The 57,671-nt window shown below is 32.4% G+C and carries 54 protein-coding genes (1 of these 54 running past the window's edge); 30 read left to right on the top strand and 24 right to left on the bottom strand.

Annotated features, from left to right (window positions below; genetic code table 11):
• A protein-coding gene (locus KLA_RS14815) for a TonB-dependent receptor (protein WP_034646669.1) crosses the window boundary here: on the top strand, positions 1-2,376 show its 3' portion. It extends 315 nt beyond the left edge of the window; only the last 2,376 of its 2,691 coding nucleotides appear in the window; its start codon lies beyond the left edge, outside the window; it ends in the stop codon at positions 2,374-2,376.
• An 86-nt stretch (positions 2,377-2,462) separates the two neighbouring features.
• On the opposite strand, the gene KLA_RS14810 is transcribed toward KLA_RS14815, so the two are convergent.
• Positions 2,463-2,816, bottom strand: coding sequence for a 4Fe-4S dicluster domain-containing protein (locus tag KLA_RS14810; RefSeq protein ID WP_013622548.1), 354 nt, complete (start codon positions 2,814-2,816; stop codon positions 2,463-2,465).
• Between the two features lie 87 nt (positions 2,817-2,903).
• Between KLA_RS14810 and KLA_RS14805 the strand changes: the two genes are divergently transcribed.
• The 12 genes from KLA_RS14805 to KLA_RS14750 all read left to right on the top strand — a co-directional run bounded on the left by KLA_RS14805 (position 2,904) and on the right by KLA_RS14750 (position 17,300).
• Entirely contained in the window at positions 2,904-3,965 is a 1,062-nt protein-coding gene (locus KLA_RS14805; protein WP_034646666.1) for an acyl-CoA reductase, read from the top strand.
• Between the two features lie 161 nt (positions 3,966-4,126).
• Positions 4,127-5,191, top strand: coding sequence for a 3-phosphoserine/phosphohydroxythreonine transaminase (gene serC / locus KLA_RS14800; RefSeq protein WP_013622550.1), 1,065 nt, complete (start codon positions 4,127-4,129; stop codon positions 5,189-5,191).
• Positions 5,192-5,218: 27 nt separating this feature from the next.
• The gene (locus KLA_RS14795) at positions 5,219-6,172 is read left to right on the top strand and encodes an NAD(P)-dependent oxidoreductase (RefSeq protein ID WP_013622551.1); all 954 of its coding nucleotides are present in this window, start codon (positions 5,219-5,221) and stop codon (positions 6,170-6,172) included.
• Positions 6,173-6,254: 82 nt separating this feature from the next.
• Entirely contained in the window at positions 6,255-6,899 is a 645-nt protein-coding gene (locus KLA_RS14790) for a DUF937 domain-containing protein (protein ID WP_013622552.1), read from the top strand.
• A gap of 80 nt (positions 6,900-6,979) precedes the next feature.
• Positions 6,980-7,432 carry a DUF6146 family protein gene (locus KLA_RS14785; RefSeq protein WP_034646665.1) on the top strand — a complete coding sequence of 151 codons (453 nt, stop codon included), beginning with the start codon at positions 6,980-6,982 and terminating at the stop codon, positions 7,430-7,432.
• A gap of 32 nt (positions 7,433-7,464) precedes the next feature.
• Positions 7,465-7,782: a DUF6787 family protein gene (locus tag KLA_RS14780; RefSeq protein ID WP_013622554.1), complete on the top strand. Its 318-nt coding sequence runs from the start codon at positions 7,465-7,467 to the stop codon at positions 7,780-7,782.
• A 113-nt stretch (positions 7,783-7,895) separates the two neighbouring features.
• Complete coding sequence (locus tag KLA_RS14775; protein ID WP_013622555.1) at positions 7,896-8,474, top strand: RNA polymerase sigma-70 factor; 579 nt, start codon at positions 7,896-7,898, stop codon at positions 8,472-8,474.
• Positions 8,475-8,583: 109 nt separating this feature from the next.
• Positions 8,584-9,522 carry a FecR family protein gene (locus tag KLA_RS14770; protein WP_034646664.1) on the top strand — a complete coding sequence of 313 codons (939 nt, stop codon included), beginning with the start codon at positions 8,584-8,586 and terminating at the stop codon, positions 9,520-9,522.
• Positions 9,523-9,664: 142 nt separating this feature from the next.
• Positions 9,665-13,096 carry a SusC/RagA family TonB-linked outer membrane protein gene (locus KLA_RS14765; RefSeq protein ID WP_084470737.1) on the top strand — a complete coding sequence of 1,144 codons (3,432 nt, stop codon included), beginning with the start codon at positions 9,665-9,667 and terminating at the stop codon, positions 13,094-13,096.
• An 18-nt stretch (positions 13,097-13,114) separates the two neighbouring features.
• On the top strand, positions 13,115-14,545 hold the full coding sequence (locus tag KLA_RS14760; RefSeq protein WP_034646661.1) for a SusD/RagB family nutrient-binding outer membrane lipoprotein: 1,431 nt from the start codon (positions 13,115-13,117) through the stop codon (positions 14,543-14,545).
• A gap of 10 nt (positions 14,546-14,555) precedes the next feature.
• Positions 14,556-16,040: a calcineurin-like phosphoesterase C-terminal domain-containing protein gene (locus tag KLA_RS14755; RefSeq protein ID WP_034646660.1), complete on the top strand. Its 1,485-nt coding sequence runs from the start codon at positions 14,556-14,558 to the stop codon at positions 16,038-16,040.
• A 15-nt stretch (positions 16,041-16,055) separates the two neighbouring features.
• Positions 16,056-17,300 (top strand): hypothetical protein, encoded by a 1,245-nt coding sequence (locus KLA_RS14750; RefSeq protein WP_034646659.1) that lies wholly within the window; start codon positions 16,056-16,058, stop codon positions 17,298-17,300.
• Positions 17,301-17,426: 126 nt separating this feature from the next.
• Here KLA_RS14750 and KLA_RS14745 read toward each other — a convergent pair whose 3' ends face one another.
• From KLA_RS14745 to folE, 5 genes are read right to left on the bottom strand one after another with little or no spacing between them, the layout of a single operon-like run.
• Positions 17,427-17,909, bottom strand: coding sequence for a hypothetical protein (locus KLA_RS14745; RefSeq protein WP_034646657.1), 483 nt, complete (start codon positions 17,907-17,909; stop codon positions 17,427-17,429).
• The gene (locus KLA_RS14740) at positions 17,909-19,129 is read right to left on the bottom strand and encodes a sulfite oxidase (RefSeq protein WP_034646655.1); all 1,221 of its coding nucleotides are present in this window, start codon (positions 19,127-19,129) and stop codon (positions 17,909-17,911) included. The genes KLA_RS14745 and KLA_RS14740 overlap by 1 nt, the downstream gene beginning before the upstream one ends.
• 21 nt (positions 19,130-19,150) lie before the next feature.
• Positions 19,151-19,336 carry a hypothetical protein gene (locus KLA_RS14735; RefSeq protein ID WP_013622563.1) on the bottom strand — a complete coding sequence of 62 codons (186 nt, stop codon included), beginning with the start codon at positions 19,334-19,336 and terminating at the stop codon, positions 19,151-19,153.
• Between the two features lies 1 nt (position 19,337).
• The gene (locus KLA_RS14730; protein ID WP_013622564.1) at positions 19,338-19,640 is read right to left on the bottom strand and encodes a hypothetical protein; all 303 of its coding nucleotides are present in this window, start codon (positions 19,638-19,640) and stop codon (positions 19,338-19,340) included.
• A gap of 54 nt (positions 19,641-19,694) precedes the next feature.
• Positions 19,695-20,294, bottom strand: a complete 600-nt coding sequence (folE, locus tag KLA_RS14725) for a GTP cyclohydrolase I FolE (RefSeq protein ID WP_013622565.1) — start codon at positions 20,292-20,294, stop codon at positions 19,695-19,697.
• Between the two features lie 162 nt (positions 20,295-20,456).
• Between folE and KLA_RS14720 the strand changes: the two genes are divergently transcribed.
• Genes KLA_RS14720 through KLA_RS14710 form a run of 3 tightly spaced genes read left to right on the top strand, consistent with a single transcriptional unit; the run spans position 20,457 to position 22,442 of the window.
• Positions 20,457-21,119, top strand: coding sequence for an ABC transporter ATP-binding protein (locus KLA_RS14720; protein ID WP_013622566.1), 663 nt, complete (start codon positions 20,457-20,459; stop codon positions 21,117-21,119).
• A 1-nt stretch (position 21,120) separates the two neighbouring features.
• Positions 21,121-21,678 (top strand): CPBP family intramembrane glutamic endopeptidase, encoded by a 558-nt coding sequence (locus KLA_RS14715; protein WP_034646653.1) that lies wholly within the window; start codon positions 21,121-21,123, stop codon positions 21,676-21,678.
• Entirely contained in the window at positions 21,678-22,442 is a 765-nt protein-coding gene (locus tag KLA_RS14710; RefSeq protein ID WP_034646652.1) for a TIGR02757 family protein, read from the top strand. Before KLA_RS14715 ends, KLA_RS14710 begins: the two co-directional genes overlap by 1 nt.
• A gap of 41 nt (positions 22,443-22,483) precedes the next feature.
• On the opposite strand, the gene KLA_RS14705 is transcribed toward KLA_RS14710, so the two are convergent.
• The 11 genes from KLA_RS14705 to KLA_RS14655 form a co-directional block, all read right to left on the bottom strand.
• Positions 22,484-23,329, bottom strand: coding sequence for a biotin-dependent carboxyltransferase family protein (locus KLA_RS14705; RefSeq protein ID WP_034646651.1), 846 nt, complete (start codon positions 23,327-23,329; stop codon positions 22,484-22,486).
• The gene (pxpB, locus tag KLA_RS14700; RefSeq protein ID WP_034646650.1) at positions 23,322-24,050 is read right to left on the bottom strand and encodes a 5-oxoprolinase subunit PxpB; all 729 of its coding nucleotides are present in this window, start codon (positions 24,048-24,050) and stop codon (positions 23,322-23,324) included. Before pxpB ends, KLA_RS14705 begins: the two co-directional genes overlap by 8 nt.
• A 3-nt stretch (positions 24,051-24,053) precedes the next feature.
• Positions 24,054-24,794 (bottom strand): 5-oxoprolinase subunit PxpA, encoded by a 741-nt coding sequence (pxpA, locus tag KLA_RS14695; RefSeq protein ID WP_034646649.1) that lies wholly within the window; start codon positions 24,792-24,794, stop codon positions 24,054-24,056.
• The gene (locus KLA_RS14690) at positions 24,794-26,026 is read right to left on the bottom strand and encodes an Nramp family divalent metal transporter (protein WP_034646648.1); all 1,233 of its coding nucleotides are present in this window, start codon (positions 26,024-26,026) and stop codon (positions 24,794-24,796) included. Before KLA_RS14690 ends, pxpA begins: the two co-directional genes overlap by 1 nt.
• A gap of 76 nt (positions 26,027-26,102) precedes the next feature.
• On the bottom strand, positions 26,103-28,781 hold the full coding sequence (locus tag KLA_RS14685; protein WP_034646647.1) for a hypothetical protein: 2,679 nt from the start codon (positions 28,779-28,781) through the stop codon (positions 26,103-26,105).
• Positions 28,782-28,796: 15 nt separating this feature from the next.
• On the bottom strand, positions 28,797-29,618 hold the full coding sequence (locus KLA_RS14680) for a GLPGLI family protein (RefSeq protein WP_034646646.1): 822 nt from the start codon (positions 29,616-29,618) through the stop codon (positions 28,797-28,799).
• A 70-nt stretch (positions 29,619-29,688) separates the two neighbouring features.
• A complete protein-coding gene (locus KLA_RS14675; RefSeq protein ID WP_013622575.1) occupies positions 29,689-31,224 on the bottom strand; it encodes a YifB family Mg chelatase-like AAA ATPase in 1,536 nt (511 codons plus the stop codon).
• An 85-nt stretch (positions 31,225-31,309) separates the two neighbouring features.
• On the bottom strand, positions 31,310-33,709 hold the full coding sequence (locus KLA_RS14670) for a penicillin acylase family protein (RefSeq protein WP_034646645.1): 2,400 nt from the start codon (positions 33,707-33,709) through the stop codon (positions 31,310-31,312).
• Between the two features lie 85 nt (positions 33,710-33,794).
• A complete protein-coding gene (gene tilS, locus KLA_RS14665) occupies positions 33,795-35,099 on the bottom strand; it encodes a tRNA lysidine(34) synthetase TilS (protein WP_034646644.1) in 1,305 nt (434 codons plus the stop codon).
• A 20-nt stretch (positions 35,100-35,119) separates the two neighbouring features.
• Positions 35,120-36,424 (bottom strand): anthranilate synthase component I family protein, encoded by a 1,305-nt coding sequence (locus KLA_RS14660; protein ID WP_034646643.1) that lies wholly within the window; start codon positions 36,422-36,424, stop codon positions 35,120-35,122.
• Positions 36,425-36,433: 9 nt separating this feature from the next.
• Positions 36,434-36,964 carry an NADPH-dependent FMN reductase gene (locus KLA_RS14655; RefSeq protein WP_034646642.1) on the bottom strand — a complete coding sequence of 177 codons (531 nt, stop codon included), beginning with the start codon at positions 36,962-36,964 and terminating at the stop codon, positions 36,434-36,436.
• Positions 36,965-37,087: 123 nt separating this feature from the next.
• Between KLA_RS14655 and KLA_RS14650 the strand changes: the two genes are divergently transcribed.
• The 3 genes from KLA_RS14650 (at position 37,088) to thiD (ending at position 39,457) form a co-directional block, all read left to right on the top strand.
• A complete protein-coding gene (locus tag KLA_RS14650) occupies positions 37,088-38,206 on the top strand; it encodes a heparan-alpha-glucosaminide N-acetyltransferase domain-containing protein (protein WP_013622580.1) in 1,119 nt (372 codons plus the stop codon).
• A 58-nt stretch (positions 38,207-38,264) separates the two neighbouring features.
• Positions 38,265-38,495, top strand: a complete 231-nt coding sequence (locus KLA_RS14645) for a CDGSH iron-sulfur domain-containing protein (protein WP_013622581.1) — start codon at positions 38,265-38,267, stop codon at positions 38,493-38,495.
• Positions 38,496-38,638: 143 nt separating this feature from the next.
• The gene (gene thiD / locus KLA_RS14640; RefSeq protein ID WP_034646640.1) at positions 38,639-39,457 is read left to right on the top strand and encodes a bifunctional hydroxymethylpyrimidine kinase/phosphomethylpyrimidine kinase; all 819 of its coding nucleotides are present in this window, start codon (positions 38,639-38,641) and stop codon (positions 39,455-39,457) included.
• Between the two features lie 54 nt (positions 39,458-39,511).
• Here thiD and lpdA read toward each other — a convergent pair whose 3' ends face one another.
• A complete protein-coding gene (gene lpdA, locus KLA_RS14635; protein WP_034646639.1) occupies positions 39,512-40,912 on the bottom strand; it encodes a dihydrolipoyl dehydrogenase in 1,401 nt (466 codons plus the stop codon).
• 119 nt (positions 40,913-41,031) lie between these two features.
• Positions 41,032-41,499, bottom strand: a complete 468-nt coding sequence (locus KLA_RS14630; RefSeq protein ID WP_013622584.1) for an Lrp/AsnC family transcriptional regulator — start codon at positions 41,497-41,499, stop codon at positions 41,032-41,034.
• Positions 41,500-41,657: 158 nt separating this feature from the next.
• On the opposite strand from KLA_RS14630, the gene KLA_RS14625 reads away from it, so the two are divergent.
• The 5 genes from KLA_RS14625 (at position 41,658) to KLA_RS14605 (ending at position 45,932) form a co-directional block, all read left to right on the top strand.
• Positions 41,658-42,860 (top strand): aminotransferase class I/II-fold pyridoxal phosphate-dependent enzyme, encoded by a 1,203-nt coding sequence (locus KLA_RS14625; RefSeq protein ID WP_034646638.1) that lies wholly within the window; start codon positions 41,658-41,660, stop codon positions 42,858-42,860.
• 84 nt (positions 42,861-42,944) lie between these two features.
• Positions 42,945-44,609, top strand: a complete 1,665-nt coding sequence (locus tag KLA_RS14620; protein WP_034646636.1) for a Na+/H+ antiporter NhaC family protein — start codon at positions 42,945-42,947, stop codon at positions 44,607-44,609.
• Between the two features lie 118 nt (positions 44,610-44,727).
• On the top strand, positions 44,728-45,372 hold the full coding sequence (locus KLA_RS14615; RefSeq protein ID WP_013622587.1) for a peroxiredoxin: 645 nt from the start codon (positions 44,728-44,730) through the stop codon (positions 45,370-45,372).
• Positions 45,373-45,379: 7 nt separating this feature from the next.
• A complete protein-coding gene (locus tag KLA_RS14610) occupies positions 45,380-45,694 on the top strand; it encodes a thioredoxin family protein (protein WP_013622588.1) in 315 nt (104 codons plus the stop codon).
• Positions 45,675-45,932, top strand: a complete 258-nt coding sequence (locus tag KLA_RS14605) for a DUF6952 family protein (RefSeq protein ID WP_013622589.1) — start codon at positions 45,675-45,677, stop codon at positions 45,930-45,932. The genes KLA_RS14610 and KLA_RS14605 overlap by 20 nt, the downstream gene beginning before the upstream one ends.
• 140 nt (positions 45,933-46,072) lie before the next feature.
• Here the strand turns inward: KLA_RS14605 and KLA_RS14600 are convergent, their stop codons facing one another.
• Positions 46,073-46,546: an ankyrin repeat domain-containing protein gene (locus KLA_RS14600; RefSeq protein WP_013622590.1), complete on the bottom strand. Its 474-nt coding sequence runs from the start codon at positions 46,544-46,546 to the stop codon at positions 46,073-46,075.
• A gap of 62 nt (positions 46,547-46,608) precedes the next feature.
• Complete coding sequence (locus tag KLA_RS14595; RefSeq protein WP_013622591.1) at positions 46,609-48,066, bottom strand: catalase; 1,458 nt, start codon at positions 48,064-48,066, stop codon at positions 46,609-46,611.
• A 228-nt stretch (positions 48,067-48,294) separates the two neighbouring features.
• Between KLA_RS14595 and tpx the strand changes: the two genes are divergently transcribed.
• Genes tpx through ribB form a run of 6 tightly spaced genes read left to right on the top strand, consistent with a single transcriptional unit; the run spans position 48,295 to position 54,908 of the window.
• A complete protein-coding gene (tpx, locus tag KLA_RS14590) occupies positions 48,295-48,792 on the top strand; it encodes a thiol peroxidase (protein WP_013622592.1) in 498 nt (165 codons plus the stop codon).
• A 1-nt stretch (position 48,793) separates the two neighbouring features.
• Positions 48,794-49,165 carry a diacylglycerol kinase gene (locus KLA_RS14585; protein WP_013622593.1) on the top strand — a complete coding sequence of 124 codons (372 nt, stop codon included), beginning with the start codon at positions 48,794-48,796 and terminating at the stop codon, positions 49,163-49,165.
• A gap of 39 nt (positions 49,166-49,204) precedes the next feature.
• Entirely contained in the window at positions 49,205-51,616 is a 2,412-nt protein-coding gene (locus KLA_RS14580; RefSeq protein WP_034646634.1) for an FtsK/SpoIIIE family DNA translocase, read from the top strand.
• 20 nt (positions 51,617-51,636) lie between these two features.
• Entirely contained in the window at positions 51,637-52,278 is a 642-nt protein-coding gene (locus tag KLA_RS14575; RefSeq protein WP_034646632.1) for a LolA family protein, read from the top strand.
• A 25-nt stretch (positions 52,279-52,303) separates the two neighbouring features.
• Positions 52,304-53,788: an LptF/LptG family permease gene (locus KLA_RS14570; protein ID WP_075695856.1), complete on the top strand. Its 1,485-nt coding sequence runs from the start codon at positions 52,304-52,306 to the stop codon at positions 53,786-53,788.
• Entirely contained in the window at positions 53,778-54,908 is a 1,131-nt protein-coding gene (gene ribB, locus KLA_RS14565; protein WP_013622597.1) for a 3,4-dihydroxy-2-butanone-4-phosphate synthase, read from the top strand. Before KLA_RS14570 ends, ribB begins: the two co-directional genes overlap by 11 nt.
• An 80-nt stretch (positions 54,909-54,988) precedes the next feature.
• On the opposite strand, the gene KLA_RS14560 is transcribed toward ribB, so the two are convergent.
• The 3 genes from KLA_RS14560 to KLA_RS14550 all read right to left on the bottom strand — a co-directional run.
• Entirely contained in the window at positions 54,989-56,182 is a 1,194-nt protein-coding gene (locus tag KLA_RS14560) for a DegT/DnrJ/EryC1/StrS family aminotransferase (RefSeq protein ID WP_034646628.1), read from the bottom strand.
• 79 nt (positions 56,183-56,261) lie between these two features.
• Entirely contained in the window at positions 56,262-56,894 is a 633-nt protein-coding gene (locus KLA_RS14555; protein ID WP_034646626.1) for a nitroreductase family protein, read from the bottom strand.
• A gap of 15 nt (positions 56,895-56,909) precedes the next feature.
• A partial coding sequence (locus KLA_RS14550; RefSeq protein ID WP_316931900.1) for a sulfite exporter TauE/SafE family protein occupies positions 56,910-57,671 on the bottom strand: 762 nt, incomplete at its 5' end.

The raw sequence follows: 57,671 nt of genomic DNA, 5'->3' as shown, positions 1-57,671 counted from the left end.
AGAAGTCCTAAGCGTACTGCAACAGACACGGCAGTACCAATAGATGTGTTAGATGTTGCGGAAATAGCCTCTAATACAGGAAAAGTAGAAGTTAACGATATTTTACAATATGCAGCTCCTTCTTTTAATGCAACAAAACAGTCGGGTTCTGATGGTGCAGACCATATTGTACCTGCTAGTTTAAGGGGTTTAGGCCCAGACCAAACACTGGTACTAGTAAACGGAAAAAGAAGACACCAATCTTCTTTGGTAAACATTTTTGGAACTAGAGGTCGTGGTAACTCTGGTACAGATTTAAATGCTATTCCTGCTTCTGCAATTAAAAGAATTGAAGTTTTAAGAGATGGCGCCTCTGCACAGTATGGATCTGATGCCATTGCTGGTGTAATAAATATTGTACTAAAAAATAACACTAACGGATTTTCTGGTGGAATTACATACGGAGCCTACAGTACTGCTATTGGAGATGGATGGGCAGAAGAAACAGGAGAAACTCTTTATAATGTTGAAGGTGAAAACAGACTGGATGGAAAAGAGAAAAATTTTGATGGAGAAACCACCAAAATAGATCTTAATTACGGTATGGCTCTTGGCGAAAATGGCGGTTTCTTTAATGTTACAACCGAATTTTTATCTAAAGAAAAAACACTTAGACCAGGATTTAGCTGGAGAAAAGGTTATGGTGGCGCTGCAATAGATGGTTTTAATTTTATGATTAACTCTGCAGTTCCTATTGATGAAAATACTGAAGTTTACGCCTTTGGTGGTAGAAACTATAGAGACACTAACGCCAATGCATTTTCTAGAGATGGTTTTGCGGATGGCGACAATAGAGCCGTACCTAGCTTATATCCAGACGGGTTTACTCCTCAAATTACATCATTAATTACAGATGTTTCTGTTTCTGCAGGTGTTAGAAGCAAAACTAAAAATGGATGGAACGTAGATTTTAACAACACTTACGGTAAAAACAACTTTCATTATTTTGTAAAAAATACAAACAACGCTTCTATGCAAGATGCTTCTCCTACGGATTTTGATGCAGGAGGACACTACCTTTCTATGAATACAACAGGATTAGAACTTAATAAGTATTTTGAAGATATTGCAGCCGGTTTAAACGTTGCATATGGATTTGAATACCGCACAGAAAACTTTGGTATTTTTTCTGGTGAAGAAGCTTCTTACTCCTTATATGATGAAAATGGCGTAGTACTTACAAATCCTGCTACACAAACTGCAGCTCAAGACAGTAACGGAGATGATTTACCAGGAAGCTCGCAAGGTTTTCCGGGATACAGCCCTGCTAATGAGGTAGACCGCAGCAGAACCAATTACGGTATTTATGTAGATTCTGAGTTAAATGTTAGCGACCAATTTATGGTTGGTGGCGCCTTACGTTATGAAAACTATAGTGATTTTGGTAACACTTTTAACTTTAAACTAGCAAGTAGATATAAGGTTAATGATAATTTAGCTTTTAGAGGATCTGTTTCTACAGGTTTTAGAGCGCCTTCTTTAGCGCAACTATACTACAACTTAATATTTACAAATATTGTTGCTGGCAAATCTGTACCTTCTTTACTATCTGCTAATAACAGCACAGTAACAAAGGCTTTTGGAATTGGACAGTTAAATGAAGAAAAAGCAGTAAATGCTAGTTTAGGGTTTACTTATACAAATGGCGGTTTTTCTGCAACTATAGACGCTTATTCTATTGCTGTTGATGACCGTATTATTTTAACGGATAACTTTACAGACCAAACTGTACTTGGACCTTTAGGTGTAGATGCAGCACAATTTTTTGCAAATGGCGTAGATACCAGAACTACTGGTTTAGATATTGTGCTTAATTACACTACTGCAATTGGCGCAAACGGAAAAGCTAATATTGGACTAATTGGTAACTTTAATGATTTAGAGGTAAAAGAAATACACAATGGCAATTTAAATGAATTTACCTTCTTTGGACCTTTTTCTCAAGCTTATTTAGAAGCCGCTGCACCAGATTATAAATTTGGACTTAACCTAGGATATTCTACTTCTAAGTTTAACGCACAAGCTACTTTAACGCAGTTTAGCGAAGTAGAATTGCAAGATTTTCAGTGGGTAGATACACCTGCAACTACACAAGCAGAAGCAGATTTATTATACCCAGTAGCTACAGATATTTATGAAGCTGCACTAGTTGTAGATTTAAGTATTGGCTATCAGTTTTGTAAAAATTTAAAACTTACAGTTGGTGCTAATAACTTATTTAATGAGTACCCTACTCCACAATTTGATGGATGGACAGATCAAGGTGGTTTAGCAGATTCTGTACAAATGGGCTCAGACGGAACTTATATTTTTAGCAGAATAAACTTTAACTTCTAAGAGTAGATAATATACAAACACAAAAAAGCGAGGATATAATATCCTCGCTTTTTTTATCATAAATAATACGTAAAACTCTTTTACTACTACCCTTCTGGGTGCATAAAACGTTGCTTTGCTAAAAGTTCTTCTTCAGTTTCTACAATGTCATCATCCGGCACACAACAGTCTACAGGGCAAACAGCAGCACACTGAGGCTCTTCATGAAATCCTTTACACTCCGTACACTTGTCTGGAGATATATAGTAAATTTCATCACTAATAGGCTCTTGAGACTCTTCAGCATCAACCTCTTTACCATTTGGTAAAACAATTGTACCTTCTAAAGATGTACCATCTGCATATCTCCAATCGTCTGCACCTTCATATATTGCTGTATTTGGACATTCTGGCTCGCAAGCTCCACAATTAATACATTCGTCTGTTATTATTATTGCCATAATTTATATCAATTTTTAGACTGATATTTAATCAGTATATCTACTTTTGCACAAAGGTAAACCCTATTAAATCACTATACAAATAAAATGGCTAAACTTGAAGATAGAATAGTTGCTTTTTCTGAATTAGGAACTTTGTTTGCAGATTATTACGAATTTGCAAACTCAGAAAAACAAGAAGAAAATACAAATGAATGGGTCTTAAAATTACAAGATGCAGTACATACAGCTAGCTTACACAACGGTTGGTTTACTGAAGAAAATATTCTTTTTTGCTTAAAAAATTGGAGTAATTTATTAACTCAAAAAAACTTAAATAATTGGTTTAAGTCATACAACTTAAGTTTATTAAAAATCAAAAAAGTAGCCATAATAATGGCTGGCAACATTCCGCTTGTTGGTTTTCACGATTTTTTAGCAACCATATTAACAGGTAATACCGCTTTAATTAAGTTATCATCTAACGATAAAATACTACTACCTTTTGTTTCTTCATTCTTAATAAAACAACTTCCAGAACTAGCAAACTCTATTACTTATGTAGACGGCAGATTAGAGGGGTTTGATGCTGTTATAGCCACAGGAAGTGATAATACTGCAAGGTATTTTGAGCATTATTTTGGTAAAAAACCAAATATTATAAGAAAAAACAGAAATTCTGTTGCAGTTTTAACTGGCAACGAAACCAATGAGCAATTAGAAAATCTTGCTGAAGACATATTTACCTACTATGGCTTGGGTTGTAGAAGTGTTTCTAAACTATTTGTTCCTAAAGGATATAATTTTGATGCTTTTTTTAAAGCAATGTACCCTAAACAAGACATAATACACCACGTTAAGTACGCAAATAATTATGATTACAATAAAGCTGTGTACTTAATGAGTGAATTTAATATTTTAGAAAATGGATTTTTGATGATTAAGGAAGATGAAAGTTACGCTTCTCCTATTTCTTCTGTTTTTTATGAGTATTATGAGTCCTTAGACACTCTAAAACAAAAGCTTACCAATGATAACAATAAAATACAATGTGTTGTTGCTAGTGGTTTGTTAGAGAATGAAGTTGCTTTTGGACAAACACAACAACCTAGTTTAACAGACTATGCAGATAATATAGACACTGTTGAATTCTTGTTGAAAACATCCTAGAATTAATTCAAATTAAAAAAGGTGTATTGTTATAAAATTTAGACCTTTACCTTATATTTAAATAAATTTAATAAAGCTATAAACAATTAAAAAACAATCAATTACTTATAGCTGCAAACATAAATTGGCTAGCAAACCAATTACAAACAAAACACATACAAATGAAAAAGCATAATTTTAGCGCAGGACCTTGTATTTTACCACAAGAAGTATTACTTAAAGCATCAGAAGCTGTTGTAGATTTTAATGGTTCTGGCTTATCTTTAATAGAAATATCTCACCGTAGTAAAGATTTTGTAACTGTTATGGAAACTGCACAATCTTTAGCATTAGAGCACTTAGGGTTAACAGACAAAGGATACAAAGCATTGTTTTTACAAGGTGGTGCTAGTATGCAGTTTTTAATGACTGCCTATAACTTATTAGAAACAAAGGCAGGCTACTTAAACACTGGTACTTGGAGTGATAAAGCTATTAAAGAAGCTAAAATGTTTGGTGAAATTGTAGAAGTAAGATCTTCTAAAGATAAAAACTACAACTACATACCTAAAAATTATATGGTTCCTGCAGATTTAGATTATTTTCATTTAACATCTAACAATACCATATTTGGAACACAAATTAAGGAGTTTCCTAAAACTAAAGTCCCTGTAGTTTGTGATATGAGTTCAGATATCTTTTCTCGTAAATTAGATTTCTCTCAGTTTGATTTAATCTATGCTGGTGCGCAAAAAAATATGGGCCCTGCTGGTACTACTTTAGTGGTTATAAAAGAAGATGTTCTGGGCAAAGTAACAAGGCAAATACCTTCTATGTTAAACTACCAAGTACATATTAGTAAAGACAGTATGTTTAATACACCACCTGTTTTTGCTGTTTACACATCTATGTTAACAATGCAATGGCTAAAAGACCTTGGAGGTATAGAAGCTATTGAAGAAATAAACGATAAAAAAGCTCAGCTTTTATATTCCGAAATAGATTTAAACCCATTATTTAAAGGTTTTGCAGAAAAAGCAGACCGTTCTAATATGAATGCCACTTTTAATTTAACAGATGAAAAATTAAAAGAAACTTTTGATACTATGTGTAAAGAGGCTGGTATTAATGGTATTAATGGCCACAGATCTGTTGGCGGCTACAGAGCTTCTATGTACAATGCATTGTCTTTAGATAGCGTAGGTACTTTGGTAGACGTTATGAGCGACTTAGAAAGAAAAGCATAAATTGTTATAAATAATTTAAGATTACGTATGAAAAAAATATTAGCAAACGACGGTATATCACAAAACGGTATAGACGCATTAGAAAAAGCTGGTTTTAAAGTAATTACCACTACTGTAGCACAAGAACAGCTTGCTAATTATATTAATGAACATAAAATTGCTGGGTTAATAGTACGTAGTGCTACCCAGGTAAAAAAAGATATTATAGACAACTGCCCTACTCTAGAATTAATTGGTCGTGGTGGCGTTGGTATGGATAATATTGATGTAGATTACGCAAAAGAAAAAGGCTTACACGTTATTAATACACCTTCTGCTTCTTCTGCTTCTGTAGCAGAACTTGTATTTGCACATTTATACAATGGTGTACGTTATTTATATGATGCCAATCGTATAATGCCCTTAGAGGGTGATAGCAAGTTTAAACAACTTAAAAAGGCCTACGCTAAAGGTGTAGAACTAAGAGGTAAAACAATAGGTATTATTGGTTTTGGTAAAATTGGTAAAGCTACAGCCCAAATAGCACTTGGTGTTGGTATGAAAGTAATTTACCATGATACGCAGGTAGATGAAGCTACTGTTACAGTGCCTTTTTTTGATGGACAAACAGTTTCCTTTAATTTAAAAAACACACCAAAAGATACACTTTTAAAAGAATCAGATTTTATTACAGTTCATGTTCCTGCACAAGCAAATTACACTATTGCTGATAGTGATTTTGATAAAATGAAAGACGGTGTTGGTATTATAAATGCTGCTCGTGGTGGCGCTTTAGATGAAGTTGCACTTGTAGATGCTTTAGAAGAAAATAAAGTTGCTTTTGCTGGTTTAGATGTATTTGAATCTGAACCTAATCCTGAAATAAGAATATTAATGCACCCTAAAATTTCTTTAACTCCGCATATTGGCGCTGCTACTAATGAAGCTCAAAATAGAATTGGAGAAGAATTAGCTGCTCAAATTGTAAGTTTACTAAAATAAGTGCAGATTATCGGTTATTCTATAATAGCATTTATTTTTTTTGTAAATTGAAGCATTATTAAACATTAACTAAACAAATCAAATGTCAGGATTATTAGACTTATTAAATAGCCCAATTGGCTCGCAAATTATTAAAGGTGTTGCAGGACAGGCTGGAGAATCAGAACAAAAAACAGCAGGTGTACTTAGCATGGCACTACCTTTACTAATGGGTGCAATGAAAAAAAACACAGCTACTCCAGAAGGTGCGCAAGGACTTATGAGTGCTTTAACAAATAAACATGATGGTAGTATATTAGACAACCTTGGAAGTTTATTTGGTGGCGGTGTAGATGACAATGTAATGAACGACGGTCAAGGAATACTTAACCACGTATTAGGAGCAAAACAACCACAGGTAGAAAATGCACTAAGTCAAAAAGCTGGTGTAAGTTCTGATACTGTTGCTACTATTTTAAAAGTTGCTGCACCACTTTTAATGGGTGTTTTAGGTAAACAAGCAAGAAACGAAAATGTTGTTGAGTCTAACGGTATAGGAAATCTTTTAGGAGGTTTACTAGGAAGTGATGAAAACAGCAATAAAGAACAATCTTTAATAGAGTCTTTTTTAGACTCTGACGGAGATGGTAGTATTTTAGATGATGTTGCCGGTATGGTTCTTGGAGGAAGTAACAAAGGTGGTGGTTCTGGAATTGGAGGCCTTTTAGGCGGACTTTTTGGAAAATAAACACGTTTTAACAAACTTATATAAGCCACTTGACAAAATCGAGTGGCTTTTTTTTGTATATTAGAATAAATACAGATGCTATGAAAAAGAAAATTTATTTAGTTAGTTTATTAATTTCCGCTACCCTATTTATAAATTGTACTAGTACCAAAGAAACTGTATTAATATCTGACGCAGAAAAAGATGTATTTGAACAAAAAAATGGAGACCCTGTTGTTATAGCTGATGATGAGTCTGAGTATGAAATAACAATTATAGACCCAGGTTTTAATGCTTGGCTAGTAAGTTTTGCTAGGCCAGAACAATACTATTCACAGAGTTATTTAGAAACAAGAAACCGTTTATATGTTACAGAATGGAACCAAAGAGTTACACAACCCTTTAGATTTAATCCAAATTTATATGAAATGCAAATTAACTATTCTGCAAACATAGATTATGGTTATGAAGTAAATTATAAACTCTACAATTACTTTATTTATTTTCAAAGAAAATACAATCAACGTCTAGGCCATTTTGTTCCTCGCATATAAGCTGTTATATTTGCGGTCGATTAAATGCTATTATGGAAAAATTAAAACAACGCTGGGGAATAGATTCTAATTTCGCCATTGTTATGATACTTATTGTATTTGCCCTAACAGGTTCTTCTTCTTTAAAAATTGCAAGACCTTTTCTGGACTTTATAGGCTTTACAAGAGAAATTTTCCCATCAGATTGGTATTTTTCAATTTTGTATTGGACAGTTCGTATACTAATTATATTTCCAATATATCAAATACTACTAGTTGCTTTTGGTTGGCTATTTGGTCAGTTCAAATTCTTTTGGGCTTTTGAAAAAAAGATGCTCTCTAGACTTGGTTTTGGTCGTTTTTTTAAATAAAAATTTGCAATAAATCCTCTAATAACAATTTATTAACCAAGTCTTAATCTTAAGGTTTTTGTTTGCTATATAGATACACTTTCTTTTGTAAAGTATTAGATAGTGTGCCCTAAATGCTAGTAAACCAAAATCAATTTAACGAACAACTGCTTTTAAAAGAAGTATATAAAGGCAATATAAATGCCTATGAGACTATATTTAACACATATTGGAAAAGACTTTATTTATACGCTTTTAAAGTTTACGAAGATGAGTCATTGTGTGAAGATATAGTACAAGAAGTTTTTATAAACTTTTGGGAACGCAGAGAAAGTTTAAATGTAAATAAACTAGAAAACTACCTTTTTAAATCTGTTAAATACAAAATGGCAAACGCCATTAGAGATTTAAAATTTACAAACATACACTTATCTAAGCTTTTAGATCTTCCATCAGACAGTTCTCAAGAAAACAGTGTAGAATATAAAGAACTCCAGCAAGAAATAAACTCTGTGATTGCTACACTACCCGATAAATGCAAAAAAGTATTTATTATGAGTAGGTTTGATGATCTTACAAATGCAGAAATAGCAGAAAAACTAAACTTATCTATACGCACTGTAGAAACGCATATTAGTAATGCTATTAAACACTTAAAAAATAATTTAAGCACCACTTCTCTTTACGCTAGCATTATTCTAATGTTAACTTAATATCACTAAAATAATCCGCAGATTAACCAATTGTTAAAAGGCTCATTTTTTAAAAAATTGCTTACGTGTACTCCTATGTTTTTGTGACTACCTAGTAAAAGCAATAACATTGAAGAAAGAAGAATTTATAAAAATTACAGAAAAGTTTGCTAAAGGTACAGCATCAAAAAAGGAAGAAAATATTGTTTCTACCTTTTTTGATTCATTACAAGATAAAGAAGTAAACACAGAAATTACTAATGAAGCACGAAAGCAAAAAATGTTTAACGCCATTAAGGCAAAAACCGTTAAGCAGTCTAAAAAAACAACTTTTGTGAAAATTGCTGCTGCAATAATACTATTTATAAGCTTAGGTACATTTGTTATACATACTATTACTAAAGAAACCATAGTAACCTATGCCACAGTAAAAGGAGAACGAAAAAATATAACGCTACCAGATGGAAGTTCTATTTTTCTAAATTCGAAAAGTAGTATTTCTTACGCTAAAGAATTTACAAATAACAGAAATGTAACACTAAATGGTGAAGCATTTTTTAAGGTTACTAAAGACAGCCTAAACCCTTTTAGCGTAGAAACTAATACCATAAAAACTACAGTATTAGGTACATCTTTTAATATAAGCTCCTACCCTAAAAACAATGCTAAAGTAACTGTAAACACAGGAAAGGTAAAGGTACAAATGATTACAGATTTAAGTAAACAACTGTTTTTAACAAAAAATCAAAGCGCTACTTATGTTTATGGTTCTTCTAATTTAGAAAAAAGCACAAGTAACTCTAACAATTACAATGCTTGGACCAAAAATACTTTGTGGTTTAAAGACAATAACCTAAAAGAAGTTTCAGAAAAATTAGAGAACTGGTTTAATGTAAAAATTACAATTAAAGACCAAGATTTAGAATCACTAAAACTTACGGGTACTTATAAAAATCCAAAATTAGTTGAGGTATTGGAAAGTATTAAATTCCTAAAAAACATTGAATATACTATTACAAACAACCAAATAACAATTCTAAAAACTAAAAAAGAAGAAATGCCTATGTAACACAAATAAAAAAACCCATTTCTGCGGGAACAGTAATGGGCTATAATGAATCTTCAAGCCTAAAACTTGAAAAAAACTTTAATAAAGACTTATCAGTTAACACTAAAAAGCCAAAATGAAATCAAATTTACAAAAAAAGCTAATGAAAAAACTCAAATCATATATAAAACTATATTTTGTCATTAGTCTTGTATTAACATCCAACATAGTGTTGGGTTTTAATCAACCAGAAAAAATATCAGTAATTTTAAATAAAGTTAGTTTAGACAAGGTTTTTAAAGCAATAGAAAACAAAACAGAATACACCTTTGTTTATGATAATAGCATTGTTAAATCTACTACCAAAAAAAACTACAATTACACTAATACTACACTTAAAGAAATATTAGCAAAACTTAGTGAAGAAGAAAAAATTGCGTTTAAAGTTATTAATAAGACAATAACTGTTGCTAAAAAAACCGAACAGTTAAAGATAATTAAAGGAATTGTTATTGATAAAGATAACATACCATTAGCTGGAGCAAGTGTGCTTATTAAAGGAGCTAAAACTGGCACAACAACAGATTTTGACGGTAAATTTTCTTTAGACATTAATGTGCAAGCTACCACCCTAATTGTTAATTACATGGGGTTTGAGTCTAAGGAAATTACAACAGATAACCGCTCTTTTTACCAAATAATTTTAGAAGAAAACGTTAATGCCTTAAACGAAGTAGTTGTAACAGCTTTGGGTATTAAAAGAGAAGAAAAAAAATTAGGTTATGCACAACAAACCGTTAAAGGAGAACAATTAACAGACGCACGCCCTAATAACTGGTCTGATGCTTTACGCGGAAAGGTTCCTGGTTTAAATATTCAATCTTTAGGCGGGCCATTAAATTCTCAAGAGATAAAGTTAAGAGGAGACAGCTCTTTAAATCCAGGCAACAATGCTGCTTTGGTTGTTGTAGATGGTGTTCCTGTTACTAGTGGTTTAGCATCTACAGGTGCAAGTAATTCCTATATGGGAGGTGATGCATCTAACGATACGCCTGTAGATTTAGGTAATGGAATATCTGACCTTAACCCTGAGGATATAGAAAGTGTATCTGTATTAAAAGGCGCTGGCGCAGCTGCTTTATACGGTTCTAGAGCAGCAAACGGTGTAGTTATCATCACAACAAAATCTGGAAAAAAACAACAAGGCTTAGGAATTACATATAGTTCTAATACCAAGTTTGATGTAGTTACTAGATACCCAGATTACCAATATAAATATGGACAAGGTAGTGGTAAAGGAAGCTATCTAAAACCAGATGGTAGTACTTACTACACTTACGGAGCTTCTGAAGACGGAAAAAGTACCGCTGGTAGTAGTAGTGCTTTTGGTCCTAAGTTTGAAGGGCAATATTATTTTCAGTACGACCCAACTGTTGAGGGACAATCATTAGAGCGTCAATTGTGGCAACCATACAAAAATAATAGAAGTGATTTTTGGCGTGTAGGTAGCACACTAACTCAAAATTTAGCAATTCAGGGTGGTAATGACAAAGGAAGTATGCGTGCATCTCTTACACATTCTAAAAATGAATGGATTATGCCAAACACTGGTTTTGATCAGCTTTCAATATCTGTAAATAGTAAATACCAAATAACAGATAACGTAAAAATTAGTTCTGTTGTTAATTATAGAGACAGAAATAGCGATAACCTTCCTGGAACTGGTTACAACAACCACTCAATAGCTTATTTTATGATTTTTCAGAATCCTAATGTAAACTTAGATTGGTACAGACCTATTTGGAAAAAAGATAAAGAGGGTTTAAGTATGATAAGACCTTATAGTAGTTATATAGACAACCCTTACGGTATTGCATATGAGGTAGAAAACACATTAGAACATGATGCTGTTACTGGTAACATACGTGCAGATATTAATCTTACTCCTAAGTTAGATTTAATGCTGAGAACCTCTTTAAACTCTTACAACAAAAATGCAGAACAACGTAGACCATATGATATAAACAGGTATAAAACTGGTTATTATAAAACAACTAGTATTTTTAAAAGAGAAGTTAATTCTGATTTTTTACTTACCTATAATAACAATATTAAAAACATAGACTTAAATGCTTCTGTAGGTGCAAATGCAATGGTTTACAAGTACAACAGATTAGATTCTTGGACCGTTGGTTTAGAAACACCTGGCATTTACAACCTTGTTAATGGTACAAACCTTTTTACAAATGAGTATGAAGGAAATGAAAAAGTAAATAGCCTTTACGGAATGTTATCATTAGGCTTTAATAATAAGTTATTTTTAGATATTACCGGACGTAATGACTGGTCTAGTACATTACCAAAAGAAAACTGGTCGTTCTTTTACCCATCTGCAAATGCCAGCATACTTTTAAATGAAATATTTACACTACCAGTTGCTATAGATTTTGCTAAACTTCGTTTTTCTTATGCTAAAGTTGGTAATGATGCACCACGTTATAGCACTAAAAAATACTTTGGCAGAAGCGGTTATGAATTTGCGAGTTCTGCAGTGGCACCTACTACTTTATATAATACAGAATTAAAGCCAGAGCAAACTACAAGTTATGAGGCTGGTTTAGATCTTCGCTTATTAAAAAACAGATTAAGTTTAGATGCTGCTGTTTATGAAACGTTTACAGATAATCAAATTTTAAAAGTTCCATTAGCGCAAAGTAGCGGTTATAGTTACGCTTGGATTAATTCTGGCGAAGTACGCAACAGAGGTGTAGAATTGTCTTTAAAAGCAACTCCTGTAAAAACTAAAAACTTTAACTGGAATACTACAATGACGTGGTCTACTAATAAAAGTAAAGTAATGAGTTTAGATGGCAGACTAGAAGGCAAATTACAAATGATGAGCTCTTCTAATGCTAGGCTTGTTGCTAAAGAAGGTGAATCTGCAACAGCTTTATACGGTAGAGGTTTTGAAAGAAATGAAAACGGAGATATTTTATATACAGACAATGGTTACCCTATAAAAACTGATGATGACATTTATATAGGAGAAACTACTCCAGATTGGCGTGCGGGCTTCATTAATTCTTTTAAATACAAAAACCTTAGACTTAATATGGTCATAGATGGCCAATATGGAGGTGTAATTTACTCTCACACACACCATAAATTAACTCAACAAGGAAAATTAAAACACACTTTACGTGGTCGTGAAGAAGGTGAACTTATAGGCAAGGGTGTTGTAGATAACGGAGATGGTACTTACAGACCAAACACTACTCCTTTACCAATTGCGGTGTATTATGATAAGCATTATGAACGTGTAAATACAGAAGCCAATAGTTTTGATGCTTCTTTTGTAAAGTTAAGAGAGGTTAGTTTAGAATATAAAGTTCCTGCTAAATTTTTAAAATCGCTATTTATATCTAGCGCTAGTTGTTCTGTTTACGGAAGAAACTTGGGTGTATGGACAGACTTTCCTATTTATGATCCAGAAGTTGCTGCACAGGCAGGTGGCACAAATATTTTTACAGGTGTAGAAGTAGGACAATTACCTGTTGCAACAGAATTTGGGTTTAATGTAAAATTAGGACTATAACACATAACAATATATACTATGAAAACTATAAAATTTTTACTTTTTTCAAGTTTAATCTTAGTGCAACTAATTTCTTGTACATCAGATTTTGAAGAAACAAATACAGATCCAAACAAGCTAGAAAACATAACAGCTGGTAGCGCTATTAATCCAATTATTTATTCCTTAGCAGTACGTAATGCTAATGAAGCTCGTAATAACAATTTTGGCCTAATGCAGGTTTTTTATAGAATAGATGATTTATCTGGACAACCATTTTTATATGACTTAAGAACAGATATAGGCGCCTCTTTATGGAGAGATTATTACAAAGCGCTTACCAATATTGTAGAAATGGAAAAAGCTGCTGTATTAGAAGAAAAAGTAAACTACCAGGCGGTTGCTTTAACCTTAAAAACCTATGCTTTCTCTATACTAACAGATACTTTTGGTGATATTCCTATGACCGAAGCTTTACAAGCTGAAACTGGTATTCTTTTCCCTAAATTTAGTACACAAGAAGAAATATACACACAGTTATTAGCAAATTTAGAACAGGCTAATAATTTGTATGATACATCTGTGGGTATGGTTTATGAAAATGATATTCTTTTTGATAATGATGTAACTAAATGGCAAAAGTTTACAAACTCATTACGCTTACGCTTACTACTACGTATTTCTGGTAAAAAAGACACTTACCAAGAAATGGTTTCAATACTAAATAACCCTAGCAAATATCCTGTTTTTACTTCTAATGAAGATGCAGCTGTATTAAACGTAACAGGTGAAGCCCCTAACCTATCTCCTTGGGACAGAGCTTCAGATTTTGGTTTATTTAGGTATTATGGAGATTTTTTTATAGATAATTTAAACAAATTTAACGACCCGCGTAGAAGCATATACGCTACACCAGCAAGAGGTATAAATGATGAAGATTTAGGATACATTGGTCAACCTATAGATTTTAGTAATAATCCGTTACCAGACAATATTGCTAGTGCTTCTGGTATAAACCAAGAGCAAATAATAGCTCCAATGATTATTCCTCTTATGACATATTCAGAAGTAGAATTTATTAAAGCTGAACTAGCACAAAAAGGCTATTTAACTAATGCAGAAATTGCTTATAACAACGGTGTTACTGCTGCTATAGAATTATGGGGAGCAGAGGTTCCTAATGACTATTTTAACAATTCAAATGCAGCTTACAATAATACGCTAGAACGCATAATGTTACAAAAATACTACGCTTTATATTTAACAGATTATCAATCTTGGTTTGAGCACAGAAGAACTGGGTTTCCTGTTTTACCTACTACTGATGCTATGTTTAATGACAAAAAAATGCCAAGTCGCTTTTTCTATCCAATTGCTGCTAGTACTTTAAATAGCGACAATTACCAAGAAGCTGTAAACCGTATTGGAGGTAATGAAATTAATGTAAAAGTTTGGTGGGATAACAACTAAAAAGCACATAATGGAAAATAGAAGAAAATTTTTAAAAAAATTAGGAATTACTGCTGGTGGTATATCTACAATTGGTGGCTTATCTCCCATTTTTGCAAATACCAAAGAGCAATTAGTAACCAATAAGCCCATTAAAATTAATGGACGAGTTACTACAAATGGTAAAGGAGTTGCTAATGTTCAAGTTACAGACGGACAGCAAATTGTGCTTACAGACCAAAATGGTAATTTTAATTTTTTAAGCAATAACAACAGAAAGTTTGTATACATTACACAACCTGCAGGGTATAAAATAAACCAACTAGACAATGGTTCTGCAGATTTTTTTAAACCTATAGATGCTACTAAAAAAAATAATGAGTTTTTGTTTCAACTAACACCTAGTGTAGTTTCAGATAATGAACATCATTTTTTATTACTTGCAGACCCTCAAATACAAAGTAAATATGAGGCCCAGCAATTGTTAGACGTTGCTACACCAGATTTTATTAATACCGTAAAAGAGCTAAATCATCCTAATACATTTGGTATTGGGTGTGGCGACTTAGTTTTTGATAAACTAGAATTATTTAAAGACTATAACCAATCTATAAAAAATACAAATGTACCTTTTTACCAAGTTATTGGTAATCATGATATGGATTTAAATGTGCGTAGTGATAAAATGACAACAACTACCTTTGAGTCTCTTTTTGGTCCAACATACTACTCTTTTAATCGTGGAGAAATACACTATGTTGTTTTAGACGATGTATTTTTTATTGGTCAGGATAAAAAATACATTGGTTATATAAATGAAGAACAACTTGCTTGGTTAGAGCAAGACTTAAGTTTTGTAGAACCAGGAACAACAGTTGTGGTATCATTACATATACCAACTTATACCGGTGCAGTACGCCGTTATCCAGAAAGAGATGTAATGGGAGGTGTTGTTAGTAACAGAGCATATTTATACAAAATACTAGAACCTTATAATACTCATATAATGTCTGGTCATACTCATTTTAATGATAATATGGTTGCTAAAAACAGGTTTGAGCATTGTCATGGAACCGTTTGTGGTGCTTGGTGGAGTGGCCCTATTTGTTGGGACGGAACTCCTAGTGGCTATGGCGTATACTCTGCAAAAGGTTCAGATTTTAAATGGTATTATAAATCTATTGGACACGATAAAAATTACCAGTTTACAGTCTATAAAAAAGGAGAACATCCAGACCATAAGGATAAATGGTGTTTAAATGTGTGGAACTGGGATCCGGAATGGCAAATTTGTTGGTATGAAGACGGAATTAAAAAAACTGACGTATCTAAAATTATGGCTTTAGATCCGCTTAGTATTAAACTACATACTGGACCAAAATTACCTAAAAGAAGATCATGGGTAGAGCCACAACTAAATGATCATATGTTCTTTTTTACCCCAAATGAAAAAGCAAAAACTATTACTGTTGAGGTTACAGATAGGTTTGGAAATAAATACTCACAAACAGTATAACATTACAAAAACATTATGAAAAAACATATAATTATAAGTGTATTATGCGCTGCTTTTACTGCAATAAGTTGCCAAACAGAGGCAATAGACACAACAGAGGACGCTGTAGCTACCCCTCCTAATACAGGTATTAACTACGTAGATGAAAGTGCTTTTATAAACTCTTTAAGTACAGAAACTTTCCTTAACCCAACAGATATTAGCCTAAACAGGAATGCTACAACTGCTGGCTACAACCAAGTTTATGGTTTTAATATTCCAGAAGATAACCAAGTATTAGGTTTTAAATGGAATACTGGTGACCAAAACACTACAGATTGGAGACCACAAGGAATAACAGGTTTTACGTGGAATCAAAAACGATTTTTACTAACAACTTGGTATGGTATTGGTCCATCTAATATAGACGGAGTTGAAAACCAACATAAAGGAGTTAGAATTTCTTTAGTAGATATCACAAACCCAAGCAGCATAACTTACCGCCATATACTATTAGTACAAGACAAAAACAACATTAGTAACCCTAAGTTATTTAAGGCTACAAATAGTTATGATCAATTAAATTTGTTTGCACCAGTTACCATACACGCTGGTGGTGTAGCTTATGCAAATCAGAAAATATATGTAGCTTCTACTAGTTTAGGATTACGTGTTTTTGATTTAAATAATATTATAGCTGCTAGTTCAGACAATACCAAAAACAAAATTGGCCAAGACGCAAACGGAGATTTAAAAGCTTTTAATTATGGGTATATTTTACCGCAATCTGGATATTATGATATTTTAGATGGAGATCCTTTTTCTTGTGTATCATTAGGAGAAAACACCACTGGTAATAATATGCTTTACACATCACAATATAAAACTAGTAACAGCAGTATTATACCTTCTGTTTACGGGTTTAACCTAACAAGCAACGGAGATATTGATACTTACATACCGGCAGAAATAAGTGTTCCTAAAGATAATGCATCAGGTAATAACGGACCACTATACAACATACAAGGTGTTTACAGAAAAGATAGTACAAGTGTTTTTACTGTTACAGGTAAAAGTAGTTATAAAGGTTCTACAGCAAGATTAGTGCGTTACACAGACGGTGAAGCATCTGGAACAAGATATAGATGGCCACATGGAGCTGAGGATTTTTACCTTGAGAAAAGCACAGGCTTATTATGGAATTTAACAGAGTATGAAACCTCTAAGTATGGCGAAGAAAACAGAACAGTATTTGCCGTACGTTACTCTGACTATGATTAATTTTTAGTTTTTTCGTTAATAGTTGTCTACAGCCCTTAGAGTATTTTCTTAAGGGCTTAGATTTAAATAAAAACTTTAAACAAGGTCATTTAATAAGTTTTAAACCTGCTAATAACAAGTGGTAAATTAGTTTAGATTATACCATTCAATATTTTCTAAATTAGCACGTCTACCCATACTTTTGGGTGCGTAATTTTTAGCTAAGTAGTTTACTATAATCTCTTCATTATTACCTAAATCCCAAAGGTTTTGGGTTTCTTGCATCCATCTAATTGTAGCTATCCATCGTTCTTTAGTCATCCTGTTTTGAGTAACCATTTTGGCAGAATGGCAACTAGTACAATTATTCACCACAGTCATTAACCCATCATCCTCTACAAAACCTGTTCTTAAGTGTATACCATTTTCAATTTTGTCCCAATCATCTTCTTCAATAGTATTTTCTACTACAACAGCTTGCAATTCTTCATCTGTATTAAAAGCAGAAAAATTTGGATCTACTAGTGCATAAATAGCAAATACTACTCCTAAAAGTACTACACACCAAATTACAACAAGCATTCTGTATATTTGCTTAACCTGATTTTTAAACTTGTTTTCTTCGCTCATTATTTCACTTTTACAGCTATTCTATGACAAGCATTGTTTAAATATCCTTTTGGGTTCCAGCCAGGTACAAGCATTGGCTGTGCTACATTATTTGCATCTGTTGCCCTAGCCCAAACTTCATAATACCCTTTTTCTGGAAATGTAATTGCTGCATTAAAATGCTGCCACGCTAACCTGTTTACAGGTTTTTCTACAGTACAAGTATGCCAGGTAGCACCAAAGTCTATAGAAAACTCCATTTTAATTACCTCTAACTCTCCTGCCCAAGCGTGTCCGCGAATGTTTAGTTTTTTACCCAAATCTATCATTGCTCCAGATTTAGGATAAGTTATTAAAGATTTTACAGGCATAGACTCTATAATTTTCATATCCTCGTCTTTAACCTTTTCTCCTGGTGCAACCGGATTTTTTGGTACTCTGTAAGCCGGAGCTTTCATTTTAGCTCCATCATGTTCTTTGTTTCGTACACTAATACCATTTAGCCATTTGCCAGATGTAGATGCTGGCCAACCACCACATACCAAACGTAAAGGATAACCGTGAGCCGCTGGTATATCTTTACCGTTCATTTTAAAAGCAACCAAAGTTTCATCTTGCAAAGCTTTGCTCATTGGCACGCCTCTAGAGATAGGCTCTTTGTTAGGATCTCTACTAATATGGGAGTCTGCTGCGTGGTACCCAATATAAACGGCAGAATCTTTAATACCTACATCATCAAGTATATCTTTAAGTCTAACTCCTGTCCAACTTGCACAAGACACCGCACCAACAGTCCACTGGTTTCCTTTAGCAGGCGGGTTAAACTCAGATCTACCATTACCACCACACTCTATTGTTAATTGGTAAGTATACTGTTTAAATTTAGATTTTAATTCTGATAAAGTATATGTTTTTTTCTGCTGTACAGATTCGCCATCTATGGTAAGTGTCCATTTAGAGATGTCTATATTTTCTGGCGGAATACCATTATTTCTAATAAACATATTTTTGTTAGATGTTACTTTTTCATCTAGCAAATGTGCTTTAGCTTCAATATTCCAAGGCTTATCGTTTAAAACAACCATTTCCTTATCTAAATTAAACAAGGTAAACGGATCTGTTTCTTGTAAAGCTAAAGGTTGGTAATTTACTGGCATTTTAGAACCAAAAACAATATCGGCTCCAATAATCCCTGCCATAGTAGTTAAGGAAGCCTTTTTAACAAAATTTCTTCTTTTCAAATTAGTTATAAGATCAAATTATTACTCAATTTCTCCCCTATTTCTTGCTCTTATGTTAAAAATCATTGCAATAGTAACTATTGTAGCGGATGCAATACCCACATAAAAACCAATGCTTAAATTGTTAAAATCTGCAGTAAGTAGGTGCATTAAAATTAGTAATAAACAGAAGAATATTACAATAAATGGTATAATTTTTTTACTCATACTATTTTTTTTCTAGCACATCTCCTAGTTTTGAGCCACTTATAACGTAGGTATAAAACCACATAATGGTAAAAGAAGGTATAAAATCTGTGCCAGGTATTAGTTCTTCTACAAAAGATGCCATACCAGCTGCTTTACCTGCAGCACCTTTATACATTCTGGTCATTAGCCAAAATGATAGTGGCGCCCAAATAACATCAGAAAACTCTCCTATTCCTAAAACAGAAAAAGAAAGCATACCTACGGCGTCAAAAAGAAGTCCTAAAAATAGGTCTCTGTATTTTGTATTTTTAGTATTTGTCATATTAAAAAAAGTTAGTGTTTACCTACTAATATACAAAAGTAATGCCACTGTTTGTTATGATAGGTCTGAACTAATTAACTTTAAAAACTCATTACGCGTTTCTTGCTTCTCAAACTGACCTCTAAAACCAGATGTTGTGGTTACAGAATTTTGTTTTTGCACGCCACGCATCATCATACACATATGAGATGCTTCTATAACAACTGCAACCCCTTGTGGTTTTAAGGTATTATTTAAACATTCTAAAATATCGTGAGTTAAACGTTCTTGCACTTGTAACCTTCTTGCAAAAACGTCTACAATTCTAGGTATTTTGCTTAACCCAACAATATGTCCGTTTGGTATATATGCTACGTGTGCCTTTCCAAAAAAGGGCAACATATGGTGCTCACATAAAGAGTATAATTCTATATCTTTAATAATAACCATATCATCATAATCTTCTTTAAACATTGCAGCTTTTAATATCTCTACAGGGTCTTGCTCATACCCTTGTGTTAAAAACATCATAGCTTTTGCTGCTCTCTCTGGGGTTTTTACCAAACCTTCTCTACTAACATCTTCACCTACACCTTCAATTATTTTAGCGTATTTTTCTTTTACAGATTCGGTTGCTTCTAAATTGTATTCTTCAAAATTTTTATAAAAAGACATCTATATATTGTTTTGTACTCGTTTCATTATGCTGTGCACTAATTTTAAAGCAAAATGCTCTATTTATTCAAAAATAGGTATTAAAATTGAATACCGCTTTCTTTTATTTATTTTTGCCATATCAACGCTAATGAGTACTTTCATTGGCGAAAAAGATAGGGAATGATAAAAGCTAAAAATATTCAAAAGTTTTACGGAGACCTTCAGGTTTTAAAAGGTTTAGATATTCATATAAAAGAAAATGAAATTGTATCTATAGTTGGTTCTTCTGGGGCAGGTAAAACAACATTACTTCAAATACTTGGTACATTAGATGCTATTTCTAAAACAGCATCTAGTGAATTAATAATTAAGAATACAGACATTACCACATTAAAAGATAAAGAACTAGCTAAATTTAGAAATGAGCATATTGGCTTTATTTTTCAGTTTCACCAGCTATTACCAGAGTTTACAGCTTTAGAAAATGTTTGTATCCCTGCTTTTATAAAAAAAACAACTAAAGAAACTGCCGAAAAAAGAGGAAAAGAACTTTTAGATTTTCTAGGACTTTCTCATAGATACCATCACAAACCTAGTGAGCTATCTGGAGGAGAACAACAACGAGTAGCTGTTGCAAGAGCTTTAATAAATAATCCTTCTATTATTTTTGCAGATGAGCCTAGTGGTAACTTAGATTCTGAAAGTGCAGACAACTTACACAAACTGTTTTTTAAATTACGAGATGAGTTTGGCCAAACGTTTGTAATTGTTACTCATAACCAAGAGTTAGCAGATATGGCAGATAGAAAATTGGTAATGGTAGACGGACAAATAACATCATAATATGCTAAAAATAGTTTTCGCTTTTTTAAAAAATCCTACCAATACACCAGATGAAAATACAGACTTTGGGTATAGATTTGTAACCTTTATTAAGCTGCTTTTTTGGGGCATATTAATAGGTATTGGTATTGTTGTTTTTAACTCTATTTGGGAAACAACAGGTATTTTAGGACCTAATGAGCACGCTTTAAGCTCTGCTATGGATGATTATACTACTCCTATGCTTTTTTTATTAATTGTTATAGTTGCACCTTTGTTTGAAGAGTTGCTTTTTAGAGGTCCGCTTGCTTTTTTTAAAGAAACCAAAAGGTTTAAAATAGCTCTTTATGTATCTATTTTATTATTTGGCGCAGTACACATTAGTAATTTTGAAATTACACCAATGGCACTTGTATTGTCGCCTTTTTTAGTTGCTCCACAACTAGTTTTAGGTACTTTTGCTGGCTTTATTAGAATAAAATTTGGTCTAATTTGGTCTATTGCGCTACACGCTTGCCACAACTTTATTCTGTTTTTACCTTTGGCACTTATTAAACTTTTAGAACTTCCTATAGAATAATGACAAAAGCTGAGTTAAAAGAGTTTTTAGATGTTAAGGTTGTACAATACAACAATCCAGATTTTATAAATTCAGATCCACTACAGATTCCGCATCGTTTTACAAAAAAAGAAGATATTGAAATTGCTGGTTTTTTAACGGCAACTATAGCTTGGGGAAACCGTAAGAGTATTATTAAAAATGCGGATAAAATGATGGCTCTTATGCACAACTCTCCTCACGATTTTGTTTTAAACCATTCTGATGATGATTTGGGTAATTTTAAAGGTTTTGTACACCGTACATTTAATGAAACCGATTTTGCTTTTTTTGTACAGAGTTTAAAAAACATTTATACAAATCACGGTGGCTTAGAAGCTGTTTTTAAAACGCATACCAAAGAAAACGACTTACAAACTGCTATTTCTAAATTTAAAGCTACTTTTTTTGAAATAGAACACCCTTTACGTACCACAAAACATATATCTGACCCTTTAAAAGGTTCTGCTGCTAAACGTATTAATATGTTTTTACGCTGGATGGTACGAGACTCAAACACAAATGTAGATTTTGGTATTTGGAAAACCATTGACCCCGCACTACTCTCTTGCCCCCTAGATGTACACTCTGGCAACGTTGCCCGTAAATTAGGGTTGCTAAAACGAAAACAGAATGATGCTAAAGCGTTAGCTGAATTAGATAAAAGCTTGCGTAAACTAGATCCTAAAGACCCATCTAAGTACGACTTTGCTTTGTTTGGACTTGGAGTTTTTGAAGGGTTTTAGATTAGATTTTTAGTTTTTCTCTATTTTCTATTATCTCTTATTTATATTAAACTAAAAACAAGTTCATCTCCAGTAAATTTCTGAGCTAGTATATTTATTGCGGTGTTTGATAATTGCAACACTCTTGGGTAACCACCTGTGGTTTGGCAATCTTTCATTAAAATTATAAGTTGCCCAGACGGAGTTAGCTGTACTGTTCCTGGCAATACTACGGATGTTATTATAGGTTCTAAAGTATTAGGCAAAAGCTCTGTTAGTTGGTATGCCATTCTACTATTATTTTTTGAAACCGTAAACCCTGCATTTAATAGTTTTTTCTGTTGTTGAATAGTTAACTTATGAAACTCTGGCCCTTTATGCGCGGTAATGATTTTTTCTTCTAAATAAACATTATTTACAGCTAAACTAGCGTTTGATTGTTTTTCTATAGTTACAGCATTTTTAATAGGTAAAAGAAGATTTTTTTGTATGGTTTGATGCTGAGTAACGTTTTTAAACATACTTCTACTTTTCATAACAACATCAGTTAAAAATCCGCCTAAAATAGCTATATAACCTCTAAAACCACTCTTTTTTGCTCCAAAAGACAAAATATCGTTCTTTTTTACAACAATTACACTATTATTATTTATAGGTATGCTATTTAATTTTGGCTGAAAATCCCCTCCTGAAATACATATTTTAGTGGTACATAAAAACTGAAGTTTTGGACCTGTCATTGTAAACTCTAAAACGGCATTATTTTTAGCATTTCCTAATAACAAATTAGCTATTAAAGCAGCTCTTTCATCCATTACACCTGCGTAAGGCACTCCGTATTGCTGGTAGCCAAACCTACCTAAATCTTGTACCGAGGTAAAAAAACCTGTTTGCAATACTTTAACCATTGTAATCCTCACTTTCTATTTGAAAAACATCAGCATTTACTAAAGTTTTAATATCATCATACTTCTTTTTTGTAACCGAATAAAACTGAATAGCATCTCCTGGTTTAGCAAAACAAGGAACATCTTTGGTTACATCAAAAAAAGGAAGTGGCGAGTTACCAATAATATTCCAACCTCCAGGGCTTTCTACAGGGTAAACTCCCGTTTGGTTACCTCCTATTGCCACCGCACCTTTTTCTATTTTTAAACGCGGTGTTGCTTTTCTGGGCATTGCTATTTCTTTTGGCAACCCTCCTAGATATAAAAATCCAGGTAAAAAACCCACAAAATATACAGTATATACGGTTTTAGTATGCAGTGCTATAATTTGGTCTACACTACTATTTTTCTCCGCAGCTATTTCTTTAAGGTCTATTCCAAATTCATCATCATAACAAACAGGAATTTTCCAAAGCTTATAATTACTAACGTTTAATTTGGATTTATCAAGATATATTGTTTTTAGAGTTTCAATTTCAACAGGCAAGTCTACTTTAACATCATCAAAAGCTACTAAAAGAGAATTGTATGCTGTTGTAACCTGAATTCCTGATGTGTAAAAAGCTTCAATTTTAGATCTAAACTCTAATACATCACGTAAAATATCTTTTGTAATAACAGGCTGCCATTCTACCAAAATAGAAGTATCTCCAAATATTTTATAGTTTATATTAGTTGTCATATGTTAAGCAACATCAATATTTAAACTCTTTAATTTATCTTTTAACTGTTTTATAATTTTTACCGCGTTGGGGTTGTCTCCGTGCACACAAAACGTATCTGCTTTAATTGTTTTTATTGTTCCTTGCACAGTAACTACCTTTTTACTGTAAAACATACCGTACACGTGATTAAACAGCATATCAAAATCTTGTATAACTGCATTTTTTTGTGATCTAGAAACTAGTGTTAAATCATCATTATAATTACGATCTGCAAAAGCCTCAAACATAATTTCTACACCCTGTTCTATAGCAACACTAGCTATTACAGAATTATAAGGAACATATAATTTTACAGGTAAATTGATGTTTTTTACAGCTTTTACTATCACTTTTGCTACATTTTCATCTACTGCTGCTAAATTGTACAATGCGCCGTGTGGCTTTATATGATGCAAAGTAGTTTGTTCTTCTTCAATTATAGTAAGTAAGTTTAGTAGTTGTTTTTGAATAGAATTTAGTAACTCCTGGTTACTCATTTTCATTACAACCCTTCCAAAGTTTTCTTTATCCGGAAAAGAAGGATGTGCACCTATTTTTACGTTATGTTTTTTTGCTAAACGAACAATATGCATCATTAAATCTATAGTACCAGCGTGTCCGCCACAAGCTATATTACAGGAAGAAATATAAGGCATTAATTGCGACTCATTACCTACTCCCTCACCAACATCTACATTAATATCTATTGTGTTTACTGTCATTAAAATAAGTTTAAAGAAAATACTTTATTTAAAGTTGCTACAGATAGTAAAATACTAATTGCAAGAATTATAAAGCCTAGTATATTTTGTTTTATATTGTTTTTGTATACACCTAAAACCGACTCCTTATTCATTATCCATAATAAAAAAGCAGCTATAATTGGTAGTAAAATTCCGTTTGCTATCTGAGCAAATTTTATAATGTCAATAGGTTTAATTCCTAATGAAGAAAATACAACGCCTAAAAACAAAATAAACATCCAAACAGCTCTAAATTTTAATGATTTTAAGTTTGTAGACCATCCTAAACAACCACAAGTAACATAGGCCGCAGCTAAAGGAGCTGTAATTGCACTAGTTATACCTGCTGCAAACAAACCAATTGCTAAAAAGTACTTTGCAAAACTACCAAACAAAGGTTCTAGCCCTTTGGCTAAATCGGCAGCAGAATTAATGTCACTTCCTTGTATTGCAGCAGCAGATATTATAACACACATAGATACTATACCTCCTAAAATAACAGCCACAATGGTATCTTTACGTGCATATTGTAAGTCGGTAACCGATTTCCATTTTTCACTTACCAATGATGCGTGTAAAAACAAATTATAAGGCACAACAGTTGTACCAATTAAAGCAATTACTGTTAATATACCGTCTTTAGGTAAAGTTGGTTTAAAAATACCACTAAAAATAGCTGCTATGTTTGGTTTGGTAATAATTGCGGTAATTAAAAAAGCCAAGCTCATTGCTATAACCAAAGAAATTAGTGCTTTCTCTAAAACCTTATAATTACCAATAAATAGTAATACAAAAGCAATTACACCAATTAAAATACTTAAATAATTAAAAGAAAAACTCCCCACATTTACATAGGAATCTCCCAGTATTGCCTCTAAACCCAATATACCACCACTTATATTACCAGCCTCATAAACAGCATTACCAATAACAATTGCAGAAAGTATAAGTACTATGGTAAACCATTTTACAATTGGATTTTTAATTTCTGTACGTATAATTTTGCTTAGTCCTTTTTGAGATACAATACCTACTCTAGCAGACATCTCTTGCAAAACAATTGTAGCAACTATAGAAAGTACCATAGCCCAAAGCAATGCAAACCCAAAATAAACTCCCGCTAGTGTACATACTGTAATAGTTCCTGGACCAATAAAAGCTGCTGCTATTAGCGGACCTGGCCCAATGTTTTTAAACCATTTTTTTATCATTCTGTAGTTTGGTTATTTAATGTAAGTTGAAAGATAAAAAAACTTATACGCATATAAAGTTTAAAGAGGTATAATATTAAAATGAATACATAAAATTAAGCAAGTAATATCTACCTAGTAGATTCGTTTTTTGAGAGTTAATAGAAAATTCATTTACATTTCTCTGTATAAATGAAGTGTTATCTAATAAATTAACCCCTTTTAATCCCAATTGCCAATTTTTATTTTGAGGTATATACATTATATCAAAATTTAAGAATGAATTGGTTGTATCCTTGTCGGTAAAATTTGGAATAAAATAATTATAAGAAACACTACTAAATATAGACCTTGATGGTTTAAATAGTAGTTTAAAATTATTTTCTAAAGACTTATTTACAAATAAACTCTGGCTTACGGTTTCCTGATAAGTAAACTTAGTTGTATTCTCAAAATTAATTGATGAATTAAAAGCGGTTTTTAAGAAAAGACTATTAAACAAATAAAGAGCTTTATTGTCTCTTAATCCTGAATTATTAATGATGTTTTTATAATTGTAAATTGAATAGTTTGATGAAATTTTGAAATTAGTTTTTATTGATGGTATTAACTTTGAAAAATTAAAGAAAAAACTAGTATTATCTGTGTATTCATTTAGAAAAAAACTTGTTGTTTTTATAGCGTTTTCATTTATATCTGTATTGGAGAAATAATTACCTTTTTGCTTCAAGTAATCCACTCCAAAAGATAATGTTAACTGATTAAAAAGATCATTTTTAGAGTACATAAGACTATATTTTTGATTTTTTCGTGTTGTAATATCAGGAATATTATTTTTTACCATACGATTACTAATTAAAACTAGGTTCTCAAATACATTCTGAATTTCCTGTGTGTTTTGATTAAAACCTGTATTTAAATTTAAATACGAATTTCCATTAAACTTATACATCACTGATAATGAAGGCTCAAAAATAAAAATATTTTCATCTAAGGGGTTTGTAGCGCCTTCTAAATCTTGATAAAGTTGCTGAAAAGAAAGTTTAGGTGAAAAAGAAAATTTTCCTATTTTCCAATTATATGATCCTTGAGTGTATATGCTATTTTTAATAAAATTTACATCATTTAAACTTCCATCAACCGCTAACTCTTGCGTGTTATTTTTGCTAATTATATTAGAATAAAAAGTTTCTTTACCTAAATTAAATCCTACTAAAACACTGTATTTATTGTTCTTTTTACTTTTACCTAACAAAACTGTTTTAAAAGCCGTGTAGTATTTTTTAGAAGAATTACTTTGTATATCACTATTAAAATTTTCAGTATTAAAAACAGAAGGATCAATGGTAAAATTTTGATCTAAATTATTAAAAGAATTTGCTAAATTAATCTGTAAAGCCTTGTTTTCTGACACCTTGTTGGTATACTCCAAGTTCTGTTTAAACAATTTATTTTGGGTATTAAGTAGTGAATTAAAATCATTCTCTTGGTTAGATATAGTTCTATATTCAGTATCTATCGTTTCATCCCTAAAACTAACGTTATACTCTAACAAAGAAGTTTTAGATGTGTTGTACTTTAATTCTAAATCTCCTCTATACTGTAAAGGTTTTTTGTTTATATAGTTATCATCAAAAATTGCAAACTGCTCATCACCAGTAATTATAGTACTTTCTGAGAACTGGTTACTGTTAATTTTATCTGACAAATAATATAAATTTACTTTTGCTTTTAATTTATTAGTTACTTTATAAATACTATTAAAATTAGTAAACAACAGACTATTTTGATTTGATAAATTGTTATTAGTAACCTGATTAATATTATATTCTGGAATTATATTTTGAGCGTAGTATTTTTCATCCTTTAACTGCTCTTGCGTAATTTGATTACCAGAATAATTAAAAGGAGACGAATTTTTACCAATAGTATTGTAAGTACCTACAGCAAAAGATTTATGTATTTTATTTATTGCTAATAAATTTGTTGATACATCTAGCGGGCTTTTTTTAGAAGTAGTAAAACCACCTAGTCCAATATCTATACTACCAGAAATGTCACTTCTGTCTTTTTTTAGTTTTAAATTTAAAGCAACTTTTTGACTATTTTCAATTCCTTTTAAAAGTTTGTTTTCAGAGTAGTTTTCTATAGCTTCAATTTCTTCAATTAAATCTATATTTATATTTTTAGTACCTATAGTATAATTGTAATCAAACAAATTATCTCCTTCAATTGTGACAGTTTCTATAGATTTACCCCTGTAACTAATATTACCTGTACCACTATCAACCTCTATACCCGGAAGTTTCTTTAGTAAGTCTTCTACTTTTCTTTCTGTACCATCTACATAAGAATCTACATTATAGGTAACAGTATCTTCTTTTATTGTAAATGCTTTCTTTTTTTCAACTACAACTTCATTTAAATATTCAATTTTTTCTTTAAACAATACAAACTTAAAATTTAATGTATCTAATGGTTTTAATCTTTTTATCTCCTCTGTATAATCCGTATACCCTGTGGCTTTAACAGTTAAAAAGAAACTGTTGGTGGAGTAACTTTTTTTAAGTTTATAAGTAAACGCCCCTTTAGTAACAAGTATAAACTCTTTAATTACATTATTATTACTAGGTTCTTTTAACAGTATTTGTGCGTTTATAGGTGTATTATCACTAGTAGTAACAGTACCTTGTATTACTTGTGAATAGCTTAATGCTATACTACCTAGTAAAAGAAATGTTATTAGTAGAATTTTAGAACAAAAGAAATTTTTCAAAAGTTATGTGTGCTATTAATTTTTAGAAAATTTCTTATGGTATTTATTTAGTGCATCATTATACTCTTTGTCGTCTTCATCTATATATAATTCAATACCACCTCTAGAAGATACAACACCTCCAATATTTTCATTAGGCCTATAACTTAAAAGCTCTATTGCTTTTTTCTTGTACAAGTCTTTATAATCCTGCCAAGTTAGTGCGTCTTTTGTACCAAAAGGGTTTTCTAAAACAGCTAACTTTACCTTGGTATTTTTAATACCTATAGGTTTAAAAGATATAAAGTTATCTATAGATTTCAGCTCTAAAATCATACCTGGTAAGCCATCATATTTATAAGGGCCACCAACAGGAAGATCAGGCGTAAACCAAGCCTCATACTTTCTCCCTCTAAAGTCCATTGTTGCCAATTGGCATTTAAAACCTAAAATTTCTTTAGTATTATTTTGTATGCTCCAATTAAAAATATTTAGACTATCCTTAACAACAAAATATTTGTAAGCAACTTCATGTTTAGAGTAAAAAGCACCTTTGTTGTAGTCCTTAAATAACGTACTAATATTTTTACCTGTTGGCGTAAAAGTAAATCTAGAATCGTCATCTTCATCTGTAGTTACAACTTCTGTAGTTTTTAATTTGCTTTTTTTTGTGTAAATAGACTTATTTAGCTCTACAAATTTATTTAGCTCATAAACACCTATAAAAGGTCTTTTACCTTCTTCTATTGTTAAAGTTCTTTCATACTCTATTTGATATATATTTACAGAATCTTTCTGTGCAAATAAATAAAATGAGCTAATTGTAATAAAAATTAGACTAAGTACTCTTTCTTTCATACTGTATTTAATGTCTTAAAACATAAAAAAACGAATATAGTATTTTTCTTTCGTAATAAGATGTTAAAACCTACCCTAACCACCCTTCTCTGTCTAAACTACGGTATTGTATAGCCTCAGAAATATGATCACCCAAAATAGCCTCTGAACCCGCTAAATCGGATATTGTTCTTGCTACTTTTAAAATCCTGTCATACGCTCTAGCAGATAAGTTTAAACGCTCCATAGCTGTTTTTAATAATTCTTTAGACGGTGTATCTAAAACACAATACTCTCGTATTTGTTTGGTATTCATTTGTGCGTTGTAGTGTATGTTTTCTAAGGCTTCAAAACGTTTTGTTTGTACTTCTCTTGCTGCAGTAACACGTTTTCTAATCTCTACGCTACTTTCTCCTTTACGCTCTTCTGATAGTTTTTCAAAAGGAACGGGAGTAACTTCTATATGTATATCTATACGATCTAATAACGGACCTGATATTTTGCTTAAATACCGTTGCATTTCTGCAGGCGAAGATGTTACAGGAGCATCCGGATCATTAAAATAACCACCCGGACTAGGATTCATACTTGCAACTAACATAAAACTACTTGGATAGGTTACTGTAAAACGTGCTCTAGCAATGGTTACCTCTCTATCTTCAATTGGTTGACGCATAACCTCTAGCACTTTACGCTCAAACTCAGGAAGCTCATCTAAGAAAAGAACTCCGTTATGCGATAAAGATATTTCACCCGGTTGCGGGTAACTTCCACCGCCTACTAAAGCAGCAGAGCTAATGGTGTGATGTGGATTTCTAAACGGACGCTGGTTCATTAGTCCGGCATTTTTAATTTTACCTACTACACTGTGTATTTTTGTGGTTTCTAAAGCCTCGTGCAGGGTCATTGGAGGCAAAATAGAAGGTAAACGCTTGGCTAACATTGTTTTTCCTGCTCCAGGAGGACCAATTAGTATAATGTTGTGTCCGCCAGCTGCTGCAATTTCCATACTGCGTTTAATACTTTCTTGGCCTTTTACATCAGAAAAATCAAACTCAGGAAAATCTAAACTTTTATAAAACTCTGTTCTAGTATCTACAATAGTTTGCTCTAAAGGAACATCTTTATCAAAAAAGTCTATTACTTCTGTAATTTTTTCTACACCATACACTTTTAAGCCAGACACAATTGCAGCTTCTTTTACATTTTGTTTAGGTAAAATAAACCCTTCAAAACCTTCTTCTTGAGCCTTTATTGCAATGGGTAAAGCACCAGTTATGGGTTGTAAACTACCATCTAAGGAAATTTCACCCATTATTAAATACTTTTCTATATTGTCTGATTTTATTTGTCCGGATGCACTTAAAATTCCTAATGCTAAAGTTAAATCATACGCAGAACCTTCTTTACGTAGGTCTGCGGGAGCCATATTTATAGTTATTTTTTTTCCAGGAATTTTATAACCATTATTCTGCAAAGCTGCAGCAATTCTGTAGTTACTTTCTTTTATTGCATTGTCTGGCAAACCTACTAAATGGTAGCCAATACCTTTGTTAATATTAACTTCTACTGTAATAGTTGTAGCCTCTACACCAAATACAGCACTACCAAAAACCTTTGTAAGCATTAATTATTTATTTTTCTTAAAAGTAAGAAAAATATTCTAAAAGTTAACGTTTGTTTATATTTTGATGAATTTACAAGGAGTATATCTACTCTACCCTTGCATGTGGCTTAAAAACCAATAACGATTTTTTAGTTGCTATAATTTCCTCTTTATTCATCATCATTTTACGAAACTCGCCATTTAAGTACATTTGAGCCTGATCGTTATAATGAGAGCTAAACGGACTACCAGATTGCCCTGTAGGTAGTATGCTTATGCTATTTTCTATATCAGAAAAATCTATTACCCTACGTGTTGATGGTCCTGAGGTTACTTTATAAATACTATCTTCACTATAGGTAAAACCCATATTATTTATAACTTCTTTAGTGCCATTCACAGGAAAAGGGCCAACATTAAAGTACTTGCGTAACGTTTTTACCTTACCTATAGGGTGCTCATGCTCTAATGTATGTATTTTTCCCCAAGTCCAAGCTTCTGTATTTTCTCCAAATTGATTTTTTAATGACAATAGCGCATCTGTTAATGACAACTGAAAAATATCATCTGAAGTCTCTACCTTAGTAGTTGTTACATTATCCCACCAAATTGATGAGCTATTGCTTACCATTGGTGCAATTAATCTTTTATGAAAATGTGTTGTAAGCAACTGGTTAAAAAGTTCTTCACCTAGCTCATCTTTAAAGGTATTTTTAAGCATATAAAACACCCAGCGTTGGTATAAGCTAGACTCTACACTGTTTACCGTAGCGCTACCATCCCAATTGGTTAGTTGGTCTAATAATTTAATAGCATTAATATCTAACTTACTAATATCTATATTTTTAGCCATATTAGTAACAATGGTTGGGTCTACAGCAGAAGTAACATCTGTAATCATTTTAGAAACCGACGCTTTATCCCAATCATTTTTAGGCCTTAGCAACTGCTCTATACGTTTGGCTCTGCTTTCTGGTAAATAGTATCCCGGAAAAAACCTTCCGTTTATAGTGTCTGGTTGGTTGTTTGCAGAATACACAAATTCCCAAGGCGGATTTTCTGCGTGCGGATTTTCAGAAAAATCTAAAAAATCACCACGTTCTTGCATACCATTTGTTCCGTTTAAAATTAATTTGGTATTAGTACTATCTGGCATTTTATACAACTTAGCTGTTGCCCACCAAGCTACATTGCCTTCTGCGTCTCCGTACATTATATTTAAACCTGGAGCGTGTAAATCTCTTAAATGACGTTTAAAAGTACCCATAGACTCTGAGTGAGACATACCATACAATGCACTTAAAAGTTTATTTTCTACTTGGGTAAAAATCCAAGATATTGCAACCGGTTTTTCTCCTGTTACGCTAGTTGCTATGCCGTTTAAAACTGCACCGTGTCTGGTAGATTTTACCGTAAATTTTACATCATCCTCACCTTTCACCTTAATTATTTTATGCTTGTAATTGTATTTTCTCCAACCATTTTCTGTTTTATACTGTGTAGTATCTTTTGGGTTAGTTTCTTCATAATAAAAATCAACATCATCATTCTCAAACATTGTTAAACCATAGGCTAACTGCCTGTTGTGTGCCAATAAAGGAAAAGGAACACCTGCTAAATGATACCCATACTTTTTATACGTTGGTGTGCTTAAATGAGCTTCATACCAAACGGTTGGTTGAGAAAAACCAATATGTGGATCGTTTGCTAAAATTACAGCTTTGTTTTTTGTTTTTTGGGGCGATAAAACCCAACTATTACTTCCCTCAAACAAAGGTATTGGTAGGTTTTTAAATGTAGAAGCTAATTTGCTAGCCAAATTAAGTTGTAAAGTATCTTTTAATGGGTCGTAATTTTCTATAAGTGTAGAAGATGGTTCTGTTGTAATTGATAAATCTTTTAAGTAAGCACTACCAAGCTTGCTCTTTATAGTACTAAGTAATGGATCTGTTTTGTGCGCCATTGCAAAGCTAAATGCCATATACCCAATGGTATTATGTATGTCTTTTAGCGTAAAAGGGCGTTTATCTACACCTGTTAAGTAAAATTCTACTGGAGTTGGACCTTCTTCCTGAAACTGGTTAACACCATCTAAATAAGCTTCTGCAAGCTTTACATAGTCACTATTAGGATCTAAGTTAGCTACCGTTTCCTTAGAGTAATCATCTATACCTAACGATAAAAAAAGCTTGTCTGTTTCTACTAAGTCTTTTCCAAAAATCTCTGATAATTCACCAGGGCCAATTCTCCTTAGTAATTCCATTTGCCACAACCTATCTTGTGCGTGTACATAACCTAATGCGCGTATAGCATCTTTTTCTGTAGCGCCATAAATATGAGGAATTCCGTAATTGTCATAATAGACATCTACTTGGTTAGATAAATTTTTTAAATCTTTTTCTCCTTCATACTCAGGAGTTAAAGAATAAATAAACATACAAAAAGCTAAAAATAACAAGCCTAAAACCGGAATAATTATTTTTAGTATCTTCTTTAAGCGGCGCATAATAGGTTGTTTGCCTAAAGGTAGAATTAAATTTTAAAAAAGAAAACCTATTTTACGGCTATAATTTAAAAAAAGAACATCACTACTACAAAATACTGATTTTAAGAATATTAGCGTAATCAGTATTAACTTTAAACCTATTATCTGCACGTTTGCCAACTACCCAAACTATGTTAGACTCCGAGCATAGTAACCACTGCTCTTCTTTTGCTACAACGCTTAATTTAATGTCTTTATAAAATTTACTAAGCTTTTTTTTACCATTTTGTCCAAAAGGATAAAAAACATCTCCTTCTTCACGTTTACGCAAAACTAAAGGAAACTTTAATTTAGACTTATCTACATAAATAGTGGTGTCATTGGTAATTCCTATTTCAGATACATTTTGAAAATGCAATTTTATAGGATAACTTATAGTTTCTTGGTCTTTGTTCACCAAATACACATCAGAATTTGCCTCTTTAAGCTCCTGTAATAGTAAATTTTCTCTGTTTTTAACCAACCTATGTGTTCTAGACAAAACTTGTTTACCGCTCATTGCCGTTAGTAAATTAGCAACATCTTGCCATTCTGTAAATCCATAGCTACTAAACAATGCATACAAATAGGTTTTTAAGGGTTTGTAGGTTAATAATTTAGAAACAGAAACCTCTATAACGCCATTTTTACGTACAAATAATTTATTTTTAAGAAGTTTAATGTAATCCTCTGCTAAAACAGAAGTTTCTTGCAAATAGGCTTGTGTATTATTAAAATTCTGTAAAAATGTTGGATGCAATTCTTTTAATTCTGGTACAATTTTATGTCTTATTCTGTTTCTTAAATATTTGGTTTCTTTATTGCTTTTATCTTCTCGCCATTTAATATTGTTTTGCTTAGCAAAATCTTCTATCTCATCACGAGTAAAAGGCAATAATGGCCTAGCTAATGCACTAGTTTTTGATGGTATACCCAACAAACCACCTACACCAGTACCACGAGATAAATTAATTAAAAAGGTTTCTAAATTATCATCTGCTTGATGGCCTGTTAACACGGTTTCTAGATTATTTTCTTTAACTAATTTAGCAAACCAAGAATACCTTAAGTCTCTTGCTGCCATTTGAATAGAAACCTTATTTTTAGCAACATAACCAACTGTATTAAAATTAGTTACGTATATTTTTTTTTGTAATTGTAGTGCCATTTGACGAACAAATTCTTCATCTGCATCACTAGCTGCATCACGCAATTTAAAGTTACAATGCGCTATAGAAAAATCTAACTGCAATGCTGCACACAAATGTGCTAACACAACACTATCTACACCACCGCTACAAGCTACCAAAAACGGGCGTTGCAGCAACAGTGGAAAATGGGCTTTAATATGATTTTTAAATTCTTTTAGCACGTTACAAATGTAACTAAAGTTTAAGATATTTTACCTTCTAAAACCTGTCTCATTGCTTTTGCCTTAAGTAAGCACTCCTCATACTCCTTTTCTGGACTGGCTTTTGCTGTTATAGCACCACCAACAGAAAACGACACGTATTTTTCAGTGGCATTATACAAAATACTACGTATAACTACATTAAAATCAAAATCTTGCTCTGGTGTAATATACCCAACGGTACCACTGTACAAGCCTCTTTTTGTAGCTTCTAACTCTTCTATAATTTGCATTGCAGACACCTTAGGAGCACCGGTCATACTCCCCATAGGAAAAGTCTCTTTTATAATATCTACTACATTTTTATCACTTTCAACAGTTGAAGTAATAGTTGAAATCATTTGATGTACTTGATTGTAAGTGTATACTTTGCATAATTCTTCTACTTCCACACTTCCTTTCACAGCACTCTTAGACAAATCATTACGTACCAAGTCTACAATCATTATATTTTCTGCACGTTCTTTTTCATCTTTGCCTAAATTAATCCGTAAATTTTTGTCTTCAATTTTGTTAGCAGATCTTTTTGAAGTTCCCTTAATTGGCTGAGAAATTACCTTTGTACCTTCTTTTTTTATATAACGCTCTGGTGATGCAGAAGCTAAATATTTATCATTTAATTTAAAGAAAACAGAAAATGGTGCTTTAGATATTTTATTTAATTGTAAGTAAGTTTCTAACGGATTAATAACAGTGTTTTCTGCATAAAACTCTTGGCAAAAATTGGCTTCATATATATCTCCTCTATGTATTTTTTGAAGCATTTTACCTACTCTATTAAAATAATCGTCCTTAAAGATTCTCATTTTAATATGTATGTTCTTTTCTTCTTGTTTTTGTTCTACTTTTAGGTTGATTTTGGTAATTTCTTCGTAATCTGATTGTAGCTCATCATCAACCATATTTAAATATAAAAAATGAGCAGTATTCCCTTGTAATTGTATTATTTTTTTAGGCTGAAAAAAGTACAATTCAGGAAAATGCAGGCCGTCAAAATTTGCAGATTTTAATTGCTCTGTGGTATTCTTTAAGTCGTACGTTAAATAACCAAAAATCCAATCTTTGGTTTCTGTTTGGTAAGTTTTTAAATCGTCAAAAGCATTAAAACTGTCTGTAGACAAGGCCGTTAATGCATCTACAGCCAACATTCCGTCAAAAGAACTGTATTTGTTTTCATGCAAGTTACTGTCTAACCAAACAACCTCGTAAAATTGCTGACTCCAAACAAGTAATTGGTTTTTAAATACCTGAACATCATCAACCGTAAAAGAAAAAGATTTGCGCAATGGTATGGTTTATAATTTAGCTAAAAATTGATCTACAACTGACTGGTATTCGGTCTTTAAATTAGATGCTACAAAAACATCTTCTTTAAAATTATCATAAAAAGAAGGCAACGAAAAGCTAGCAACTATTTCTGCTCCAAAGCGTGGTAATACGCCTTTTGCTTGTTCCATTGCACTAATTGCGCCTCTTTTACCAGGAGAGGTTGAAAGTAAAAGTACCTTTTTACCTTCTAAAAAATTACGATCTAGCCTAGAAAGCCAGTCTATTAAATTTTTAAAAAAAGAAGACAACCCACTATTGTGCTCATTTACTGCTATTACTAAAGCATCTGCACTTGCAATTGCGCTATTTACATTTTTTAGTTCTGTAGAAAAACCATCATTTTTTTCTGCATCTTCACTATACATAGGAATGTTAACCTTAGACATATCTAACAACGTAACTGCGTTATCACCTAAAACACTAGCAGTAAATGTTGCTAATTTATAGTTTATAGATGTGCTACTATTACTTCCGGCAAAAGCTAAAATATTACTCATTTTAAATAGTTTTTAACGAAAATACCGTAAATAACAATCATTTGCGAGCATTTTAGCTAATTTTGCAGACGAAAATAATAAAACCAACTGTAAAACAAGCACATAGCTTTTTTATAACCACCAATGGAGAAGAAAACCAATAGATTATACTTTATAGACGCTATGCGTGCTTGGGCTATTTTAATGATGTTACAAGGTCATTTTATAGACGGATTACTAGATTTTGAATACCGAGACAAAACCATTTTACCTTATGCTATTTGGAGCTATTTTAGAGGAATGACAGCTCCTGTTTTCTTTACTGTATCCGGTTTTATATTTACATATTTGCTGGTTAAAGGAGATAAAATTGGTTTAAAAAATCCGCGTGTTAAAAAAGGAATTAAACGTGGACTACAACTAATTTTAATAGGTTATTTACTTAGAATGAACCTGTTTAGCGTGCTTTTTGCAGAGCTGTACGACTCTTTTTATTATGTAGATGTATTGCATTGTATAGGCTTTTCTATTTTAGGTATTATAGCATTGTATTTGCTTACCAGTAAAACTAAACCAATTGTGTTTGCTACTATTTTACTTAGCATAACATTACTATTATTTTTATATGAACCTAGTTATGATAAACTACCACACACCTATTTACCAAAAGCCATAGCAAATTATATTACCAAACTATACGGTTCTGTATTTACCATTATTCCTTGGTTTGGGTATGCTACTTTTGGTGCGTTTATGGCTATGTTATTTACCAAATTCAAAAACCACAAGCATTTATACCTAAATGCTATACTTATTTGTACAACTTTAGGGTTGTTTTTAATTTTTGGATCATCACCATTGTTTGCATTTATTTGTGATGTTACAGGCAATAACTTTTTATATGCAGTATACACTAACAACTACTTGTTTATTAGGCTTGGAGACGTACTTATTATTTTTTCTTTATTTATGATGTTGCGCTCTTTTTTAACCAATAAAGTTGTTTTAAGGATAGGGCAAAATACCTTAGCCATTTACGTTATACATTTTATTATTTTATATGGTAGCTTTACTGGACTTGGAATTTACCACTACTTAAAATATTCTTTACACCCAGCAACAGCCATAATTGGAGCTATTTTATTTATGATTAGTTGTACTTATTTAGCTTTATTGTATGATACTTATGAAGATAAAATAAAAGCTACACTGCAGAAGATAAAGTTTGGGGCCTTAAAGCTATTTAGACTAGCTAAAAATTGACATTTGCTATTTTTTGATGCTTAGTTTTGCGCTATGTTTACGGCCAAATAACTATAAAATGAGCAACGAAAAAAAATACTCACCAATAAAGGTAGAATTAGAAAAAGATAAAAATTACGGCTGGTGTACTTGTGCACACAGTAGCAACCAACCATTTTGTGATGGTTCTCATAAAGCACATAACGCAACACCATCTATGCGTTTTTCTGTAGAAGAAACAAAAACGTACAATATGTGTACGTGTAAATTAACTAGTAATCCTCCTTTTTGTGACGGATCTCACAAGTAGTAATCTACACAGCATCAATACTAAAAGTCCTTATGTAAAATTCATAAGGACTTTTTTTAGGTTTTGTACGTATGTTAATACAAAACAGTATAGCGCAAAATCTACAAATTACATAGATTTGCAAACAGACATTAACATTACAAATGAAAAACACTACAACCATTTACAATGCTGTATTGGCAATTGCTGGTAGCGACTCTGGCGGTTGTGCCGGTATACAAGCAGATATAAAAAGCATTAGCGCTAACGACGGTTTTGCAACAACAGCAATAACAGCTATTACAGCACAAAATACACTTGGGGTAAACGCTATTTATCCAATACCAACAGTTGAAATTAAAAACCAAATAGCAGCAGTATTAACTGATATTAATATTGGAGCTATTAAAATAGGAATGTTACAGTCTACCCAAATTATAAAAACTGTAACAGACTCCTTAAGGGCATATAACAATATACCAGTAGTTTTAGATCCTGTTATGGTAGCATCATCTGGTCATAATTTACTGGATAATTCTGCCTTGGAAGCCTTAAAATTGCTTTTACCAATAGCTACATTAATAACACCTAATATACCAGAAGCTCTGGTTTTATTAAATATTGATACTATTTCTCCTGAAAATATGCCAGAAATGGCTAAAAAAATAGGAAAAACCTATAAAACATCTGTTTTACTTAAAGGCGGACATTTAGAAAACTGTACCTCTTTAATGGATGTTTTATATGTGTATGATACAGATAGCTTGCATAATTTTTCTAAGACACAAATAGATACAAAAAACACTCACGGTACAGGTTGCACCTTATCTTCTGCCATAGCAACGCATATAGCTTTGGGCTGCACACTTAAAGATGCTGTACAAAAAGGAATAACATATACACACCAGGCTATTGTTGCTGGTAAACGAAAAGAACTTGGTCAAGGTAACGGACCAGTAAATCATTTTTACAAACTGTATTAAATAAAAAAGGCTGCTCTAGTGAGCAGCCTTTTTAAAATTTATAAAATAGAAACCTTAAACGTGTAAAGCTCTATCTCCTGTAGCCGCCAAAGCAGCCTCTTTAATAGCTTCTGTAAATGTTGGGTGCGCATGAGACATTCTAGATACATCTTCTGCACTAGCTCTGTACTCCATAGCAACAACAGCTTCAGCAATCATATCTGCAGCACGTGCACCAACCATATGTACACCTAAAATTTCGTCTGTATTTTTATCTGCAAGTACTTTTACAAATCCGTCTAAATCCATACTAGCTCTAGATCTACCTAAAGCTCGCATAGGAAACTGACCAACTTTATACTCAACACCAGCTTCTTTTAATTCCTCTTCTGTTTTACCAACAGCAGCAACCTCTGGCCAAGTGTATACTACACCAGGAATTAAGTTGTAATTAATATGTGGTTTTTGACCCGCAATAGTTTCTGCAACAAATGTACCTTCTTCTTCTGCTTTATGTGCTAACATAGCACCTTTAACCACATCACCAATAGCATAAATATTAGAAACATTAGTTTGTAAATGCTCATTAACATCTACCAAACCTCTGTCTGTTAACTTTACACCAGCAGCTTCTGCATTTAAACCATCTGTATATGCATGACGACCAACAGCTACCAAACAGTAATCTCCTGTAAAAGTAACTTCTTCGCCTTTTTTATTATCTGCTTTAACTATAACTTCATCTCCTTTACGCTCTACAGATTTTACCTTGTGAGACAAGTTCATTTTAAACTTCTGTTTCTTTAAAACTTTGTTTAATTCTTTAGACACGCCTTTATCCATAGTTGGTACAATACGGTCCATATACTCAACAACAGATACTTCTGCTCCTAATCTTTTGTATACTTGCCCTAACTCCAAACCAATAACTCCACCACCAATAATAATAAGGTGTTTTGGCACTTCTTTAAGTTTTAAAGCTTCTGTAGAAGTTATAACACGCTCTTTATCTAACTTAATAAAAGGCAAGGTAGATGGTTTACTACCAGTTGCTATAATTGTATGTTTAGCTTCAATTTCTGTAGTTTCTTCACCAGCTATAGAAATGTGTGTAGCGTCTTTAAAAGAACCAGTACCTACGTAAACATCAATATTATTTTTTTTCATTAAAAAATCAACTCCACCAGTAGTTTGGTCTACAACGGCTTGCTTACGAGAAATCATTTTCTCTAAATTGATTTTAATTTCGCCAGGAATATCAATTCCGTGCTCTTCAAAATGCTTTACGGCATCTTCATAATGATGAGAAGAGTCTAACAACGCCTTAGAAGGAATACAGCCTACATTTAAACATGTACCACCTAAAGTTGAATATTTCTCTATTATTGCTGTTTTCATTCCTAATTGTGCGCAACGTATAGCTGCAACATACCCTCCAGGACCTGAGCCTATTACGGCAACATCATATGAATTCATATATTTTTCTTTGATTAAAGTTGTAAAATTAGCACTATTTTTTGTGGATAGGAAATTATAATACATTCCTATTTTTATTATAACAAATTTTTAGCGTTTACTATGTAAAAACACATATGCTAAACGCCAACTTCTATAGCTGTAGTATGTTTAACTTCATTTATTACAAAAGAACTTTGCGTACTACCAATGTGGTTTAATACTGTTAGCTTAGTTACCATAAAATCTCTAAAAGCTTCCATATTTTCTACGTATACTTTTAAAATATAATCGTAATCTCCACTAACATGGTAACATTCTCCTACTTCTTTTAACTTTTGCACCTCTTTTTCAAATTGCATTAAAAACTCTTTAGAATGCTGTATTAATTTAATATGACAGAGCACTACAAAAGAACGTTTTACTGTTTTTTTATCAACTAAAGCTACATATTTTGTAATAATACCTGTGCGCTCTAAACGCTTAATACGCTCATAAACAGCAGTAACAGACAAATTTAAGTGCAATGCATATTCTTTAGTTGTTTTTTTACAGTCGTTTTGCAAAAGTGCCAACAACTTAATATCTGTTTCATCAAAACTTGCCATTTTTTCTTAAGATTAAAGTAATTATGATTAAAAATAGAATTTAAATCTATTATAAGCACATTATTTAGTTTTATTTAAATCAAATTTTAAAATATATTGACAATCTAACTACTAAAAAATACATTTAATCCATTATTAATCACCTAAACTATAATATTATGGATTACAAGGCTTCAGACAATATACTAGACCTACAATATTTTGGAGAATTTGGAGGCGTTAACCCATCTATATCAGACTCATCTACCTATACATTTATATCTGCCAAAACGATGTCTGATACTTTTGATGGCAACACAGAAGGCTGCTACCTGTACAGCAGACACTCCTCACCCTCTAACCTTTATTTAGCTGAAGCTTTAGCTGCTTTAGAAGGTACAGAAAATGCTAATGTTTATGCTAGCGGAATGGGCGCTATAACATCTGTTATATTGCAACTTTGCAATGCAGGTGACCATTTAGTGAGTAGTAGAACCATTTATGGTGGAACCTATGCTTTTTTAAAAAACTTTGTACAAAAGTTTAATGTAGATACATCTTTTGTAGATATTACTACGATAGATGCTGTTGAAAATGCAATTACACCTAAAACAAAAATGATTTACTTTGAGGCTGTTAGTAATCCATTGTTAGAAATAGCTGATATTAAGGCATTGGCTGCATTAGCAAAAAAACATAATATACCGCTTGTTGTAGATAATACGTTTTCCCCATTATCTATTCTTCCGGCCAAGTTAGGCGCTAATATTGTAATACATAGTTTAACCAAGTTTATTAACGGTACTAGTGATACTGTTGCTGGTGTTGTTTGTGGTACTACAGATTTTTGTGCCAGTTTAAAAGATGTAAATAATGGTGCTGCAATGCTTTTAGGTAGCACTTTAGATAGCTACAGAGCTGCATCTATTTTAAAAAATATGAGAACGCTACACATCAGAATAAAAAAGCATAGTGAAAATGCATTGTACTTATCTCAGAACTTTGAAAAAGATGGTTTACGTGTTGTATACCCTGGGTTAGCATCACACCCTAGTCATTTTAAAATGAAACAACAAATGGTTGCAGAATATGGTTTTGGTGGTATTATGACATTAGACGTGGGCTCTTTAGACAAAGCAAATGCATTAATGGAGCTTATGCAAGAACGTAACTTAGGATATTTAGCAGTTAGTTTAGGCTTTTACAAAACACTTTTTAGCGCTCCTGGCACATCTACCTCTTCAGAAATACCTATGGAAGAACAAGAAAAAATGGGATTGTCTAACGGATTAATTAGACTATCTATTGGTTTAGACAATGATATTAACAGAACCTATAATATGATGAGAAAGTGTATGATAGACTTGGGTATTTTATCATAATTTAACCACTATCTAAAAGATATAAAACTTGCAAGAAACACACCAAAATTGTAATATTACAAGGTAATTAACTAACTCAATTTAATGCAAAACCAAAATTTAAGCACCTCAGACCCTAAAAATGAGCATATTGTAAAAAATAAAGAATTAAATTTCTTTGAAGCTTTAATTCCGGTCATCATATTAATGTCGCTTTTAGCCTACAACATTTTTTTTGTAGACGGACAAGAATGGTTTGGTGCATACACCAATCAAATTATACTTTTAATTGGTGGTGCTGTTGCTGCAATTGTAGGTCTTTACAATAAGACATCTTTTGCTACAATGGGTAAAGAAGTTTGGGAAAATATAAAAAGTGTTTTTGTTCCTCTAGTTATACTGGTATTGGTTGGTGCATTGGCTGGTACTTGGCTAGTTAGTGGTATTATACCTGCTATGGTCTATTATGGCTTGCAAGTTTTAAACCCTAGTATATTTTTACCTGCATCTGTAATTATAGCTGCAATAATATCTATAGCTACTGGTAGTAGCTGGACCACTTCTGCAACCGTTGGTATTGCTTTAGTTGGTATTGGGTCTGCCTTAGGTATTAACCCAGGAATGATTGCTGGTGCTGTAATCTCTGGAGCTTATTTTGGAGATAAAATGTCTCCTTTAAGTGACACAACAAACCTAGCTCCTGCTATGGCTGGTACAGATTTGTTTACGCATATTAAATACATGACCATAACTACAGTGCCTACGTTAATTGTAACACTTATATTTTTTAGTGTTTTAAGTGCTAATATAGACACAAACGGAACTACAGATGTTGCTTTTATTTTAAACACAATAGATGCTAACTTTACAATTACCCCTTTATTATTTATTGTACCTGTTGTTGTTGTTGCTTTAATACTTCTTAAAACAAAACCTTTATTAGCATTACTATCTGGTGTTGTTTTAGCTATTGTTTTTGCTTTTGTTTTTCAGCCAAAATTGTTAGATAGGTTAGCAGATTCTAAAACAAATGCTATTGTTACAGCTGTTTTAACAGATACCAATGTGAGTATTGATAACAGTGAAGAGCTTGCTAAATTATCTGCAGAAGAATTAGCTATTATTAAGGAACATAATGATTTGTCTAATGTTTTTACTGAAGATGATGTAGAAGGCATTTACACTAAAAAAGATTTAGCTGCTGTTTTTACCAATAGCACTACAGACAAAACAAGTTTAGCAAACATAGCAGATAACCTAGACAAATTAATTACCAAAAAAAGACTACGCAAACTATTTAGTGCTGGTGGTATTAATGGTATGCTATGGACAATTTTACTTATTTGTTGCGCAATGGTTTTTGGAGGTATTATGGATGGTATTGGAGCCTTGTCAAGAATTACTAAAGCACTTTTATCTGTAGCAAAATCTACATTTGGACTATTTGCTAGTACTGTTGCTAGTTGCTTAGGATTAAATGCAATTGCTAGTGACCAATATTTAGCTATTGTTATTCCTGGTAAAATGTTTAAAAAAGCTTACGAAGACAAAGGCCTTGCTCCTGAAAACTTAAGTAGAACCTTAGAAGATTCTGGTACAGTAACCTCTGTATTAATACCGTGGAACACCTGCGGAGCTTACCAATCTAGTGTTTTAGGCGTTGGGGTTGGTGAGTATTTTATTTACGCTATGTTTAACTGGTTAAGTCCGTTTACTACATTATTATTTGCTGCATTAAACGTAAAAATTAGACAGTTACGAGCTAAATAAATTTTAACATAAAGAATCTTTATTCTTCTATAAAGAATTAAAATTTTATTAATCTAAAAAAGCATATTTGTAGGTTATATTTGCAGTAACAAAATGTATAACCTTAAATAAAAAATAAATGGCTTTTGTAGGAAAAAAATTCCCAGATTTAACTGTTAACGCAATGAATGAAATGGGTGATACTTTCAAATTAAATATTTTGGAAGAAGCTAAGAACAATAATAAAAAAGTATTATTATTCTGGTACCCTAAAGATTTTACTTTTGTATGTCCAACGGAATTACACGCTTTTCAATCAGCATTAGCAGAATTTGAAAAAAGAAACACAATAGTAATTGGAGCTTCTTGTGATACTCCAGAAGTACACTTTGCTTGGTTAAATACTCCAAAAGATAATGGTGGTATAGAAGGTGTTACTTACCCAATTTTAGCAGATAGCAACAGAAACTTAGCTTCTACATTAGGTATCTTAGATATTTCTAACGAAACTTATAATGATGAAACTGGTGTTGTTACTGTAGATGGTGATAATGTTACTTACAGAGCTACTTACTTAATTGATGAAGAAGGTACTGTTTTTCATGAAGGAATAAACCATATGCCTCTAGGAAGAAATGTAAATGAGTTTTTACGTTTAGTAGACGCTTACACTCACGTACAAGAAAAAGGTGAAGTTTGTCCTGCAAACTGGGAAGAAGGTAAAGAAGCTATGCAAGCTAACGCTAAAGGTACTGCAGAATATTTAGCATCTAACGTAAACTAATTTTAGTATGTTACTAGAACTAGAAAACGACAATTTAGCAGAATTAATTGCTGAGCACAAAAAAGTGGTTGTGCAATACTCTGCTACATGGTGTGGAAACTGTAGAATAATGAAGCCTAAATTTAAAAAAGAGGCTGCCGCTAACGAAGACATTACATTTATTTTAGCTGATGCTGAAAAATTTCCGGAATCTAGAAAATTAGCCAATGTAGATAATTTACCTACGTTTGCAACTTTTGAAAACGGAAGTATTAAAAACCAGACACAGACTAATAAATATGATGTTTTAAAAGAATTAGTACATGAAATTGCCAGTAATTAAACACCTTACGGGTTTTATAAAAGAGAACGATGAAGATTACGTTCTTGAAACAATTGAAACCTTAGAGGCATTAACAGAAGTTTCTTCTCTTAAAGATGAAGAGCTAGATGTTATTGGAGAACTAATTTCTAACATGTATGGTGCTATTGAGGTACAAAAATCTATTAAAGAAGGTGTACCAGAAAAAGAAGCATTAAACGGGTTTATGAAACGTGTATTAGGTTCTATAGATAAATAAAACAGTACATACTGTTCCATAATAAAAGCCACTATTCTTTAATTAGAATTGTGGCTTTTTCTTTTTCATAGACTTGCTTAAATGCAACAAAAAAACCTCCAAAGTAAAACTTTAGAGGTTTTTATATTTATTGCTTTCTCTTATACTAAAAGCGATTCTAAATCACTTAAACCTTGCATTTTTGCATGATCTAAAGCTGTGTTTCCTCTTTGGTCTGCTACAGTTTTATCTGCATTTTTATCTAATAACATTTTAATAATAGATTGTCTGTTAAATGTAGCTGCGTAAATTAAAGGTGTAGCTCCAGATAAATTTACAGCATTTACATCTGCCCCTTTTTCAATTAAATATGCTGCAATTGCATCAAAACCTTTAAAACACACTCCCATTAAAGCCGTATTACCAGAGGCATCCTTATCATCTATTGGTGCGTTGTTATCTAATAAAACCTTAGCTATATCTAAATAGTTATAATAAGTTGCTAAAATTAAAGGTGTAGAACCACGTGTATCTTTTACAGATACTAATTCTGGGTTCTCTTTTAACATTTTTGTTACTTCTTCTGTATTCTCTTCTCGTATTGCATTAAAAAATGCTGTTGTTGTTTCTGTCATTTTATAGCTATAAAAAAAGGGATAAGCACTAATGCTTATCCCAAATTAAACAATTTTATTTTTTAGTAATTTTCTAGTTCAGAAATACCTAAAGCTTTACGTACTCCATTACCATACTCAGGATCTGCTTTATCAAAATGAACTAACTGGCGCTCTATTATTTCCATAGAAACACCTTGCATTGCTGCAGCTATATTATTAAATAACCTATTTTTTTGGTCATCATTAAACATCCTAAATAAATCACCTGGTTGTTTGTACTCGCCATACGTGTCATTTTCTTCATAACGCTTAGCGTCACCACTAATTTTCATTGGTGGTTCTTCTACAGTTGGATCTTCTACAGCTCCTCCTTTACTGTTTGGCTCATAGTAAGCATCTGGATTGCCAAAATCATTTGTAAAGAAACGCATAGAACCATCTTTATGATAATGGTTTACTTCAGATTTAGGAGCATTTGCTGGTAAAGCCTCGTAGTGAGTACCTAATCTATACCTGTGTGCATCTGCGTATGAAAAAATACGTGCTTGTAATACTTTATCTGGAGAAAAACCAATTCCTGGTACTATGTTAGATGGTGAGTAAGCTGCATTTTCAATATATTGCCAGTAATTTTCTGGATTTTTATTTAACTCCAACTCCCCTACTTCAATTAACGGATAATCTGCATGTGGCCAAACTTTAGTTAAATCAAACGGATTGTACGGTGTTTTTTCTGCATCTGCCTCTGGCATTACCTGTACTTTTAACGTCCATTTTGGGTAATCTCCTTTTTCTATTGCCCCAAAAAGTTCTTCTTGATACTTTTCTCTTGTTTCTCCAATAATTTTAGCCGACTCTTCGTTTGTGTAATGCTTATGTCCTTGCTGTGTTTTAAAGTGAAATTTCACCCAAAAACGTTCGCCGTCATTGTTCCAAAAACTAAATGTATGCGAGCCATAACCGTTCATATGCATAGGAGTTGTTGGTATTCCTCTATCAGACATTAAAATAGTTACTTGGTGTAAACTTTCTGGTGATAAAGACCAATAATCCCACATTGCTTCTGGTGAACGCAAGTTTGTTTTAGGATGTCTTTTTTGAGTGTGTATAAAATCTGGAAATTTGTAACCATCTCTTAAAAAGAAAACTGGAGTATTGTTACCTACTAAATCCCAATTACCTTCTTCAGTATAAAACTTAACAGAAAAACCTCGTACATCTCTTTCTGTATCAGCAGCTCCCATTTCACCAGCAACAGTAGAAAAACGAGTTAAAACTGGTGTTTTTTTACCTACAGATGAAAATAGTTTTGCTCTTGTATATTTACTTATATCATGAGTTACTGTAAAAGTCCCCATTGCACCCCAACCTTTTGCATGCACAACACGTTCCGGTATGCGCTCTCTATTTTGGTGTGCTAGTTTTTCTAATAATTTGTAATCTTGCATTAAAACAGGGCCTCTGTCACCAGCGGTTTGTGAACGTTGATTGTTAGATACTGGGGCTCCTGCAGATGTGGTAAGTTTTTTATTTTCCATAACAGTCTATATTTTTAATGAGATAAAATTAATTAAAAATCTTTTCGGATATAAGTTAAGAAATTGATAGTTTTTATCAAAGAATAAGTTTAATTTATATTAATTAAAAACACCATAACTATTCACTATTAAACAGTAACTTATATATAAGGATTACTTTTTTATTAAAATAGTTACATATCACTCATATATTTTTTAATTTCACACCAAAATTAAAACACATACATTATGGCTACTGTTACTTTAAAAGGAAATAAAATAAATACATTAGGTAATTTACCTGAAGTTGGTGCTACAGCTCCAGATTTTAAGTTAACAAAAAACGACTTATCTACTGCTACCTTAGAGAACTATAAGGGAAAAAAAGTAGTTTTAAATATATTCCCAAGTGTAGACACTGGTACGTGTGCACAATCTGTTAGACAGTTTAATAAAGAAGCTTCTACATTAGAAAACACTGTTGTATTATGTGTTTCTAAAGACTTACCATTTGCACAAGCACGTTTTTGTGGTGCAGAAGGTTTAGATAATGTAGAAATGTTATCTGACTTTAAAGATGGTAACTTTGGAGAAAAGTATAATGTAACTTTTGCAGACGGACCTTTAGAGGCTTTATTATCTAGATCTATTGTTGTTTTAAATGAAGAAGGTAAAGTTATACATACAGAGCAGGTTGCAGAAACAACTGAAGAACCTAATTACAAGCTAGCTTTAGAAGCATTATAATATGCCTAAAGAAAATTTTGCATTAAACAGAATACGTAGCGTTGGTTACGCTTTAAAAGGTGCTTTTTTACTATTAAAAACCGAGGCAAGTATTAAGGTTCAGTTTTTTATATGTATTTTAATTACCATTTTTGGTTTTTATTACAACATATCTAATACAGAGTGGATACTGCAAATATTTGCTATTGGTTTGGTTATGGGTATAGAAGGACTAAATACTGCTGTAGAAAAAATAGCAGATTATATACAACCAGAGTTTGATGCCAAAATTGGCTTTATAAAAGACGTTGCTGCAGGTGCTGTTATGATTGTTTCTATAGCAGCATCTATAATAGGGTGTATTATTTACATTCCAAAAATTTTTAACTTGTAACCAATTTTTAGGTTACATATATTAAGGTACACATATTTAATGGCAAAAAAGACTACTAAAAAGAAAGCAGCTACTCCTAAACAAAAACGCAGTTTTGGCTTATCTAAACAAAATAAAATATTGTTAGGTAGTGTTATAATGCTTTTTGCTATTGCGCTGTTTTTTTCTTTTACATCTTTTTATTTTACGTGGCAAGATGACCAAAGCTTGCTGTCTGAATTTGCAAACAGAAATGAACAAGCTAAAAACTTACTAAATAAGTTTGGCGCTAGTATTGGACATTTGTTTTTATACAAAGGGTTTGGTGTTGCATCTTTTGTTTTTCCTATTTTGTTATTTTTATCAGGATTAACATTATTTTTTAGTCTACCTAAAAAAGGACTCGTAAAAAAATGGATATGGGGCTTAATATTTATTTTATGGTTTTCTGTAGCTTTTGGTTTTTTTGCTGAAAAATGGCCGCTTTTAGGAGGTTTGGTTGGTTTTGAAATGAATGATTTTCTGCAAGACTATACTGGTAAAATTGGTGTGCTACTTCTTTTAATTTTTGGGTTGATATTTATTTTAGTAAGGCTATTTAAATTTACTCCAGAAAGCACCTTACAATACTTTAAACAGAAAAAAGCTGCATTAACAGATGAGTTAAACAATTCTGGCGATGATGAAAATTCTTCTGCAAATGCTACAAGCAAACAAACGGCAGAAACAGTTGAAGAAGCTACTGTAGAAGAAACTCCTGTTGTTGTAGATACTTATACTCACAAAGAAGAAATACCTCCAATAGAAAAAGAAGAAGTACCTGCAAATGATGGTTTTGAAGTTACTGTTGCTGAGGATGAAGAAAACGTAGAAGAAAGCCTAAATATTGAGGTAGAAAAAATTACCGAAGAAAAAGAAGAAATAGATAACCTAGCAGACAAGTTAGTTGATGATTTTGGTGAGTTTGACCCTACTTTAGAGCTAGCAAACTACAAATTTCCACATATAGATTTGTTAGATCAACACGGAGCAGGTGGCGGAATAACAATTAACCAAGAGGAATTAGAGGAAAACAAAAATAAAATTGTAGAAACTCTTAAAAACTACAAAATAGGAATTGCACAAATTAAAGCCACTATTGGACCTACAGTTACACTGTATGAAATTGTACCAGATGCTGGTGTGCGTATTTCAAAAATTAAAAATTTAGAAGATGATATTGCATTATCATTAGCTGCATTAGGTATACGTATTATAGCTCCAATACCAGGTAAAGGAACTATTGGTATAGAGGTTCCTAACAAAAACCCTTCTATAGTATCTATGCGTTCTGTAATAGCAAGTACAAAATTTCAGAAAGCAGAAATGGAACTGCCAATTGCTTTTGGTAAAACCATTAGTAATGAAACTCTTGTGGTAGATTTAGCTAAAATGCCTCACTTGCTTATGGCAGGTGCTACAGGTCAAGGTAAATCTGTTGGTTTAAATGCTGTATTAACATCTCTCTTATATAAAAAGCATCCGGCAGAGGTTAAATTTGTATTGGTAGATCCCAAAAAAGTAGAACTAACGCTATTTAATAAAATAGAGCGCCACTTTTTAGCCAAACTGCCAGACTCTGAAGATGCCATTATTACAGACAATGCAAAAGTTATAAATACATTAAATTCTCTTTGTATAGAGATGGATAACAGGTACGAACTGCTAAAAGCTGCAATGGTACGTAACCTAAAAGAATACAATGCTAAATTTAAGGCTCGTAAACTAAATCCTAATGATGGACATATGTTTTTACCATACATTGTATTGGTAATAGATGAGTTTGCAGATTTAATTATGACCGCTGGTAAAGAGGTAGAAACACCTATTGCTCGTTTAGCACAATTGGCCAGAGCCATTGGTATTCACCTAATTATAGCTACACAAAGACCATCTGTAAATGTAATTACAGGTATTATAAAAGCCAATTTCCCGGCACGTATTGCGTTTAGAGTTACTTCTAAAATTGACTCCAGAACTATTTTAGATGCACAGGGTGCAGACCAATTAATTGGTCGTGGAGATATGCTTTACACACAAGGTAATGATGTTATACGTGTACAATGTGCTTTTGTAGACACCCCAGAGGTAGAAAAAATTACAGGTTATATAGGATCACAAAGAGCATATGCAGAGGCTCTTTTACTGCCAGAATATGTAGGACCAGATGACTCTGGCACAAGTATTGATAATAACATAGCAGATCGTGATAAATTATTTAGAGAAGCGGCAGAAGTAATTGTAATTGCACAACAAGGTTCTGCGTCTTTAATACAACGAAAACTAAAATTAGGATATAACAGAGCAGGTAGAATTATAGATCAACTAGAAGCTGCCGGCATTGTTGGTCAGTTTGAAGGTAGTAAGGCAAGGCAAGTTTTAGTACCAGATATGTTGGCGTTAGACCAATTACTAGATAACGAAAAAAAATAACAATTAACAAATCATACAAAATGAAAAAATTAGGAGTTTTAGTATTCATATTAATAGCAAATGTTTCTTTTGCGCAAAATTCCGCTAAGGCAAAAGCTTTATTAGACCAAGTTTACAATAAAGTAACTAGTTATAATAATATTTTTGTGGACTTTAAACATTCACTTAATAACAGTGAAGCCAATATAAACAGAGAAACCAGAGGTGATGTTACCTTACAAGGTGAAAAATACTTGTTTAACTACCTAGGATCTATGCAATTGTTTGATGGTAAAAAAGTATACACCGTTGTTCCTGATAACGAAGAGGTAACTATAGAAGATAAGTCTACAGATGATAACGCTATAACGCCATCTAAAATGCTAACTTTTTATAAAACAGGCCATAATTATGCTTGGGATAAGTTGCAGACTATAAACGGAAGAAAAATTCAGTATATAAAATTAATTCCTATAGATTCTAATTCAGAAATTAAATCTAGACTTTTAGGTATAGATGTAGAAACAAAACACATTTACAACCTTATTGAAACAGGAGATAATGGCACAAAAACCACAATTACTGTTAATTCTTTTAAAACAAATCAAACTTTATCAAAAAGCTTATTTACTTTTGACTTAAAAAAGTACGAAGATAACGGGTACTATATCATAAGAAATTAAGCCATTGAAATTATTAGATCGTTACATTCTAACAAAGTTTCTTTTTAACTTTTTCAGTTCGTTTGCAATATTGATGTTAATCTTCATATTTCAAACGATCTGGTTGTATATAGGAGACTTAGCGGGTAAAGGATTAGACCTAGAAATTATAGGTAAGTTTATTTTTTACTTTATGCCAAGTTTAATAGACAAAGTATTGCCTTTAACGGTAGTACTTTCCTCTATTTTAACCTTTGGTACACTAGCAGAAAATTATGAATTTGCCGCTATGAAAGCCTCTGGTATTTCTTTACAGCGTGCAATGCGTACAATAATAATTTTTGTTTTGTTCCTTGGTGTTGTTGCCTTCTTTTTTGCAAACAACGTTGCCCCTGCTGCAGCTCATAAAATTTACAACCTTAAACGTAATATTGGTAATGTAAAACCAGCTGCAATTATAGCAGAAGGTATTTTTAGTGATTTTGAAGGAATGAATATTAAAGTTGATAAAAAGTCTGGTGAAAACGACCGCTTTTTAGAAAACATTATTATCCACAAAAAATCTAACAATGTTATTAGTAATGTTGTTATTAAAGCAAAAAAAGGAGAATTAGTTAGTAGTGAAGATTCTGATATTGTACAACTTATACTTAAAGATGGTAATTATTATGAAGACGTACAATCTAAAAATAGTAAAACCAAACTAAAAGTACCTTTTGCTAAAGCTAAGTTTAATGAGTATATCATTAACATACAGCTTACAGATATGAGCGATCAGGATTTAGAAGAAGACCGTAATGTAGATACTGAAAAAATGAAAAAAGTATCTAGACTTATTGTTGATATAGACTCTATAAGAAACGACAATATAAAAACCATAAAAGCTTTTTCTAAAAATATATCTATTAGAGCAGGTGCTTTTAAATCTGATTACGGTTACAAAAAGCCAAAACCTATGTTAGATGAAGCTTCTAAAAAAGAAACTCCAAACAACAAACAAAAAGAGGTTGTAAAAGATACAGTTACCTACACAGGAGACATTGCTAGTTTGTATAATGAGTCTATGCAATTGCAATTGTACAGCTCAGCACATAGTGCAACTACCAATGTTTTAAGTTCTGTTTCTGCAAGAAAAAAAGAGTTAGACATAAAATACCAGCGTTACAACATACATATTTTAGCCCTGCATAGTAAATATGCTTTGGCTTTTTCTTGTATCATTTTATTTTTTGTTGGTGCGCCTTTGGGTGCAATTATTAGAAAAGGCGGTATGGGGTTACCAATGGTAATTGCCATTGTACTTTTCTTGGCCTACTACTTTTTAGGAGTATTTGTGGGCAACTCTGCTAAAGTTGGTAAAATACCACCTGCACTAGCTGCTTGGATACCTACACTGGTTATGCTACCACTAGGTGTATTTTTAACTATAAGAGCAACAAATGATAAAGGCTTAATTACTTTTGGCGATATCATTTACCTAATAAAAAAACAGTTTACTAAAAATTCCAAGACTAAAACTAATGGAAAATAAAATACAGTTAAATACAATTGAAGAAGCAATAGAAGACATCCGTAAAGGAAAGGTTATTATTGTTGTTGATGATGAAGACAGAGAAAATGAAGGTGATTTTGTAGCTGCTGCAGAAGCTGTAACACCAGAAATGATAAACTTTATGGCCACTCACGGTCGTGGTTTAATTTGTGCTCCTTTAACAGAAGGTCGTTGTAAAGAGTTAGGTTTACACGTAATGGTAACCAACAACACAGACCCTATGGAAACTGCTTTTACCGTTTCTGTAGATTTAAAAGGAAAAGGTGTTACTACAGGAATCTCTGCAGGAGATAGAGCTGCAACAGTTAAAGCATTTACAGAAAACGAAACTAAAGCACAAGATTTAGCAAGACCAGGACATATTTTTCCGTTAATTGCCAAAGAAGGTGGAGTTTTACGTAGAACAGGGCATACAGAAGCTGCAATTGATTTTGCTCGTTTAGCAGGGTTTAAACCTGCTGGTGTTATTGTTGAAATAATGAATGAAGATGGCTCTATGGCCCGTTTGCCACAATTGATAGATGTTGCCAAAAAGTTTGATTTAAAAGTTGTTTCTATTGAAGCTCTTATTGCTTACAGAATGGAGCACGACAGTCTTATTGAAAAGAAAGAGCAATTTACAATTGAAACTCGTTTTGGAGAGTTTAGACTACACGCTTACCAACAAACTACTAACGACCAAGTACATATTGCACTTACCAAAGGTAGCTGGAATAAGGATGAACAAATACTTACGCGTATAAATTCTACCTTAGTAAATAATGATATTTTAGGTACGCTTACCAATAATCCTGATCAGAAATTAGAGGATATGTTTGCAGCCATTAATAAAGAAGGTAAGGGAGCTATGGTTTTTATTAACCAAGAATCTCAATCTCTTAATTTATTAAACAGATTATCTCAACTTAAAAAATTACAAGGAAACGGCTTAGTAAAAGCCCCTAAAGTAGATATGGATAGTAGAGATTTTGGTGTTGGTGCACAAATTTTACACGATTTAAATATTAGTAAAGTAAAACTACTAACAAATACTACACAGTCTAGACGTGTGGGTATTGTTGGTTATGGTTTAGAAATTATAGATTACGTTAAGTATTAATTAACTTAACCACTACAAATAAAAAATCCCTTAAAACTAAGTTTTAAGGGATTTTTCTATTTTTAATAATCTGTAATAAATTATAATACAGATTTTATAGCTTTAACCATATTAGCAGCTCTTTGCTCTACCTCTTCTTCGGTCCATCCTAATTTAACCAAACAAGAAATTGTTCTACTAATCCATTGGTCTGACTTAGAAAAGTCTGACTTGCTATAGTCTGGCAATTGTTCTTTAACCTCATTTGGTAATTTACCTAAAGAAGTTAAGTTAGTTAAGTGAGCCCATTTTTTGTAATAATGCCAGTTATTAGCATACCAGTAAAAACAAGCGTCAACACTGTGTTCACCTAAAGCTTTGTGTGCTTTTCTTGTCTGTTCTTCTGTTGGTAAAAATATAGATAAGAAAGAGTAATTTTCTTCACCACCTTCTGGTACTGCTCTAAACGTTACTTCTGGTATTGTAGACAATGCATTGCGTAAAATAGTATATGTTTTTTTCTGTATTGCAATAAACTCATCTAATCTTTGCACCTGAGCTACACCAACAGCAGCGTGTAATTCTGATATTCTGTAGTTGTATCCTAAAAACGGGTGATCTTCTGCTCCCCTATCTTTTCCTATATGATCATGACCATGATCTGAATAATGATCGGCATTTTTGTAATACTGCTCATTGTTAGTAATTACAGCACCACCTTCACCACAAGTTATTGTTTTTACATAATCAAAAGAAAAACAACCTAAATCTCCATAACTACCTAAAGGTTTACCTTCATACGTACCACCAATTGCTTGACAAGCATCTTCTAATAACAATAAATTGTGCTTATCACAAATGGCTTTTAAAGCACTTAAATTAGCCATAGAACCACACATATGTACAGGCATAACTACCTTTGTTTTTGGTGTAATTGCTTTTTCTACCGCTTCTGGATTTAGTGTTAATGTATCATCTACATCTACTAAAATAGGTACAGCACCTAAAGCTAAAATAGACTCAAAACTAGCAACAAATGTAAAGGTTGGCATAATAACTTCATCACCAGCACCAATACCTGCACTAGCCAACGCAACAGTTAATGCTGCTGTACCACTACTAACTAATTGTGCGTAACCTACTTCCATTCTTTTTGTTAAGGCTTCTTCTAGTTCTAATGCTTTCCATTGGTCACCACGCATACCGTCAAAACCATAACGCATTAAAACACCTGAGTCTAGTACTTTTTGTACTTCTGCTCTTTCCTTATCTCCAAAAAATTCAAATCCTGGCATATTGTATATTTTTCTTGTTTTTTATTCTTTCTAATGCTATTAAAACAATAGCTTTAATTGATTTGTAAAGTTAGCAATTTTAGGCAATTTCTATCACACTTTCTACAGTCTCTTTACGTACTTTTTTAAAGGTTGCAAACACATCATCATCTGCCCTAATACCTATTGGCATAGTTAATACAGATGCTAAATTTAATTTTTGTAATCCTAAAAGTTTATCGTACTCGGCAGGAATAAAACCTTCCATTGGGCAAGCATCTATTTCTGTAGCTGCACAAACGGTTAATAAATTACCTAAAATAAGATAGGCCTGGTTGGTTGCCCACTGCGCTACTTCATCACTAGTTTTTTTACTAAAACTACCAATTAATTGCTGTTTAAACGGATCTAAAATATCATTACTAGTGCCTCTAACCTGCTGTACACGTTTAAAGTAGTTGGCAATATAATCTGCATTTATAGTAGTTTCTCTGCACAATACCAAAACGTGAGACGCCTGTGCTACTTGTTGTTGATTGTATGAGCTTACCGCCAATTGTTGCTGCAATGCTTTATTTTTAACAACTACCATTTTTATTGGCTGTAAACCGTAAGATGTAGCTGTTAAATTAAAAGCCTCTTTAACTGCCTCTATTTTAGCATCTGGTAGTACAATATTTTCATTAAATTTTTTAACAGCGTAACGCCATTCTAACTTTTTAATAATCTCCATTTTTCATCTATTGCATTAAAAAAACCAAAGTTTAACAGCCATAACAATAATCATTAGCATTAAAAACTTTTTTATAAAACCATCACCTTTAGCTACAGATACTCTACTTGCTACCCAAGCACCAGAGCCATTACCAATAGCTAAAACAAGGCCTATTTCCCAAATTATTTTATCGTAGTAAATAAACACCGCTAGCGCAGCTAACGTATAAATTAAAACTACTGCTACTTTTGTTGCGTTTGCACGTACCAGCGTCATATGATTAGCATAATGCAAAAACAAAATAATAATAAAACCTAAGCCTGCGTTAATAAAACCACCATAAACACCAAAAAAGAAAAAAGCAATTATACCTATCCATAAATGCTTGCCTGTTATACGTTCTTGTATGTCTTCAGCCTTTAATTTTGGTTTAAATATTATAATTAACAATACAACTATCATTACAATAGCTAGTATTTTATTAAAAGTTTCTCCGCTTACTTCTACCGCTATATTTGCCCCAACAATAGAGCCCAACATTGCAGATATGCCTAGGTAAATATTAAACGGAAATGTACTTACACCCTTACTTTTAAATCCTGCTACGCCTAACATTGACTGTATTGCTATAGCTACTCTATTGGTACCATTAGCAACACTTGGCGGTATACCAAAAAAGATTAAAACCCCTAATGAAAGTAGTGAACCACCACCGGCTACTGTATTAATAAAACCTACAATAAAGCCTACTGCTATTAATAATAGGTAATGATACCATTGATCCATAGCGTACAA

The organism is Cellulophaga geojensis KL-A (assembly GCF_000568425.1).
GTDB classification, from domain to species: Bacteria; Bacteroidota; Bacteroidia; order Flavobacteriales; family Flavobacteriaceae; genus Cellulophaga; species Cellulophaga lytica.
Note: the sequence above shows the minus strand (reverse complement) of the source record. Positions and strands in the feature narration are given on the sequence as shown.

Bases quoted from the DNA above. Each gene is read 5' to 3' on its own strand.
- KLA_RS14810 (WP_013622548.1), bottom strand. From the start codon at position 2,816: ATGGCAATAATAATAACAGACGAATGTATTAATTGTGGAGCTTGCGAG.
- KLA_RS14805 (WP_034646666.1), top strand. From the start codon at position 2,904: ATGGCTAAACTTGAAGATAGAATAGTTGCTTTTTCTGAATTAGGAACT.
- serC (WP_013622550.1), top strand. From the start codon at position 4,127: ATGAAAAAGCATAATTTTAGCGCAGGACCTTGTATTTTACCACAAGAA.
- KLA_RS14795 (WP_013622551.1), top strand. From the start codon at position 5,219: ATGAAAAAAATATTAGCAAACGACGGTATATCACAAAACGGTATAGAC.
- KLA_RS14790 (WP_013622552.1), top strand. From the start codon at position 6,255: ATGTCAGGATTATTAGACTTATTAAATAGCCCAATTGGCTCGCAAATT.
- KLA_RS14785 (WP_034646665.1), top strand. From the start codon at position 6,980: ATGAAAAAGAAAATTTATTTAGTTAGTTTATTAATTTCCGCTACCCTA.
- KLA_RS14780 (WP_013622554.1), top strand. From the start codon at position 7,465: ATGGAAAAATTAAAACAACGCTGGGGAATAGATTCTAATTTCGCCATT.
- KLA_RS14775 (WP_013622555.1), top strand. From the start codon at position 7,896: ATGCTAGTAAACCAAAATCAATTTAACGAACAACTGCTTTTAAAAGAA.
- KLA_RS14765 (WP_084470737.1), top strand. From the start codon at position 9,665: ATGAAAAAACTCAAATCATATATAAAACTATATTTTGTCATTAGTCTT.
- KLA_RS14760 (WP_034646661.1), top strand. From the start codon at position 13,115: ATGAAAACTATAAAATTTTTACTTTTTTCAAGTTTAATCTTAGTGCAA.
- KLA_RS14755 (WP_034646660.1), top strand. From the start codon at position 14,556: ATGGAAAATAGAAGAAAATTTTTAAAAAAATTAGGAATTACTGCTGGT.
- KLA_RS14750 (WP_034646659.1), top strand. From the start codon at position 16,056: ATGAAAAAACATATAATTATAAGTGTATTATGCGCTGCTTTTACTGCA.
- KLA_RS14745 (WP_034646657.1), bottom strand. From the start codon at position 17,909: ATGAGCGAAGAAAACAAGTTTAAAAATCAGGTTAAGCAAATATACAGA.
- KLA_RS14735 (WP_013622563.1), bottom strand. From the start codon at position 19,336: ATGAGTAAAAAAATTATACCATTTATTGTAATATTCTTCTGTTTATTA.
- KLA_RS14730 (WP_013622564.1), bottom strand. From the start codon at position 19,640: ATGACAAATACTAAAAATACAAAATACAGAGACCTATTTTTAGGACTT.
- folE (WP_013622565.1), bottom strand. From the start codon at position 20,294: ATGTCTTTTTATAAAAATTTTGAAGAATACAATTTAGAAGCAACCGAA.
- KLA_RS14720 (WP_013622566.1), top strand. From the start codon at position 20,457: ATGATAAAAGCTAAAAATATTCAAAAGTTTTACGGAGACCTTCAGGTT.
- KLA_RS14715 (WP_034646653.1), top strand. From the start codon at position 21,121: ATGCTAAAAATAGTTTTCGCTTTTTTAAAAAATCCTACCAATACACCA.
- KLA_RS14710 (WP_034646652.1), top strand. From the start codon at position 21,678: ATGACAAAAGCTGAGTTAAAAGAGTTTTTAGATGTTAAGGTTGTACAA.
- KLA_RS14705 (WP_034646651.1), bottom strand. From the start codon at position 23,329: ATGGTTAAAGTATTGCAAACAGGTTTTTTTACCTCGGTACAAGATTTA.
- pxpB (WP_034646650.1), bottom strand. From the start codon at position 24,050: ATGACAACTAATATAAACTATAAAATATTTGGAGATACTTCTATTTTG.
- pxpA (WP_034646649.1), bottom strand. From the start codon at position 24,794: ATGACAGTAAACACAATAGATATTAATGTAGATGTTGGTGAGGGAGTA.
- KLA_RS14690 (WP_034646648.1), bottom strand. From the start codon at position 26,026: ATGATAAAAAAATGGTTTAAAAACATTGGGCCAGGTCCGCTAATAGCA.
- KLA_RS14680 (WP_034646646.1), bottom strand. From the start codon at position 29,618: ATGAAAGAAAGAGTACTTAGTCTAATTTTTATTACAATTAGCTCATTT.
- KLA_RS14675 (WP_013622575.1), bottom strand. From the start codon at position 31,224: ATGCTTACAAAGGTTTTTGGTAGTGCTGTATTTGGTGTAGAGGCTACA.
- KLA_RS14670 (WP_034646645.1), bottom strand. From the start codon at position 33,709: ATGCGCCGCTTAAAGAAGATACTAAAAATAATTATTCCGGTTTTAGGC.
- KLA_RS14655 (WP_034646642.1), bottom strand. From the start codon at position 36,964: ATGAGTAATATTTTAGCTTTTGCCGGAAGTAATAGTAGCACATCTATA.
- KLA_RS14650 (WP_013622580.1), top strand. From the start codon at position 37,088: ATGGAGAAGAAAACCAATAGATTATACTTTATAGACGCTATGCGTGCT.
- KLA_RS14645 (WP_013622581.1), top strand. From the start codon at position 38,265: ATGAGCAACGAAAAAAAATACTCACCAATAAAGGTAGAATTAGAAAAA.
- thiD (WP_034646640.1), top strand. From the start codon at position 38,639: ATGAAAAACACTACAACCATTTACAATGCTGTATTGGCAATTGCTGGT.
- lpdA (WP_034646639.1), bottom strand. From the start codon at position 40,912: ATGAATTCATATGATGTTGCCGTAATAGGCTCAGGTCCTGGAGGGTAT.
- KLA_RS14630 (WP_013622584.1), bottom strand. From the start codon at position 41,499: ATGGCAAGTTTTGATGAAACAGATATTAAGTTGTTGGCACTTTTGCAA.
- KLA_RS14625 (WP_034646638.1), top strand. From the start codon at position 41,658: ATGGATTACAAGGCTTCAGACAATATACTAGACCTACAATATTTTGGA.
- KLA_RS14620 (WP_034646636.1), top strand. From the start codon at position 42,945: ATGCAAAACCAAAATTTAAGCACCTCAGACCCTAAAAATGAGCATATT.
- KLA_RS14615 (WP_013622587.1), top strand. From the start codon at position 44,728: ATGGCTTTTGTAGGAAAAAAATTCCCAGATTTAACTGTTAACGCAATG.
- KLA_RS14610 (WP_013622588.1), top strand. From the start codon at position 45,380: ATGTTACTAGAACTAGAAAACGACAATTTAGCAGAATTAATTGCTGAG.
- KLA_RS14605 (WP_013622589.1), top strand. From the start codon at position 45,675: ATGAAATTGCCAGTAATTAAACACCTTACGGGTTTTATAAAAGAGAAC.
- KLA_RS14600 (WP_013622590.1), bottom strand. From the start codon at position 46,546: ATGACAGAAACAACAACAGCATTTTTTAATGCAATACGAGAAGAGAAT.
- KLA_RS14595 (WP_013622591.1), bottom strand. From the start codon at position 48,066: ATGGAAAATAAAAAACTTACCACATCTGCAGGAGCCCCAGTATCTAAC.
- tpx (WP_013622592.1), top strand. From the start codon at position 48,295: ATGGCTACTGTTACTTTAAAAGGAAATAAAATAAATACATTAGGTAAT.
- KLA_RS14585 (WP_013622593.1), top strand. From the start codon at position 48,794: ATGCCTAAAGAAAATTTTGCATTAAACAGAATACGTAGCGTTGGTTAC.
- KLA_RS14580 (WP_034646634.1), top strand. From the start codon at position 49,205: ATGGCAAAAAAGACTACTAAAAAGAAAGCAGCTACTCCTAAACAAAAA.
- KLA_RS14575 (WP_034646632.1), top strand. From the start codon at position 51,637: ATGAAAAAATTAGGAGTTTTAGTATTCATATTAATAGCAAATGTTTCT.
- ribB (WP_013622597.1), top strand. From the start codon at position 53,778: ATGGAAAATAAAATACAGTTAAATACAATTGAAGAAGCAATAGAAGAC.
- KLA_RS14560 (WP_034646628.1), bottom strand. From the start codon at position 56,182: ATGCCAGGATTTGAATTTTTTGGAGATAAGGAAAGAGCAGAAGTACAA.
- KLA_RS14555 (WP_034646626.1), bottom strand. From the start codon at position 56,894: ATGGAGATTATTAAAAAGTTAGAATGGCGTTACGCTGTTAAAAAATTT.